Genomic DNA, 56,970 nt, shown 5'->3' with positions numbered 1-56,970 from the left:
CTCGTCGAGGCTGGTGCCGTACACCACCACCGGGTTACGGCTCACCTGGTCGTACGACTCCGCGCGGAAGGTGGTGATCTCCAGCCGAAGGCCGTCGCGCTGCGCGCCGATGGTGCCGAACTCCCGACCGGTCTCCCAGATCGACTCGGCCCAGCCCTTGATGATCCGCAGGGTCTCGTCGGGGTGCGCGTCCGTGCAGAAGTCGAGGTCGTCCCCGAGGCGACCGAGCAGGGCATCCCGTACCGAACCGCCCACCAGGTGAAGTTCGTGACCGGCGCGGACGAAGCGACGGCCCAACTCGTCGGCGACCGGGGACACCCGGAGCAGTTCGGCGACGGCGTTGCGCTGCGCGCCGGTGAGTTCACGGCGGTCGGCGGCGTGGGGAGCGGAGGCTTCGGACATGGGATCGCCAGCTTATCGGGCCGAGGTGTGATCCGATCCGCCGGGCGCGGGTAACGGGTGGGGGTTGACTATGGTCTGTGGCGTGCGGGTCGGTGCACGACTCGACGTACCCCTGGGAGGCTGGAGATGAGCGGCGGGCTCTACCGCAGTGCCAACGCCGCGAACGACGGCGGCCCTGGCATCCGTCCCGGGGACGGCGCCACGTTCATCTCCGCGGAGCCGCTGAACCAGCCGGCCATGGAGTCGACCGCGCCCCCGCAGGAGCAGGTGGGCGAGGCGAGCGCCGCCACCAACAGCGCGGTGATGGCGATCGGCAGCCTGGTCAGCCGGGGCACGGGCTTCCTCCGGACATTGGTGTTGACCGCCGCGCTCGGTGGCGCGCTGGTCGGTGACGCGTACACCACCGCGCAGATCCTGCCCGGCATGGTCTACGAGTTCCTGCTCGGCGGCATCCTCACCAGCGTGCTGATCCCGGTGCTGGTCCGTCGGCGCAAAGTCGACACCGACGGCGGCCAGGCGTACGCCCAGCGGCTGTTGACCCTGGCGGTGGTCACCCTGGCGGTGGCCGCGCTGGTCGCGGTGGCCGCCGCGACGCTGCTGACCAAGCTCTACACCAGCGACAACCGCGGAGCCGACTACCAGGATCTGGTCACCAACCTGTCGTACCTGATGTTGCCGATGATCTTCTTCACCGGTCTCAGTGCGCTGATCAGCGCAGTGCTCAACACCCGCGGGCACTTCGCCGCCCCGATGTGGGCGCCGATCCTCAACAACATCGTGGTGATCGCCACCGCCGGCCTCTACATCGCGATCTTCGGTGCGGAGATCGTGAAGCCGGACGAGATGACCACCGGCCGGATCCTCCTGATCAGCGGTGGCACCCTGCTCGGTGTCGCGATCCAGGCCGCCGGCCTGCTGCCGGCGCTGCGCAAGGTCGGCTTCCAGTGGAAGCTCCGCTTCGACTTCCGCGCGCTCGGCCTGCGTGAGCTGGGTCGGCTCGGCGGCTGGATGTTCTGCTATGTGGCGGTCAGCCAGATCGGCCTGATCGTGCTGTTCAACCTGCTCAACCGAGCGGGCGACGGGGACGCCGGCGCCCTGATCTACAACAACGTCTTCCTGCTGCTGATGATGGCGCACGGCATCATCGCCGTCTCTATCATCACCGCGTTGATGCCCCGGATGAGCGCTGCCGCCGCCGACGGCCGCTACGCCGACGTCGCCGCCGACCTGTCCCGGGGCACCCGGACGGTCTCCGCGGTGCTCGCGCCGATCGCCGTCTGCTACGCCGTGCTCGCCACCCCGCTGGCGGTGGTGCTGTTCCGCTACGGTGCGTTCAGCGACGAGAACGCCGCCGACACCTCGCTGGTGCTGCTGCTGGCCGCGCTCGCTCTGGTGCCGTTCGCGATCAGCCAGCTCTTCACCTTCGCCTTCTACGCCCTGCCGGACACCCGCACCCCGGCGTTGATCAACATTCCGGTCGTGGCGCTGCGGATCGGCGTGCAGATCGTGCTGTTCGCCGCGTTCGCCGCCCACTTCGCAGCGGCCGGAATGATGATCGGTAACGCTGTCTCGTATCTGGCGGCGGCGATCGGCTCCGCCTGGCTGCTCCGTCCGCGGATCGGGCGAATCGGGCTGGGCCGCATCATGCGCACGCTCGGCCGGGTCCTGGTCGCCGCGCTCGGCGCCGCGCTGGTCGGCCTGCTCGTGATCAGCCTGCTGCCCGGCGGCGACCGGCCGAGTTGGATTCAGGCCGTCATCCAACTGGTGATCGGTGGTGCGGTGATCGGCGGGACCTACCTGGGTCTGGCCATGCTGCTGAAGATCGGCGAGATCACCGAGGTGGTCGGGATGGTTCGCCGCCGGCTCGGTCGCTGAACGCCAGCTTCTGATTACAACAAGTTGGCATTCATACGGACCGTGACGACGGATCACCAGGCTGGGGATGCCCCTGTGGATAACTCCGCGATTCGCCGGTCAGCCGCCGCTTTGGGCTGTGGATAACCAACCGTACGGCTGAGGGTGGCAGCCCGATCGGTGGGAACGTACGAGGCAGCGCGAGCGCCACGCCAGCCCAGCCCCGGCGTCGGTCACTTGCGGTGAAGCCGTAGATTAGCTAGTACATGTGCCAGCAACGTGGCTGACAACGGTCGTAACCGGACGAGTTCGCCGACTACCGGAACCCCGCCAGGTACGGCGGGAAGATGACATGTCGGAGAGACGGGCAACCCGGGTAAGGTCGCTCTCGACGGGTACGGCAGGGGTCGACGCTGGGCGTCGACACCGGTCGGCCGGTTCCTTCAACGGCAGAGCGGGAAGCCACATGCCCAGCAGTTCGGGTTCATCGATCGACACGATCACCGAGGGAGGACGGGTGACCCAGGTCGGCGAGGGTCAGGAGGCGGACGAAAGCGCTCCTCCGGTCATGACCTTCGGTGCTCCCACGGCCGGTGAAGTCCTCGCCGAGCGGTACGAACTGGTTGAGCACATCAACAACGACAGCGCGGGTCGGCTGGTCTGGCGCGGGGTCGACGTCATCCTGCGCCGTCCCGTGGCCGTGGTGCTGCGTTACCCGGGCGGCGACTCCGCCACCGAGATGCTTCAGGCCGCCGTCGCGGCCAGCCGGGTCATCCACCCCAACCTGGTCGGCGTCTACGACGCGATCGACGAGGCCGACCGGGCGTACGTCGTTCGCGAGTGGGTCGACGGGCAGTCCCTGCGCGACCTGGCCTCCGACGGCCCGCTGGATCCGGCCCGGGCCACCGCCATCGGCAACGCCGTGGCGAGCGCGCTCGCCGCGGTGCACGCCACCGGCATGGTGCACGGCAACGTCCACCCGGGCACTGTCATGATCAGCGACGAGGGCCGGGTGGTGCTTGCCGACGCCCGCACCGACGGCGCCGACAGCCAGGAGAACGACATCCGGGCGGTGGGCGGGGTCCTCTACTTCGCGCTCACCGGTTCCTGGCCGCACGCCGAGGCGCCGCTGCGCGGTGCCACCGCCGGCCACGGCCGTGCCGCCATTCCGGACGCAGTCCGGGACGCCGCCGGTGCCATCGCCGCACCCCGCCAGGTGCGCGCGGGCGTTCCGGCGTACCTGGACGACCTGACCATGGATCTGCTCGACGCGGAGATCGCGCCGCCATCCTCGGACGTGCTCGCCGCCGAGTTGGCGCGACTGGACGTGCCGGCCGAGGATGAGCACTACCTCGACAACAGTGGCCCGCTGCGGTTCGCCGCCGAGACCGGGGAAGAGCCGTCGCCGCTGGCCGCCGCCGGGGGTCGCAAGGTCGCCGTCGGCATCGCCGGCCTGCTTGCCGTCGCCCTGGTCGGTCTGCTTATCGGGATCATCGCGCTGGGTGGCGACGACAAGGACCCGCAGTCCAACCCGGTGGCCGCACCGACCTCCAGTGCCCCGGCCGGCGCCGCCACCCCGGCCGCCGTGACGGCTCGCAAGCTGACGGTGAAGAACGTCCGGATCATCGACCCGGACAGCAAGAACCGCAGTGAGATCGACGGTGCCGAGAAGGTCATCGACGGTGACGAGGACAAGGGCTGGGAGACCGAGACCTACGTGAACAAGCCCAACTTCGGCAACCTGAAGTCGGGCATGGGCGTCTGGATCGACCTCGGTGAGCCGCACACCGTCAAGTCGGTGCAGGCGGTGTTGTCCGCCACCAACGCGTCCGCCCGGCTGCTCGCCGGCACGACCAACCCGCCGTCCAGCACCAACGGCGACAAGCAGTTGGTCGAGAGCTACAAGACCGCCATCGGCCAGCCGTTCGAGGACCACGACGGCACCACCATGACGTTCAACGGCTTCGACGCCGACAAGAAATACCAGTACCTGCTGTTCTGGATCACCGAGTTGGCTCCGGCCGAGGGTGGGTTCAAGCTGGGGGTGCAGGAGATCACGGTCCAGGGGTCGTGATCCGGGCAGCACGATCCGGGCACCGCAACCCCTGGACGCGGTGATGGACGGGCGTGCCGCTGCCACGGACCTGGAGCTGTTGCGCGCGCACGTCTCCGGAGACCGGGACGCCTTCGCCGAGCTGTTCCACAGGCACCGCGACCGATTGTGGGCGGTGGCCCTGCGGACGCTCGGCGACCGCGAGGAGGCAGCCGACGCACTCCAGGACGCCCTGCTGTCAGCTCATCGGGCGGCGGCCCGATTCCGGGGTGACTCCGCTGTCACCACCTGGCTGCACCGGATCGTGGTGAACGCCTGCCTGGATCGGATCCGGCGCCGGCAGGCGCACCCCACCGTGCCGCTGCCGGACGGCAACCGGGCCGCGGACGGATCGGGCAGCGGAAGGCTGGAGCCGGTGGCCCCGGCCGAGGACCACGACACCGTGCTTGTGGTCCGCGAGGCGCTCGCCGCGCTGCCCGTCGAGCAACGCGCAGCTCTGGTGCTCGTCGACGTACAGGGCTATCCGGTCGCCGAGGTCGCCCGCATCCTCGGCGTGGCCGAGGGGACGGTGAAGAGCCGGTGCGCCCGCGGTCGGGCGCGGCTGGCGGTGCTGCTCGGGCATCTCCGCCCCGCTCCCGTCGTGACGCCGTCCACCCGACCGGACACCGCCGCGCCGGTCATCGGCGTGCCCGGCGTCACGCCGGGGAACCCCGGCCCGGTGGAGGGCGTCGGATCGGGGTCGGGCCGGTTCCGGCGCGACGCCAACCAGGAGGACACGTGACGACCGAGGGGTTCCGGGAGGTCGACGCCGACCTCCTCGCTGACTACCTCGGCGGGGCGTTGGACGGCACCCCGCAGCAGGACGAGGTCGCCCGACTGGTCTCCGCCGACCCGTCCTGGGCCGAGGCCCACGCGCTGCTGGCCTCCGCCGTGACCGAGGTACGGACGGACCTGACCCGGTGGGCCGATCCCTCGCCGGAGATGCCGTCGGCGATCACCGACCGTCTCCTGGCCGCGCTGGCCTCCGTCGAGTCGACGAACGACACCTCGACAGCCGTCCGGCCCAGCGTCGATCCGGACGGTGACGCGGCGACACCAGTGGTCGTGCCAGCGCAGGGCGGGGCAGGTCGTCGGCCGGCCGTTCCACCTCCCCGCTGGGCGGTGCGCGGGGCATCCAGCGGTCCGGGCCGCCGCCAGCGCGGCTGGGCCCGCCGCCACGCGCCGATGGCCGCCGCCGTCATCGCCGTCATCGCCGTCGCGCTGGGCCTCAACCAGCTATCGATGGGCGCATCGGAGGATTCCGGCAGCACCAACACCATGGACCGGCCGGCCAGCGCGCCCGAGGGCGTCGCAGGGGCCGGCACGGTCCGCACCACCGGGCCGACACTCCGCAGCGGTACGAACTACACCCCGCAGACCCTCGGCAACGGCTACGGCACGGACACCCCGAGCGCACCGGCGGCCAGTCGGGCGACCGGCGACACTCTCGGCGAGCAGCCGGGGGTGGATGCCGAGGGCGGCCGCCGTCCCTCCCCGGACGGGTCGGACCAGCTTGCCCGGCTGACCGACGAGGCCGCGCTGACCACCTGCCTGGCCACCGTCGCGGCGGAGCACGGGGCGGCCCCACTGGTGGTCGAGGTGATCGACTACGCGCGGTTCCGGGGTGACCAGGCGCTCGTCATTCGTTTCACCGATGCGGACGGAGCCCGGTGGGCCTGGGTGAGCGGCCCGGAGTGCGGAGTGCCCGGGTCCGGCTCGGACAGCCGGTATTCGGCGCGGGTAGGGTGAATCCACGGTCGATGGCACGATGACCACCCGCGTGACCTGACCCACCGGATGCCCGGCTCGGGAATCCCCGGTTCGTACGATGACGTTCTGGAAGTCAGCTGCCGGCCCCACCCAGGCGTCGGCGACTCGGATCAGCATCGGTGCTCGCGCCGACGCCGAACACACACAACTCGGGAGACGGCAGTGGACGAGGTCCGCAACCTGATCATCATCGGCTCCGGGCCGGCCGGTTACACAGCGGCGGTCTACGCCGCTCGCGCCAACCTGAAGCCGCTGATCATTGAGGGCGTGCAGTCCGGTGGCGCGCTGATGACCACCACCGAGGTGGAAAACTTCCCCGGCTTCGCCGACGGCATCCTCGGCCCTGAGCTGATGGACAACATGCGCAAGCAGGCCGAGCGGTTCGGCGCCGAGTTCCTCACCGACGACGTGACCCGGGTCGAGCTGGTGGACACCGGCGACGCCGGCTCCGGCGCGGTGAGCACCGTCTGGGTCGGCGAGACCGCCTACCGGGCCCGATCCATCATCCTCTCCACCGGTTCGGCCTGGCGGCCGCTGGGCGTGCCGGGCGAGCAGGAGTTCCTCGGCCACGGCGTCTCCTCCTGCGCCACCTGTGACGGCTTCTTCTTCCGCAACCAGCACATCGTGGTCGTCGGTGGCGGCGACTCGGCGATGGAGGAAGCCAGCTTCCTCACCCGCTTCGCGGAGTCGGTCACCATCATCCACCGGCGCGACTCGTTCCGGGCCAGCAAGATCATGGCCGACCGGGCGCTGAGCAACGAGAAGATCAAGGTCGAGTGGAACAGCACCGTCGAGGAGATCCTCGGCGACGACGGCAAGGTCACCGGCGTACGGGTCCGCAACGTGCACACCGGTGACACCAAGGTGCTGGACGTGACCGGCGTCTTCGTCGCCATCGGTCACGACCCTCGCAGCGAGCTCTTCCGTGGTCAGGTCGAGACGGACGACGAGGGCTACGTGAAGGTCCACGCCCCGGGCACCCGCACCAACGTGCCGGGTGTCTTCGCCGCGGGCGACGTGGTGGACCACACCTACCGTCAGGCGATCACCGCGGCCGGCACCGGTTGTGCCGCCGCGCTCGACGCCGAGCGGTTCATCGCGACGCTCAGCTGAAACAGGAAACACATCCCGGAGGAGGGGCATAGTGGGAACAACCAAGGCGGTCACGGACAAGAGCTTCGTCACTGACGTGCTGCAGGCCGACAAGCCGGTGCTGGTGGACTTCTGGGCGGAGTGGTGCGGGCCGTGCCGCAAGGTGTCGCCGCTGCTCGAGGAGATCGCCCGGGAGATGGGTGACCAGGTCACCATCGTCAAGCTCAACATCGACGAGAACCCGGAGACCGCGCGGGCCTACCGGGTGATGTCGGTGCCGACGCTCACCGTCTTCAAGAACGGCCAGCCGGTCCAGTCGATCGCCGGTGCCAAGCCGAAGGGCGAGCTGGTCCGGCTCATCGAATCGGCTCTCTGACCAGCAGAGACATCAACCGAACCCCGTACCCGTCAGCCGGGTGCGGGGTTCGGCTTCTCCCGGCCGTACCGTCGACGTATTTTCTCGGCCCGGCCACCTCGCCGCCCCGCAACGCATAGCCTCAAGCCTGGGCCGCCCGGCCAGCCAGCGTCGTGCAGAGGGGGTCGTGCGTGCGTCCGATCCGACCCGGTGACCGGGGACCCGCGGTCACGGAGATCCGTACCATCCTGACCGGCCTCGAACTCCTCGCCGCCGCCGGCCCGCACACCGACGAGTTCGACCTCGACACCGAGCGGGCGGTCCGCGCGTTCCAGCAGTCGCGGGGGCTCAGCGTGGACGGGCGGGTCGGGGCGGAGACCTGGCGCGCCCTGGACGCCGCCCGCTGGCGGCTCGGCGCCCGCACCCTCTACCACGCCGTCCCCGAGCCGCTCACCGGCGAGGACGTCCGGTCGCTGCAGGAGCGACTGCTGGAGATGGGGTACGACGCCGGCCGGGCGGACGCCATCTACGGCGTACGGACATCCCGGGCGCTGGCCCAGTTCCAGCGCGAGGTCGGGCTCACGCCGGACGGCTCCTGCGGCCCACACACCATGAACGCCCTGCGCCGGATCGGCCGGAAGGTAGTCGGTGGTCGCCCGCAGTGGCTCCGCGAGTCCGACGCGATCCGGCAGTCCGGGCCCGCGCTGGTCGGCAAGACAGTCGTCGTCGACCCGGGGCACGGCGGCACCGACCCCGGGATGGTGGTGCCCGACGGCTCGTTGCGCTGGACCGAGGCGGACCTGGTGCACGACCTGGCCAGCCGGTTGGAGGGGCGCCTCGCCGCCTCCGGGGTACGGGTGCAGCTCACCCGGGGCCCGTCGCCCGACAGCTGCCTGCCGGACACCGACCGGGCCCTGCTCGCGAACTCGCTCGGTGCCGACGTCTTCATCTCGCTGCACCTGGACGGCCACGCCAACCCGGACGCGGAAGGCGTCGCGACCTACCACTACGGCACCGACAACGGGGTGACCTCGGCGACAGGTGAACGCCTGGCGGGGCTGGTGCAGCGGGAGATCGTCGCCCGCACCGGGCTGCGGGACTGCCGCACCCACGCCAAGACGTGGGAGTTGCTTCGACTCACGCGGATGCCCGCCGTCCGGGTCGAGGTCGGCTACCTCACCTCACCGACCGATCGTGCCCAGCTCGTCGACCCCCGGTTCCGGGACCGGGTGGTGGAGGCGATCGTGGCCGCGGTGCAGCGGATGTACTACCCCGTCGAGCGGGACGTGCCGACCGGGTCGCTCGACGTCAGCGAACTGCGTGCCGTGGTGACCGCCGGAACGGTGGTCGACTGAAACCGTCGCCAGTGTCAGCCGTTCGTGGAGCGGGTGGCCGGGGCGGGACGGACCGGCCGGAGCAGGGTCTCCGGGCTCATCGACCCGAGCAGCTTCTCCAACGCGTACTCCACGTCGGACTTCCAGCTCAGCGCCGTACGCAGCTCAAGGCGCAGCCGAGGGAAGCGCGGGTGCGGACGTACGGTCTTGAAGCCCACCGAGAGGAAGAAGTCGACCGGGGCGACGCAACCACCGGCCGGGTCGTCCGCGTCGCCGAACTTGGCATCACCGAACGCCTCGATCGCCTTGATGCCGCGCTTGGTGAGGTCCCGGGCGACACCCTGCACCAGCATCCGCCCCAACCCGCCGCCGGCGAACGCGGCCACGACGTTGGCCGTCATCAACAGCACCGCGTCCGCGGAGACCGGTGAGGTCGGGAAGGCCATCGAACGGGGTACGTAGGCGGGCGGGGCATACATCACGAAGCCGGCCGGCATGCCGTCGACGTACGCGAGTTTGCCGCAGGAGCCCCACTCCAGCAGCGTCTGGGAGACCCACGCCTCCTTCTCCAGGCCCGGATCACCGGCGGCACAGGCCCGGTCCGCGGAGACCGGGTCGAGCTCCCAGTAGACGCACTGCCGACATGGGCGCGGGAGGTCCTCCAACGTGTCGAGGGTCAGGCTGACCAGACGTCGCGACATATGGCGCATCCCCACAATAGGCTCGGTGGTGAGACCGGCATGGAACGACAGCGCCGCCTTCCTGCCCCCGACGAGCGATCGTACGCCGCCAATCGGCGATGCGGGAGGGGACGCGCAGATGCCCACCACAGCGGGGGACGCCGACGACGGTCCGGCATGTGGTCGATCTGCCTCGGCACGGCGGCAGCCCGCCGCTGGCGGACTAGGATCGACAATCGGTGTGTCCGCCGCCATGGTCAGCGGCGAGCGGGGTACCCGGGGCGGGAACCACCCGAGCAGCGATCGAGGTGAGGTCATGACCGGCACGACACTCGACGACTACACCGACCGGTACGCCCGGCGGGTCCGCGGGATGACCGCCTCCGAGATCCGAGCACTGTTCGCGGTGGCAAGTCGTCCGGAGGTCGTCTCGCTCGCCGGTGGCGCACCGTACATCGCCGCCCTTCCGCTGGACGCGGTCGGCGAAATGCTCGGCCGGCTCGGCTCCGAGCACGGCGTGAGCACCCTCCAGTACGGCATCGGTCAGGGCACCCTCGAGCTGCGCGAGCGGATCTGCGAGGTGATGTCGCTCTCCGGAATCGACGCGGCGTGCGGGGCCTCGCCGGAGGACGTGGTGGTCACCGTCGGCGGGCAGCAGGCACTGGACCTGGTGGCCCGGCTCTTCCTCGACCCGGGCGACGTGGTGCTCGCCGAGGGGCCGACGTACGTCGGGGCGCTCGGCGTGTTTCAAGCCGCCCAGGCGCAGGTCGTCCACGTACCGATGGACGAGGACGGGCTGATCCCGGAGGCGCTTGAGACAGCCATCGCCGACCTGGCCCGCGCGGGCCAGCGGGTGAAGTTCCTCTACACGATCCCCACCTACCAGAACCCGACAGGTGTGACGCTCAGCGAGGAGCGCCGGGAACGGGTGCTCGACATCTGCGAGCGCGCCGGCCTGCTCGTCGTCGAGGACGACCCGTACGGCCAGCTGGGGTTCGAGGGTGAGGCCCCGGCTCCGCTGCGGGCCCGCCGTCGGGACGGCGTCTTCTACCTCAGCACGTTCTCCAAGACCTTCGCCCCGGGGCTGCGGGTCGGCTGGATCCTGGCGCCGCACGCGGTCCGCGACAAACTGGTGATCGCCAGCGAGGCGCAGATCCTCTGTCCGAGCGGTTTCGCCCAGGCCGCGGTAGCCACCTACCTGGGCACGATGCCCTGGCGGCAGCAGCTCAAGGTCTACCGCGAGGTCTACCGGGAACGCCGGGACGCCCTGCTCGACGCAATGGCCGACCTGATGCCCGAGGGCACCGAGTGGACCACTCCGACCGGTGGTCTCTTCGTGTGGGCCACCCTGCCCGACGGGCTCGACTCGAAGGCCATGATGCCGCGCGCGATCGCCGCCCGGGTCGCCTACGTCCCCGGCACGGGCTTCTATGCCGACGGCACCGGCACCGGTGCCATGCGGCTCAATTTCAGCTTCCCGCCACCGGAGCGGATCCGCGAGGGCGTCCGCCGGTTGGCGGGTGTCATGGAGCAGGAGATCGCGATGCGCCGGGTCTTCGGCGCCGTGGGTGGCGCCGGCGGCCGCCGCGGCCGGGCCGGCTCCGACGTGCCCGGGCCCGACTTGGCATGATGCCGGCATGGGTACGACCGCCGAGCACCTCCTCGTGACCGATTCCGCCGTCTCGGCCGACCTGCGCGTCGTGGTGCTCGCGGGTGGGCTCTCCTACGAACGGGACGTGTCGCTGCGCTCCGGTCGCCGGGTGCTCGACGCGCTGCGCGCCGTCGGGATGGAGGCCGAGCTTCGCGACGCGGACGTGGCTCTGCTGCCGGCGCTCGCGGCCGACCCACCGGACGCGGTGGTCATCGCACTGCACGGCGCGACGGGCGAGGACGGCTCACTGCGCGGGGTGCTGGATCTCTGCGACATCCCGTACGTCGGCTGCGACGCCCGAGCGTCCCGGGTCGCCTGGGACAAGCCCTCAGCCAAGGCGGTGCTCCGCGAGGCCGGCATCCCCACCCCGGACTGGGTGGCCCTCCCGCACGACCGTTTCTCCGAGCTTGGCGCGGTCGCCGTCCTGGACCGGATCGTCGACCGCCTGGGTGTCCCCCTGATGGTCAAGCCCGCGCAGGGCGGGTCCGGGCTGGGCGGGGCCGTGGTCCGCGACGCCGCCGCGCTGCCCGCCGCCATGGTCGGCTGCTTCGCGTACTACTCCACGGCACTTGTCGAGCGGTACGTGCCGGGAATGGACGTGGCGGTCTCGGTCATCGACCTCGGTGACGGCCCCCAGGCCCTACCCCCGGTGGAGATCGTTCCGCGCAACGGCGTGTACGACTACGCCGCCCGCTACACCGCAGGGCGGACCACCTGGCACGCCCCGGCCCGACTGGACCCGGAGGCGGCCGCCAGGGTCGCTGACGTGGCTCTCGCCGCGCACACCGCGCTCGGCCTACGGGATCTCTCTCGGGTGGACGTGATCGTGGACGCAGCCGGTCAACCGCACGTCCTGGAGGTCAACGTCTCGCCGGGCATGACGGAGACGTCACTGCTTCCGCTCGCCGTTCAGGCGGCCGGACTGGACTTCGGCCGACTTCTCGGCACCCTGGTCGCCCGGGCAGCGGCCCGCCTCGCCACCCACTGACCCACCCGCCCGCCGGTTGCCTGCACCGTCCTCGGGTCGGCCATGAGGTAGAACCGTCGGGTCCAACCTCATGGCCGCTTCCGGTCAGTGGCTCGCACGGAGGTCCGGAGTGCCACTGCCGTTGGTGCGTGCGTCTCCACCCGCAGTGTTGCCGTTGCCGTCGCCCGGTTCCGGGGTGGTGTCGGTGACAGCTTCCCCGTTGGCGGGAGCGGGGTCGGCGGGCGTCGCCGTCGTGGCCGCGCTGTCGGACGCCGCGCTGTCGGACGCCGCGCTGTCGGACGCCGCGCTGTCGGACGCCGCGCTGTCGGACGCCGCAGTGCCGGACGCCGCAGTGCCGGACGCCGCAGTGCCGGATGCCGCAGTGCCGGATGCGGCGGGGCCGGACGCGGCGGTGGAGGCCCGGCTGTCAGCGGCCAGGGTGCCGGGCGGGTTGGTGGCGGATGTCGGCCGACCGGGGTCAGTCGCCGGACCGCCGACCATGGCCGGCTGAGCCGGCTCGGCCGACCGGTCGGTTCCGGTTGTCGCCGTCGAGCCGGCGGCCGTGTCCTTGACAGTTCCGAGCGGTGGCGCGCTGTCGGCGTCGTTCGAACCTGGAGTCGAGTCGAGCGCCGGTTCCGGGATCTCCTCTGCCGCCTCGATGACCGAGACCGCATCAGCGGCCGCAGCGGCGGCAGCGGCGGCAGCGGCCGCCTCCGCCGCCGCTGCGGCATCCGCGGCAGCGGACTGCGCCAGCAGACTCGACGGTGCCTGCCACTGGATGCGGGGCGGTTCGGCGAGCGGACGGCCGCCGAACTCGGCGAGCCAGGCGGCGACCAGCGCCAGATTTTCCCGCCACTGCGCCTCGGAGATCGGCGGCAGGATCGAGTCCCACAGGGACAGGAACGTTCCCCGCAGTTGAAGGCGTCCGTACGGACGGGCGAGGAACCACATGTGCAGATGAGCCGAGCCGTCACCCCAGCGGTTGACGTGCACGCGCGCCACGCCGTCGAGCGACCGGATGGCCCGCTCCAGACGTACGGTCATCACCCCGAGCTCCGCGGCCAACAGGTTCGGCAGGTCGCCGAGGTCGAGGTGGGTCCGAGACTCGAGGATGAGCACCATGGGTAGGCCGGTGGGCCGGTCCATGGCGCGTACCCGCCACCGCTCACCCACCCAGATGTAGGCGTCGTCGGGTGCGTTGCAGGCGGTGCATTCCCGGAGACCCTCGCCTTTCCTGGGCGGTTCGACCGGGACCGGATCATCGAGATGCTTCACGTGGAGGTCACCCTCGAAGGGGAACGACGGCCACTGGGTGAAGTCCGGGACTGAGGGAGGGGTGTCGTGCACGACGCTGACCCTAACCGAGTCTGGCACCGCTGTCCCTACCTGTTCGAGCCGTACTGGACCCCCGGATCGGTGCCCGTCGTCTACCGAGAGCACCGAGTCGCAGCGAGCCCGAGAGGCGATATCCACAGGCTGCCGAGATCCTGAACACAGGCCGTCATCCACAGGTCCACACCCGCTCCCACGCGCTGTTTCACGTGAAACGGGGGGTGCCTGTGGACAACCGGTGTGGATAACTTTTTGACCACTCGGTCGTTGTCCGCGAACCGCCAGATCGCCGGCGTCAGCGATCATCGGAGCCGGCTGATCACGGGTCGCCTCCGATCGCAGCGCCGGCCACAGCCGTACAACATCCGCCCACCGACCGCGCCGCCACCAACCGCTGGGACGGCCCGGGTTGCCCGGTGGGTCGTTCGCCGGGCCGCGTGGCTACGGACCCCGAAGCGGCGTCGGCACGCCCCGACGGTTCTCGCCCGGAGGTCGAGACCGAACCCATGTCGCGCCTCCGATGACGCGGTGACACCGGGGCTCGCCACTCTGACGTCGCGAGGTTCGATTACGCCCATGAACCGGAGGTCTCTCTGTTTCACGTGAAACGCGGCGTGGTGCTGACTCGCCGGCTGGCGCCCACGGGCACCTCACCCGGCTGGGCTGGCCAGTCGGCAGGGGGCCACACCTGCCGTGCACGCCCTACGCGCTCAGCCGCACCCACTGGGTTGACCATCAGAGGGCGTTGCGCGCCGCTCAGCGGCTCGCTGACGCGCAAAGTGATGCGCGGGGTGGTAGCGGATCGAGAGGGCCGATCCGGAGCCCGCTGTGCGACACCCAGCGGGCCAACGCCATCGCAACCGACTGACCGCCGCTGCTCGGTGTACCGCAGCCGCCCACCCGACCGACGCCGCCAGCCGGTCGGCAGCCACCGCCCAGCCCGTTCGCCGTCTACCGTCGCCGTTCGCCCTCGCCCTCGCCGTTACGCCCTCGCCCTCGCCCTCGCCCTCGCCGTTACGCCCTCGCCCTCGCCCTCGCCGTTACGCCCTCGCCGTTACGCCCTCGCCCTCGCCCTCGCCGTTACGCCCTCGCCGTTACGCCCTCGCCCTCGCCCTCGCCGTTCGCCCTCGCCGTCGCCCTCGCCCTCGCCCTCGCCATTCGCCCTCGCCGTTCGCCCTCGCCGTCGCCCTCGCCCTCGCCGTCGCCGTCCGCCGTCGCAATTGCTGTCACCGACCGCCAATTCGCTACCCGGCCGAGCCGCGCCGCAGCCACGCCCTGCGAGATCTTGGACAGTTTCCGTTCAGACAGGACGGAAACTGTCCAAGATCTCGCGAGAACGCTACGGACCGACCGACCCGGCCATCCGTCTCCGCCAGATGCCAAACAGCCGGCAGCCGCGGATCGGAACCAGGGAACGGCGGGCCTCGGGCACCGCGCCTCGGGCGTTGCGGCTCGGGCGTTGCGGCTCGGGCGTTGCGGCTCGGGCGTTGCGACCGGCAGGCTCCGCTACCCCTGCTTGCTACCGCTCGCCTCTCGCAGCCCGCCGATCAGCCAGCCTGCCGTCCACCCGACAACGCCTGCCGGTCGGTTGTAGTTGTTGCGGGCGCGCGCTCATTCACCGCTACACGAAGAACGCAGGGCATCCGATCGCTGGCTGGCGTGGGTCTTTCGCCCCTGCGCACCGCAGCGCCTCATCCGGCGGTCGCGGTAACCCGGGCGGGGTGGAGCGAGCAGGCTGCGGACGGACGACCTACTTCGTCAGCGCCCAGCCGATTGAAGCGTCAGCCCTCCGCCGGTTTCACGTGAAACCGGCGACCCGGCGACCCGGCGACCCGGCGACCCGGCGACCCGGCGACCCGGCGACCCAGCGACCCGGCGACGCAGAACGGCCGCGCCCCCTGTGGGTGACGCGGCCGTTGGACCGGGAGTACGGGGTCAGTCCCCGCTCTCCTTCTCCTGCTGCACGCCGATGATCCCGACGATCCGCTCAAGGTCGTCCACGGTGGCGAACTCGATCGTGATCTTGCCCTTGCTGCGGCCGATGTCCACCTTCACCCGGGTGTCGAAGCGGTCGGAGAGCCGATCGGCGAGATCGGTCAGGGCCGGCGCGTGTGCCTTGGGTCGCCGTTTGGCGGCCTGGCCCTTCGTCGACCCGTCGTTGAGGGCCAGGGCCACGATCTCCTCGGTCGCCCGAACCGACAGCCCTTCGGCGACGATGCGCAGGGCCAACTGCTCCTGCGACTCCGCCTCGTCGAGGCTCAGCAGAGCGCGGGCGTGCCCGGCGGACAGGATGCCGGCGGCGACCCGGCGCTGCACCTGCGCGGGCAGGTTCAGCAGTCGGATCGTGTTGGAGATCTGCGGGCGACTCCGGCCGATCCGGCGGGCCAGCTCCTCGTGGGTGGCCCCGAACTCCTCCAGCAGTTGCTGATAGGCGGCGGCCTCTTCCAGGGGATTGAGGTTGGCCCGGTGGATGTTCTCCAGCAGGGCGTCGCGGAGCATCGCATCGTCGCGAGTGTCCCGGACGATCGCCGGGATGCTCTCCCGTCCCACCGCCTGGGCGGCCCGCCAGCGCCGCTCGCCCATCACGAGTTCGTACTTCTCGTCGTCGAGCTGCCGAACGACGATGGGCTGAAGGAAGCCGACCTCCTGGATGGAGGTCTTCAGCTCCTCCAGTGCCTCCTCGTCGAAGACCTGGCGGGGCTGCTTCGGGTTGGGCATGATCGCGTCGACCGGGATCTCAGCGAATCGAGCGCCGGGCACCGGGCTGAGTACGGGCTCCGGCTCGCGGGCCGGCGCTCCGGACGGCACGGCGGCAACGGCGACGGCGCTCCCGTCGTCCGTCTGTTCGTACTCCGGCTCGGCCGTCGCGGTGCCGGCGGCATCCGGCGCCGGCCCGGTCGGGATCAGGGCCCCCAGGCCCCTACCCAGACCGCCCCGAGGACGGTTCTTCATGCCACGCCTCCAAGCGACTCGTCCGCACTACGCATTCCGGCCCACCGGCTCCTTGACGCCGCGTTCGGCGATCTCCTGGGCGGCCTCGAAGTAACTCGTGGCACCCCGCGATCCGGGATCGTAGGTCATCACCGACTGGCCGTAGCTCGGCGCCTCGGAGACCCGGACGTTGCGGGGGATGACCGCCTGGAGGACCTTGTCGCCGAAGTGGTTCCGGACGTCCTGCTCGACGGCGTCGGCCAGCCGGGTACGACGGTCGTACATGGTCAGCAGGATGGTCGAGACGTCGAGCCTCGGGTTGAGGTGCTGGCGTACCAGGTTGATGTTGTTGATGAGCTGGTTGAGCCCCTCCAGCGCGTAGTACTCGCACTGGATCGGGATCAGCACCTCCTGCGCGGCGACCAGGGCGTTGACCGTGAGCAGCCCGAGCGAGGGCGGGCAGTCGATGAAGACGTAGTCGAACTCGCCCGGATAGGCGGCGATCGCCCGGTCCAGACGCGACTCCCGGGCCACCACCGAAACCAGCTCGATCTCAGCACCGGCCAGGTCGATTGTCGCGGGTACGCACCAGAGGTTGGGGATGCCCTCGACCGCCTGCGCCACCTCGGCCAGCGGGACGCTGTTGATCAGGCAGTCGTACACGTCCGGGATTCCGGTGTGGTGTGGGACGTTGAGCCCGGTCGAGGCATTGCCCTGCGGGTCGAGGTCGACCACGAGCACCCGGTTGCCGTGCAGGGCCAACGCCACCGCAAGGTTGACGGTGGTGGTGGTCTTACCCACGCCGCCCTTCTGGTTGGCGACGCACATGACCCGGGTCCGGTCCGGCCGAGGCATGGTCACCTCGCCACTGGGATTCAGGATCTGCACGGCGCGCATCGCCTCCATAGCCAACGGTGGGTCATCCTCTTCGCGCGTCGGGGTTTCACGTGAAACGTACGTGGGGTCGGCCGCCACGGCAGCCAACGACTCGGTCGAAGCCACAGGCGCGGCGGCGACCACTGGTGCGGCGTCCCGAACGACGGCCGCGGTGGGCTGGTGCGGGACTGCCGGCTCGAAGCGCACCGCCGCCGCGGTGTTGCGGCGACCCGAGGTCGACCGCACCTCGGCGGCGTTGACCGGTCGACTCGATGCCTCCGGCGCCCGGCGGGCACCCGCCGAATCCGGAGTGCCCGCGCCCTCCGGCCGCCCCGAGCCCGACGGCGGGTCGAGGGTCGCCGGCGGATCGCTGTCGGTGGGTCGAGTCGATGGCCCGGTCGCGCCGGGTGACCAGCTCGGGTAGTCGGTTTCACGTGAAACGGGATCGCTTGTCGACCCGGTCGCGCGTGGATCGTCGTACCTGCCGTCGTCATGCACCTGTCATCCCTGCCCGCTTCGGATGGTCGGTCCGCGCCCCGGTCAACTTGGCCGCACCACGCCCGCAACCCGGAGCGTACGGCCCGCGGGAGCGGTCGGAGACCCGCGACGTCCGTCACCCGCTCCACACTATCGACGCGCGGTCAGCCTACGGCGGACAGGCGCGGCCGGTCCACGTCGGGTTCTCATCCCCTCGTCCATCCGTACCGGTACAACGAGGCAGACCCCAGGCCGGAAGCCCGATGGCACGACCTGTCAGCTTCGGCGGGAGCGCCCGCCCCGGGCGCGCTTCTTGGCCGCAGGGCGGGGGCCGACGATCCGCTCACGCACGATCTCCACCACGGTGGTGGGCGGATCGATGACCCCGACGCCGCAGAGCCGCACCGCCGGCTCCCCGCCGCCGAGCCTCGCCACCAGATCGGCGTGCTCCTCGATCTCGGCTGCGGCGGACGAACCCTTGAGCGCCAGCAGGCGGCCACCGCGGACCGCCAGGGGGAGGCTCCAACCGGCCAGCCGATCCAGGGGCGCGACCGCGCGGGCGGTCACCACGTCTCCGCTGATCGGCTCTCGACCACTCGATCCGCTGGCCGCCTCGTCGGCCCGGCCGCGGAACACCCGTACCGACCTGGCCAGTCCGAGCCGTTCGACGACCTCGATCAGGAACGACGTCCGTCGGGCGAGTGGCTCGATCAGGGTCACCGTCAGATCGGGGCGGGCGATGGCCAGCACGAGACCCGGCAGACCGGCACCGGATCCGACGTCAAGCACCGTCGCGCCGGACGGGATCCGCTCGGCGACCGCCGCACAGTTGAGCAGGTGCCGATCCCAGATGCGAGGTGCCTCCCGGGGCCCGATCAGGCCGCGGACCACGCCGTCGGTGGCCAGCAGTTCGGCGTACGCGGCGGCCAGGTCGAGACGATCGCCGAAGAGGGTGAGCGCGGCCGGAGCCAGCTCGGGCGGCAACGCCGCGTCGGCCGGGGACGGGGCGGCGTCCCGTCCACTGGAGTCGGCGGCGACCTCGGAATCGGCGGGGCGGACAGCGGACGGCCCGGGCGGTGTGCCGCCCGGGCCGGACACGGCGTCGGCCGTGATGTCGTCGTGGGTCACCCGGTCAGTCCGCCGGCCGTACGACGATGCGCCGGTTCGGCTCCACACCCTCGGACTCGCTCGCCACACCGGACATGGCGTTGACGACGTCGTGCACGCACTTGCGCTCGAACGCGGACATCGCGTCCAGGCGGACCGGCTCGCCGTACTCCTTGACCTTCTCGACGGCGTTCTTGGCTACCGCGGCGAGTTCCTTACGGCGGTTCGCCCGGTAGCCACCGACGTCGAGCAGTAGGCGGCTCGGCGTTCCGGTCTGCCGGAAGACGGCGAGACGGGTCAGCTCCTGGAGTGCCTCGAGGGTGGCACCGCGCTGGCCGACCAGGCTCTGTAGCCGCTCACCGACCACCTCGACCATCGGGCGGCCACCGGAGACCAGCTCGTCGATGTCGCCGTCGTAGTCGAGGATGTCGAGCAGGCCCTCGACGTAGTCAGCGGCGATCTCGCTCTGCCGGAACAGGTCGCCCTCGCCGACAGTCTTCTTCACCCGGGTGCCAGCGGCGGTGTCGGTGTCGTCGTCCGCCTCGGTGTCATCGGCTTCGGTGTCGTCGCCGTCCACCGCGAGCGTGGTGGTGTCCTCCTCGTCGAGGGACTGCTCGGCGCGGGGGATGCTGGTCTCGGTCACGGTCTCATCTCCGTACTCGCTCGGCCGGACCGCGGGGTCCGACTGGTTTCCCGGGGCCGGCGGGAGGTCGCCGGTGCCCACGGGCACGTCTGTACGGGCAGTGTCGCCCGTGGCCGCGCGGTGCGCGGTCGGTTCCACCCGGCGCCGGCCGTACGGCGGCTGCGCGGTGCGGAACGGGCCGCCGACGGTGCTCCGTCGGCGGCCCCTCGCACGTCAGCCCTGCCGCTTGGCGGGCCGGCCCTTCTTCGCGTTGTTCATCGGCTTGGCGCCCGGCTTCGGCCCGGCAACCTTCGGCGCGGCAGCCTTGACCGGCGCCGGCGGGGCCGTCTTGCCGCGACCGAACAGGCCGCCGGACTTGGCGGGCTGCACCGGGTTGCGGGTGGCGGCGGGGGCGACGGCCTTCTTGGCGGTCACCGGCGGCGGGAACTTCCGCAGCACCCACTGCTGCTGGCCGAGGGTGAAGAGGTTGTTGGTGACCCAGTAGATGATGACGCCGATCGGGAAGATCGCGCCGGAGATCAGCAGCGAGGCGGGGATGCCGTAGAGCATCAGTCGCTGGATCATCCGCTGCTGCGGATCCTCAGCCCAGCCGGTCTTGAGGATCATCTGACGGCTGGTCAGGTAGGTGGTCGCGATCATGACCAGGACCAGGACACCTGCAATGATCTTCACGGTGCTGCCGTTGGCGCCGAGGCTGGCCAGCTCCTCGGCCGTGGAGCCGAACTTACCGGCGATCGGCGCGGTGAAGAGCTTCGCCTGCGAGGCGCTCTGGAACTGGTCGACGGTCCAGCCGTAGAGGGTCTGGTTCTGCTTGTCCGGGTCGAGCCGGCGCAGCACGTGGAAGAGCCCCAGGAAGACAGGGATCTGAAGGAACATCGGAAGGCAACCCATCAGCGGGTTGGCCTTCTCCTTCTTGTACAGCTCCATCATTTCTTTCTGGAGCGTCTCCCGGTCACCCTTGTGCTTCTCCTGAAGCTCCTTGACCTTGGGCTGGAGCGCCTGCATCGCCCGCTGCGACTTGATCTGCTTGACGAAGACCGGGAACAGGATCACCCGGACGGTGACCACCAGGAAGATGATGGCCAGGATCCAGGCGAAGTTGGTGCCGAGCACCGCGCCGACGGGCACCCCGATGGCGTCCCAGGCAGAGTGCCAGGTCAGCAGGATCCACGAAATCGCGTAGTAGATCCAGTCGAGACTCAATTCGGGGCTCCAGTCACATCAGCACGGCGGCGGCCGCCCGGCTCCGGAACCGGGTCGTATCCACCAGGGTGAAAGGGGTGGCAGCGCAACAGCCGCCGGACCGCCAGCACGGCTCCCCGGAGCGCGCCGTGCCGTACGACCGCCTCCTGGGCGTACGCACTGCACGACGGGTAGAACCGACAGCGAGCCGGCAGTGCCGGACTTATCCACCGACGGTACGCGATGATTGGCGCGATCAGCACCTTGGCACCGGTTGTCGACGGGCGTGGGCTGGTCTGGTCGGTGCCGCTCATCGGGGCCGCCGCTCGCGGGGCGACCGGGCAACCGCGATGGCGGAGTCCAGGTCGGTGGCGAGTCGAGAGTAGGACGCCTGCGCCGCGGCGGGGAGCGCCCGGACGACCAGGGTGCTGCCGACGGGCAGGGCGGCCAACCGCTCCCGGACCAGCGCCCGCAGTCGACGGCGGACCCGGTTGCGGGTCACCGCGTTGCCGACCGCCTTGGACACGACGAAGCCGGCACGGGACGGCACGGACTGCTCCGCACTGTTGTCCCGTACCGGCTCCGGCAAGCTCGGTGTGCTGGGGTCGACGGTCACCGGCACGGCCAGGTGGACCACGACGGCGCCACGTCCGGCGCGTCGGCCACCACGAACCGCTGCGGCGAAGTCAGTGCTGCGCCGCAGTCGCTGTGCGGCGGCCAGCACGACTGCCCACGTCCCCTGGACCGGCCCCGTCGGCTCAGGCCGACAGGGTGGTGCGACCCTTGGCGCGACGGCTCGACAGGATGGCACGGCCGGCACGGGTGCGCATGCGCAGCCGGAAGCCGTGGGTCTTCGCGCGCCGGCGGTTGTTCGGCTGGTAGGTGCGCTTGCTCACGTCAGGCTCTCCGTTTTCGTACGCGCCCCGCGCGACGGGATCGCCGGGGTCGTGTGGTGGTCCAGGCCACCGCGACGGTGGCCCACGATCGGTGCTGTCCGGCGGAGCGGGACCTCGGCGATGCGGGGATGCGACCGCGGACAGCAAGCACCCATCACCCTAGCAGAGGGCGAGAAAGCAGCCATTCCAGCCTACGCAGCGGTGCAATGACCGTCAAACACCCCGAGCAGCGGACAACGGGACGCGCCCGAGGCCGGAGGGCGCTTTTCGCTGATGCCGACAAGGGCGCCGCCGCGTCGCCGGTTGATGGCGCAGGGACAACGCTGTTACCGTGCCCGATTGCGGTGAGCGTCGGAAGCTCCGGTCGTCGCACAGGCAAGAGTCGCACAGGCAAGACCGGACCAGGCAGTGAATCGTTCGGCACGGTGAACCCGCTTCAGCGCCCGACCAGGCAGGGGCAGGTCCCACCCGCAGCCGGCGGCGGCCACGATCGGTCGGTACACAGGCTGTGGATAACTTGTGGATGACCACCGGTCGACCGTCCGGGTGGGTGTTGTTCCACCCGCGAACGCGGCGGGCCCGGGACGGCCGGCTGGCAGACAGCGGCGGCCGGGAGCAGAAGCGAGGGGGTGGCACGACGGTGGCCGGTACGACCGACCTTGCCGCAGTGTGGTTGGCGGCGACCGACGAGCTCGCCGACGAGATCATCTCCGCCCAGCAGCGTGCCTATCTCCGACTGACCCGGTTGCGGGCGATCGTCGAGGACACCGCACTGCTCTCCGTCCCGGACGCGTTCACCCGCGACGTGATCGAGTCACGGCTGCGCCCGGCGATCACCGAGGCGCTCACCCGCAGGCTCGGCCGACCGATCCAGGTGGCGGTCACCGTTCGGGTGGCCGAGGACGCCACCGGCCGGCCGGCCGGCACCGTGTACCGCAGCGCCCCGGAGCCGCTCGACATCGACGGGCCGGGTGTCGCCCCGTTCGACGACCAGGGTGCCCGGCCGTCGGCCGACGCGATGATCCCCGAGCAGTCGGCCGCGCCGCGTACGCCGGATCCGGTGGCGCCTCCCGCGCCGGCGGGTCCGCCGCTCGCGCCGACCGTCGACGGGCATCGCCCGGGGCTCATTCCCGCAAGCAGGGACGGGCAGGAGGCGTTGTTCAGCGCCGCCTTCGCGGAGCCGATGCGGTCGCCCCGACCGGGCCAGGACCGGCGCGGCTACGACGAGCAGGCCGCCCGCCTGGACCCGTCCGGCCCGGACACCCGGCCCTACGAGCCCCGCTACCGGGACGACTCGGCGTCACCGCGCGACCAGCACGTGATCCGTTCGCTTCCCCGGGACAGCGGAACGGACAGCGGCCCGGGCCGCAGCGCGGTGGACCATCGGCCCGGTGGCCGCGACGACCGCCGGTTGCCCGGGGCCGACTCCGGCGGCAACCGGCTCAACCCGAAGTACATGTTCGAGACGTTCGTCATCGGCTCGTCCAACCGCTTCGCCCACGCGGCGAGCGTGGCGGTGGCGGAGTCGCCGGCGAAGGCGTACAACCCGCTCTTCATCTACGGGCACTCCGGGTTGGGCAAGACCCACCTGTTGCACGCCATCGGGCACTACGCCACGACGCTCGGCAACGCCCGCTCGGTCCGGTACGTCTCGACCGAGGAATTCACCAACGACTTCATCAACTCGCTCCGGGACGACAAGACCAGTGCGTTCCAGCGGCGCTACCGCGACGTCGACATCCTGCTGATCGACGACATCCAGTTCCTGGAGAACCGCGAGCGCACCCAGGAGGAGTTCTTCCACACCTTCAACACCCTGCACAACGCCAACAAGCAGATCGTGATCACCTCGGACCGGTCGCCGCGCCAGCTGGCCACCCTCGAGGACCGGATGCGCACCCGGTTCGAGTGGGGGTTGCTCGCCGACATCCAGCCGCCGGATCTGGAGACCCGGATCGCGATCCTGCAGAAGAAGGCCGCGCAGGAGCGGATGTACGCCCCGCCGGACGTGTTGGAGTTCATCGCCTCCCGGGTGTCGAACTCGATCCGGGAGTTGGAGGGCGCGCTGATCCGGGTGACCGCGTTCGCCAGCCTGACCCGGTCGACGGTCGAGCTGTCGCTGGCCGAGGAGGTGCTGCGGGACTTCATGCCCGACGGCGCCGGCCCGGAGATCAACGCCGACCAGATCATGGCCTCGACCGCCGACTACTTCGGGGTGAGCCTTGAGGACCTGCGGGGCCAGTCCAGGTCCCGGGTGCTGGTGAACGCCCGCCAGGTGGCCATGTACCTGTGTCGGGAGTTGACCGAGCTGTCGCTGCCCCGGATCGGGCAGGCGTTCGGTGGCCGGGACCACACCACGGTGATGCACGCCGACCGCAAGATCCGTCAGCAGATGGCCGAGCGGCGCTCGCTCTACAACCAGATCGCCGAGCTGACCAACCGGATCAAGCAGAACAGCTAGGCGTACGACCCGCCACAGCGGCGGCACACAGCCCGGGACACGCCCGGCCGGATCGCCGGCCGGGCGTTCTTTTTGGTCCGCCAACTGGACTCTCGACATGGTCTAGACCACAGGATCGAGGCCGTGACCGCCTCGTCGTCCACTCGTTGTCCACAGCTCGTTGTCCACCGGCGGTGGATAACTACGGTCCGTCCTGCGCCGGTTACCCACAGCCTGTGGAGAAACCCTGTGTACGACGCTGTGGACGCCTGGGGACAACCGCCACGTTTTCCACCGATGACCGTCGACCTGTGTACGAGCTGTTGAAGGTTCTGGGGATGACGGCAATGGTGATCTTCCCCGCGATCCACAGGCTTGGGGAGAAAGTCGGTGGATTACCGGTGGACAACCGGTGGACAACGGTGGACAACCGGCCGCCGAAGCCGGCCTGTGGACACACAAGCCGGTTGTACCCCCGGTTCTCCACAGCTAAATCACCTGTAGATAACCTGTCTGACCTGCGCAGACATCGGTTTTCCACAGTTTGCACAGGTGCGATGAAGACGATGAGTTATCTCTTCTAAGAGAACAAAAACCAATCATCACCGTTGGGCTTTCTGTGGATCGGGCCGAACGCTGTCGGATCAGCCGGTCAGCACCGACACGAAGCAAGGGGTCGGGCGCACAGCCGATGCCCCCGCGCCCTAAGGTGCGATGGGTACCCGCACGGTCGGGCGGGACGGTAGGCAGCGGTCGGCATGAGAGAGTTGTCGCTGACGTCGACGCGGAGGCATTGATGAAGTTCCGAGTGGAGCGCGACGCGCTCGCCGAGGCCGTGGCCTGGACCGCGAAGAGTCTGCCCAACCGGCCATCCGTACCGGTGCTCGCCGGGGTGATGCTCCGCGTCACCGACGGCAACCTGCGGGTCTCCGGGTTCGACTACGAGGTCTCCAGCCAGGTGACCGTCGAGGTGCAGGGCGACGCCGACGGCGCCGCGCTCGTCTCCGGCCGCCTGCTCGCCGAGATCACCAAGGCGTTGCCGGCCAAGCCGGTCGACATCGCCGCGGTCGGCGCGCACCTTGAGCTGGTCTGTGGCAGCGCCCGGTTCACCCTGCCCACCATGCCGGTGGAGGACTACCCCGCGCTGCCCGAGATGCCGCAGAGCGCCGGCACCGTCGACGCCGCCGCGTTCGCCACCGCGGTGTCCCAGGTGGCCATCGCGGCCGGTCGGGACGAAACGCTGCCGATGATGACCGGTGTCCGGGTCGAGCTGTCCGGCGACACGCTGTCGATGCTCGCCACCGACCGTTACCGCCTGGCGCTGCGCGAGATCCAGTGGCGCCCGGACGACCCCGAGGTGAGCATCAACGCCCTGGTGCCCGCCCGCACCCTGAACGACACCGCCAAGGCCCTCGGCCCGCTCGGCGGTGAGGTCACGCTCGCCCTCGCCCAGGGCGCTGCGGGCGAGGGCATGGTCGGCCTTGCCGGCGGCACCCGACGCACCACCAGTCGGCTGCTCGACGGCGCCAACTACCCGCCGGTGCGGTCCCTCTTCCCGGCCACCCACAACGCCACGGCCCTGGTGCCGGTGAGCACGCTGATCGAGGTGGTCAAGCGGGTGGCGCTCGTCGCCGAACGGACCACCCCGGTGCTGCTCAGCTTCAGCGCCGACGGCCTGGTCGTCGAGGCCGGTGGTTCCGAGGAGGCACGGGCCAGCGAGGCGATGGAGGCCACCTTCACGGGTGACCCGCTGACCATCGGCTTCAACCCGCAGTACCTCATCGACGGTCTGGCAAACCTGGGCTCCCAGACGGCCGTGCTCTCGTTCGTCGACGCCTTCAAGCCTGCGGTGATCTCGCCCGCTGGCGAGGATGGCGAGGTGATTCCGGGGTACCGGTACCTCATCATGCCGATCCGCGTCTCGCGCTGATCGCGCCCAGCAACACCCAGATCCACGGAGGTAGAAACACATGCAGCTCGGGCTGGTAGGACTCGGCCGTATGGGCGGCAACATGCGGGAGCGGTTGCGCTCCGCCGGGCACGAGGTGGTCGGTTTCGACCACAACGCGCAGATCAGCGACGTGACGACCCTTGCGGGGCTGGCTGAGAAGCTCGAGTCCCCGCGCGCGGTCTGGATCATGGTGCCCGCCGGTGTCACCGACGCCACCATCGACGAGCTCGCCGAGGTGCTCGGTGCGGGCGACATCATCATCGACGGCGGCAACTCCCGCTTCAGTGACGACGCCCCCCGCGCCGAGCGGCTCAACGAGCTGGGCATCGGCTACATCGACGTCGGGGTCTCCGGCGGCGTCTGGGGCCGGCAGAACGGCTACGGGCTGATGGTCGGCGGTGCCCAGGAGCACGTCGACCGGCTCATGCCGATCTTCAACGCGCTCAAGCCGGAGGGCGAGTTCGGCTTCGTGCACGCCGGCCCGGTCGGTGCCGGGCACTACTCGAAGATGGTGCACAACGGCATCGAGTACGGCCTGATGCACGCCTACGCCGAGGGCTACGAGTTGATGGCCGCCTCGGAGCTGGTGACAAACGTCCCGGGCGTGATCAAGTCTTGGCGGGAAGGCACGGTCGTCCGTTCCTGGCTGCTCGACCTGCTGGACCGGGCGCTCGACGAGGACCCGGAGCTGGCCGACCTGAGCGGCTACACGGAGGACACCGGCGAGGGCCGGTGGACTGTCGACGAGGCGGTCCGGTTGGCCGTTCCGCTGAACGTCATCACCGCTTCGCTGTTCGCCAGGTTCGCCTCGCGGCAGGACGACTCGCCCGCCATGAAGGCCGTCTCCGCGCTGCGTCAGCAGTTCGGTGGCCACGCCGTCCACAAGCGCTGAGCGGTATCCACAACCTGTGTACGTTCACCGGCTGGAACTCGTCGACTTCCGCTCGTACGAGCGGGTGGCAGTCGATCTTCAGCCGGGGGCGAACGTCCTGGTCGGTGCCAACGGTGTCGGCAAGACCAACCTCGTCGAGGCGCTGGGTTACGTGGCGACCCTGGACTCGCACCGGGTCGCCACCGACGCGCCGCTGGTGCGGATGGGCGCCGCGTCCGCGGTGATCCGCTGCGCGGTGGTGCACGACGGGCGCGAACTCCTGGTCGAGCTGGAGATCGTGCCCGGCAAGGCCAACCGGGCCCGACTGGGCCGTTCGCCGGCGCGGCGGGCCCGGGACGTGCTCGGGGCGCTCCGGCTGGTGCTCTTCGCCCCGGAGGATCTCGAGCTGGTCCGGGGCGACCCGGCCGAGCGCCGCCGCTACCTGGACGACCTGCTGGTCAACCGTCAACCCCGGTACGCGGGCGTGCGGGCCGACTACGAGCGGGTCGTCAAGCAGCGCAACGCCCTGCTGCGCACCGCGTACCTGGCCCGCAAGACTGGTGGGTCGCGGGGTGGCGACCTGGGCACCCTCGCCGTGTGGGACACCCACCTGGCCCAGCACGGCGCGGAGCTGCTCGCCGGCCGTCTGGAGCTGGTGGCCGCGCTCACCCCGCACGTGGCCAAGGCGTACGACGCGGTGGCCGCCGGTCGGGGCGCGGCGAGCATCGCGTACCGACCCTCGATCGAGCTGGCCGAGCCGACCACCGACCGGGCCACGCTTGCCGAGGCGCTGACGGCGGCCCTGACCGCGTCCCGTTCCGCCGAGATCGAGCGGGGCACCACCCTGGTCGGCCCACACCGCGACGAGCTGGCCCTGAGCCTCGGGCCGCTGCCCGCCAAGGGGTACGCCAGCCACGGCGAGTCGTGGTCGTTCGCGCTCGCGCTGCGGTTGGCCGGGTACGACCTGTTGCGCGCCGACGGCATCGAACCGGTGCTGGTGCTCGACGATGTCTTCGCGGAGTTGGACACCGGCCGCCGGGAGCGGTTGGCGGAGCTGGTCGGCGGCGCGAGTCAGCTGCTGGTCACCTGCGCGGTGGACGACGACGTACCGGCCGCCCTGCGCGGCACCCGCTATCAGGTTGGCGAAGGGGCGGTACGCCGTGTCGGATGAGCCACGCACAGGTCGACCGGCGGCAGGCGAGGGCCCGGCTGCGCGTACCCCGAAGGCGGCGGAGGGACCGGCGGGCGGTGAGCCGGCGGCGGCCGCCAGCGGGCCGGAGCTGGCCCGGGCGGTGCTCGACGCGGCGCTGTCCCGGCGGCAGGCGGCGGCGCGCGCGCGGCGCACGCCCGGCGGCGGTGACGCTGCCGGCGGCTCGGGGCGGCGGTTGCGCGGCTACTCCGGCCCCGGCCCCGACCCGCGCGATCCGCAGCCGCTCGGCGCCGTGTTGAACCGACTGGTGAAGGCACGTGGCTGGCAGCAGCCGGCGGCCGAGGCCACCGTGTTCGGCGCCTGGGAGCGGGTCGTCGGCGCCGAGATCGCGCAGAACAGCCGGCCGGTGAAGTTGGAGAACGGTGAGTTGACCGTTGAGGCACGGTCGACCGCGTGGGCCACCCAGCTGCGGCTGCTCGCGGGGTCGCTGCTCAAGCAGATCGCCAGCGAGGTAGGCCACAACGTGGTGCGCAAGCTGCACATCCACGGCCCGGCCGCGCCCTCCTGGGGGAAGGGACCACGCCGGGTACGCGGGCGGGGTCCACGCGACACGTACGGCTGAGCCGGCTGCTCAGCCGCGCCGGTCGGCCTCGCGAGCTGCGCGCCTGCGTTCGCGCTGTTCCCGGGTGAAACGCTTGCGCTCGGCCAGGTCGCGTTTCCACGCCTCGCGGGCCTCGGCCGAGCCGCCCTGCACCGCGCCCTGCACACCCTCGGCCGGGCCGGCGAGGTGCCGGAAGGCCCACCGCATCAGTCGGCCACCCTCGCCCGGGGCTCTGGTGACCGCGCCGTCCTCGCTCATCTGCCGCCCTCTTTCCCGCGTCGCCCCGTCGGCCTGCGCCCGTCGCACGCGCTGACCGTTGGTGGGCCAATGGTTGGTGTACCAATGATCGGTACGATAGTCATCGTGGCAGGAGAGAGCAACCGATGAGCGAACGACCTGACGGCGCCGACCCGCTGGCCCTGGAGCAGCAGGTCTGCTTCGCCCTCTCCGTCGCGGCGCGAAGCGTGGTGGCCGTCTACCGGCCGCTGCTGGAGCCGATGGGGCTGACCCACCCGCAGTATCTGGTGATGTTGGCGCTCTGGCAGCACGCGCCGTTGTCCGGTCGCGACCTCAGCCGCCTGCTCCAGCTCGACCCGGGCACGTTGTCACCCCTGCTCAAGCGCCTGGAGGCGGCCGGCTACCTGCGCCGGGAGCGCGACCCGAGCGACGAGCGCAGCCTCGCCGTCACCCTCACCGCAAGCGGTGCCGCGCTGCGGAGTCAGGCGGAGCTGATCCCGGCCGCGATCGTGCAGCGGCTCGGGCTGCCCGTCGAGGACCTGCAACACCTGCACGCCGTGCTGACGCAATTGATCAAGGCTGCCAACCAGCCGGCTGCCAACCAGCCGGCTGCCAACCAGCCGGCTGCCAACCAGCCGGCTGCCGACCAGCCGGCCGACGTGGCGGCTCAGGCGTCGGCGTAGACGGCGAACCCGCGCTCGGCGCAGCGCCGGTAGAACGCTGCAAGCACGCCCAGTTCGGCGCAGGTGAAGTTCCACTGCGGGGGATCGCCGCGCTCGTCGCGCAGCGCGTCGAGCCGGCTCTCCAGCCAGCGCAGCTGCTGCTCGGCCAACCGACCATCGCCGAGCAGGGAGCGCAGCACGGTGCTCACCGACTCGAAGGTGACCGCCTCCCCGTTCGGGCGGTGCGCGGCCACGAACCGCTCGATGCCGCTCGCGATCCAGGAGCAGCCGTCCGGGTCGATGACCGGGTCCTCGTCCTCGGCGGCGGCGTCTGTGGCGTACAACACACCTTCGAGGCCGAGCAGCAGGTCCACCAGTTCGGTGTACGCGGTCGCCCGGATGGTGCCGGTCTTCGCGATGAGTTCGGCCAGCGCCGCGGTCGGCGCCGAGATGCGCGGCAGGTCGACGATCTCGCCGAAGTCGACGAACTCGGCCGGCGCCACCGGATCGTAGAAGCGGCCGGTCCGCGGCCAGTGCACCGCGACGTTGTCCAGCCCCATCTGTCACCTCTTAAAGAGCACGTGTCGGGTCGATCGGGTCGATCGTCCCGGTTCCAACCGGTAAAGATCAAGGCTGGTTCCGGGGCGCCGCAAACGTACGGCACTGACGCGTCGGCCGCGACCCCCGACCCGCCCGACCGCGGGTCAACCCGTTCCGGGGCGGCGCGTGCGATGGGGGTCAGGCGTGTGGGGGGAGTCGTGGGCGGCAGGGTTCTGCCGGCTATGGACTTCTCAGCCGCCCCGCTGAGGGTGCCGAGTGGTGGTTCTGTCATCCGCGCACAGTAGGATTGACAGCGAGACGAAGACCCGGTGCGGGAGTGCGACGGGGCCGCTGGGCCCCAGATTCATTCTCCACGTCGGGTCGAGCCGATCGCGATCCGCGGGCAACCGCGGCGACCGGCGCGTTCGACCCGCTGTCCGGAGTTCTTCGGCACCGGTCTGCGCGCCGACGTCGCGTCCTGTCCGCCGAACCCGCGCCCGACGCGCCCTACCGGCGCGGCTGACGCGAGAAAGTGGCCGAGGGTGGCAGCGCAGGACAAGCAGGAGTACGGCGCAGAGTCGATCACCGTTCTCGAGGGGCTGGAGGCCGTTCGCAAGCGGCCCGGTATGTACATCGGGTCCACCGGCGAGCGCGGTCTGCACCACCTCGTCTGGGAGGTCGTCGACAACGCGGTCGACGAGGCGATGGCCGGCTACTGCGACACCATCGACGTGGTGCTGCTCGCCGACGGCGGCGTCCGGGTCACCGACAACGGCCGTGGTTTCCCGGTCGACCTCCACCCGAAGCTCAAGAAGCCTGGTGTCGAGGTCGCGCTGACCGTGCTGCACGCGGGTGGCAAGTTCGACGGCAAGGCGTACGCGGTCTCCGGTGGTCTGCACGGCGTCGGCGTTTCCGTGGTGAACGCGCTTTCGACGAAGATGGCCGTGGTGATCCACAAGTCCGGCTTCGTCTGGCGGCAGCAGTACACCAACTCCAAGCCCAGCCAACTGGAAAAGGGCGAGACCACCGACAGCACCGGCTCGGCCGTCTCCTTCTGGCCGGACCCGGACGTCTTCGAGACGGTCGACTTCGACTTCCAGACCATCTACCGACGTCTGCAGGAGATGGCCTTCCTCAACCGGGGCATCACCATCCACCTGCTCGACGAGCGGGTCCCGGAGGACGAGGAGGGCAAGACCCGCGAGGTCACCTTCCGCTACGACGGCGGTATCGCCGACTTCGTCCGGCACCTCAACGCCTCCAAGAACCCGATGCACAAGACGGTGGTCGAGTTCGAGGCCGAAGAGGAGGGCATGTCCCTCGAGATCGCCATGCAGTGGAACGAGTCGTACGGCGAGTCGGTCTACACCTTCGCCAACAACATCAACACGCACGAGGGCGGCACCCACGAGGAGGGCTTCCGGTCGGCGCTGACAAGCGTCGTCAACCGGTACGGCACCGACAAGAAGCTGCTAAAGGGCGACGAGAAGCTCTCCGGCGAGGACATCCGCGAGGGCTTGGCCGCGATCATCTCGGTCAAGCTGACCAACCCGCAGTTCGAGGGCCAGACCAAGACGAAGCTGGGCAACACCCCGGTGAAGAGCTTCGTGCAGCGGGTCTGCAACGACCGGCTCGTCGACTGGTTCGACCGCAACCCGGCCGAGGCCAAGACGATCATCCAGAAGGCTTCCCAGGCGGCCCGGGCGCGGATCGCCGCCCAGCAGGCGCGCAAGCTGGCCCGGCGCAAGTCGCTGCTGGAGTCCGGCTCGATGCCGGGCAAGCTCGCCGACTGCCAGTCGACCGACCCCCGCGAGTCCGAGGTGTTCATCGTCGAGGGTGACTCGGCCGGCGGCTCGGCCAAGCAGGGCCGCGACCCACGGACCCAGGCGATCCTGCCGATCCGCGGCAAGATCCTCAACGTGGAGAAGGCCCGGATCGACCGGGTGCTGAAGAACAACGAGGTCCAGGCGCTGATCACCGCGCTGGGCACCGGCATCCACGACGACTTCGACATGGAGAAGCTGCGGTACCACAAGGTGGTACTGATGGCCGACGCGGACGTCGACGGACAGCACATCCAGACGCTGCTGCTCACCCTGCTGTTCCGCTTCATGCGTCCGCTTGTCGAGTTGGGGCACGTCTACCTGGCGGCCCCGCCGCTCTACAAGATCAAGTGGAACAAGAAGGGCGACGACGCCCAGTACGCGTACTCCGACCGCGAGCGGGACGGTCTGATCGCGCTGCGCCAGCAGAAGAAGCCGAACGCCAAGCCGGACGACATCCAGCGCTTCAAGGGCCTCGGCGAGATGAACTATCCCGAGCTGTGGGAGACCACGATGAACCCGGCGACGCGTACCCTGCGTCAGGTCACTCTCGACGACGCGGCGACCGCCGACGAGTTGTTCAGTGTGCTGATGGGTGAGGACGTCGAGGCGCGCCGGTCGTTCATCCAGCGCAACGCCAAGGACGTCCGGTTCCTGGACATCTGACGGACCGCGGTGGATCGGCCGGGCGCTGCCCGGCCGATCCACCGGTCCACAGAGTTATCCACAGCTTGGCCGGTATCCACAGCGGTTATCCACAGCACAAAAACGACTCTGAGTCTGATAAGGGTATACAGTGACCGATTCTCCCGAGTCCACACCGAACGAGCCTGAGGTCCCCGCCGAGGCCATCGCCGCGGTGGTCGCGCACGACCGGATCGAACCGGTCGGGCTCGAGGTGGAGATGCAGCGCTCCTACCTCGACTACGCGATGAGCGTCATCGTCGGGCGTGCGCTGCCGGATGTCCGGGACGGCCTCAAGCCGGTCCACCGCAAGATCCTCTACGCGATGTTCGACTCCGGCTACCGTCCGGACCGCGGCTACGTGAAGTGCTCCCGTGTCGTCGGCGACGTGATGGGCCAGTTCCACCCGCACGGCGACTCGGCGATCTACGACGCGCTGGTCCGGATGGCGCAGCCCTGGTCGCTGCGGTACCCGCTTGTCGACGGCAACGGCAACTTCGGCTCCCCCGGTAACGACCCGGCCGCCGCCATGCGCTACACCGAGTGCAAGCTCGACCCGCTCGCCATGGAGATGCTGCGGGACATCGACGAGGACACCGTCGACCTCCAGGACAACTACGACGGCCGGGCCAAGGAGCCCACCATCCTGCCGTCGCGGATCCCCAACCTGCTGGTGAACGGCTCCGAGGGCATCGCGGTCGGCATGGCCACCAAGATCCCGCCGCACAACCTGCGCGAGATCGGCGCGGCGGTGCAGTGGTGCCTGGAGCACCCGGAGGAGGACGAGGAGACCACCCTCGAAGCCCTGCTCGGCATCGTCAAGGGCCCGGACTTCCCGACCCACGGCCTGATCGTCGGCACCACCGCCATCCAGGACGCGTACCGCACCGGTCGCGGCTCGATCCGGATGCGGGCCGTGGTGGAGGTCGAGGAGGACAAGCGGGGCCGCCCCTGCCTGGTCGTCAGCGAGTTGCCCTACCAGGTCAACCCGGACAACCTCGCCGAGCGGATCGCTGAGCTGATCAAGGAGGGCAAGCTCGCCGGGATCGCCGACATCCGCGACGAGTCCTCCGGGCGTACCGGCATGCGGATCGTGCTGGTGCTCAAGCGCGACGCGGTCGCGAAGGTCGTACTGAACAATCTCTACAAGCACACCCAGCTCCAGGAGACGTTCGGCGCGAACATGCTGGCCCTGGTCGACGGGGTGCCGCGCACGCTCAACCTGGCGCAGTTCATCCGCTACTACGTCGAGCACCAGATCGACGTGATCCGCCGGCGGACCGCGTACCGGCTGCGCAAGGCCGAGGAGCGGGCGCACATCCTGCGGGGCCTGGGCAAGGCGCTGGACGCGCTGGACGAGGTGATCGCCCTCATCCGGCGCTCCCCGACGGTGGACGACGCCCGGCAGGGCCTGATCCGGCTGCTCGACATCGACGAGATCCAGGCGACCGCGATCCTGGACATGCAGCTGCGCCGGCTCGCCGCCCTGGAGCGGCAGCGGATCATCGACGACCTGGCCAAGCTCGAGATCGAGATCGCCGACCTCAAGGACATCCTCGCCAAGCCCGAGCGGCAGCGGAAGATCGTCTCGGAGGAGCTGGGCGAGATCGTCGCCAAGTGGGGCGACGACCGTCGGACGCAGATCATCCCGTTCGACGGCGAGGTCTCGATGGAGGACCTCATCGCCCGCGAGGACGTGGTCGTCACGATCACCCGCACCGGGTACGCCAAGCGGACCAAGGTCGATCTGTACCGCTCGCAGCGGCGCGGCGGCAAGGGCGTCAGTGGCGCTACGCTGCGGCAGGACGACATCGTCAGCCACTTCTTCGTCTGCTCGACCCACGACTGGATCTTGTTCTTCACGAACAAGGGCCGTGTCTACCGGGCCAAGACGTACGAGTTGCCGGAGGCCAGTAGGGTAGCCAAGGGCCAACACGTGGCCAATCTGCTCGCCTTCCAACCGGACGAGCAGATCGCGCAGATCATCGAAATTCCGAACTACCAGGTAGCCCCCTACCTGGTACTGGCCACGAAGAACGGCCTGGTGAAGAAGACGCGGCTCGAGGAGTTCGACTCCAACCGTTCCGGCGGCGTCATCGCGATCAACCTGCGCGATGAGGACGAGCTGGTCGGTGCTGCGCTGGTTGCGCCGGAGAACGACCTGCTGCTTGTCTCGAAGAAGGCGCAGGCGATCCGGTTCAACGCCTCGGACGAGGCGCTGCGGCCGATGGGCCGGGCCACCTCGGGCGTGATCGGCATGCGCTTCACGGACGACGACGTCCTGCTCGCCATGGAGGTCGTGCGGGATGGTCTGGACGTGCTGGTGGCCACGAACGGGGGATACGCGAAGCGGACCCCGATCGAGGAATACCCGGTGCAGGGCCGGGGAGGTAAGGGCGTGTTGACTGCGAAGATCACCGAACGGCGCGGTGGTCTGGTCGGCGCGGTGGTGATCGATCCGGACGACGAGCTGTTCGCGATCACCAGCAATGGTGGTGTCATTCGGACTCCGGTGAAGCCTGTACGCCGTACGCGTGACCGGAACACAATGGGGGTCAAGCTGATGGACCTCCCGGACGGCGTGACTATCGTGGCGATTGCTCGCAATGCCGACGAGCCTGACGAACAGGACTAGTTGAATGACGGAGACACAGGCGAAGTCGGGGAACACGGGGACCTCGGCCAACCCGGTCGACGAGGATGCCGCCAAGGGCGGCACACCAGCGACCGGCCGCGCGGCCGTGGGCCGGGCGACCGTCCCTGCCGATGCGCCTGCCCCGAAGTTCACCAGGGCTCCAGGTATGACACCCCCGCCGGAGCAGCCGGGCGAGGACGGCGGATCGGGCGACAAGACCGAGGCGTCCAGCGCCGAGGCGCCGACGTCGGCCGCGGCCAACCCTCCGGCTTCGGCGGCGGCCCCCTCGGCCCGTCCGGTGACCACCCAGCCGATCGGTCTCCGGCCCGGTCAGGCGGCGTCAGCCGGGTCCACCGGCACCCAGCCGCGGATCACGCCCGGCATGACCCAGCCGCAGCCGGACGCGGCGCGTACGGCCGCCACCGCCGGCCGCCCGGCAAGTGGTGGTGGCCTGCCACCGGGGATCGGTAACGCGTCCGCCGTCGGGGCAGCCCGCGTCGGTGACGCCGTGCGGGCGGCGCGTACGTCGGTCAGTTCGGCCGCCTCCCGAGGGCCGCGCCGCGCCCGGCTGAACCTCAAGCGGATCGACCCGTGGTCCGTGATGAAGTTCGCGTTCGCGGTGTCGGTGGTGCTCTTCATCGTCGTGGTGGTCGCCACGTCGGTGCTCTACCTGGCGTTGGACGCGATGGGTGTGTTCCAGAGCGTCAACGAGAGCCTGAGCGATCTGGTCAACGCCGGCGGTGGGCAGAGCACCAGCGGCTTCCAGATCACCGCCAAGGGCGTGATCCTCAGCTCGGCGCTGATCGGCCTGGTCAACGTGGTGCTGTTCACCGCGCTGGCGACCCTCGGCGCGTTCGTCTACAACGTCTGCGCCGACCTGGTCGGCGGGATCGAGCTGACCCTCGCCGAGCGGGACTGAGCCACCGGGACGCCGGGGCACCGCGTAAAGCGGTCGCTCCGGCGTCCCGTACTCGGGTAGGTTTTTGCAGGCGGCGACGGGCCCGGCTCGCAGGCTCGGACCCCGATTTGGGGCCGGCCGAGCGGATGGGTTAATCTTGCTCGTCGCAACGCGGGGCTATAGCTCAGTCGGTTAGAGCGCAGAGCTGATAACTCTGAGGTCGATGGTTCGATTCCATCTAGCCCCACCGCATGTCGTCCGACGATAGTCGAGCGCGAGGGGTCGCCCCATGTTCAAGAAGCTGCTGATTCTGGCTGGCGTCGTCGGTGTGGCTGCCGTCGTGTTCAACAAGATCAAGGCGTCGAACGACGAGCGTGCCCTGTGGCACGAGGCGACCACCGCGCCCGACCTGCGCTGACGCTCGCGGCGCGCGACGATCGTCGCGCAATTCGCGGGGCCCTAGCTCAACTGGCAGAGCACTGCCTTTGCAAGGCAGGGGTTAGGGGTTCGAGTCCCCTGGGCTCCACCGAAACGGATACGCAACCGGAGGGGTCGGAGACCCGCGAACCTGCAGGCACGGCGAGCGCCGGAGCTAAGTGACCGACGCCGCTCGGCGGCCAGTGGGCGAGTTGGGCCTGAGCCTCTCGCGGGTATCAGGCGTGGACCGAGTTGTCCGTCAGACCTTGAGGACGTCCACGTCGTACAACGCTATGGACGCGTCGCGGGAGGCGAGGGTCAGACCTTCAGTGATTGCCTGTGCCACCAGCATGCGGTCGAAGGGATCGCGGTGATGCGATGGCAGGCGGCCGGCGGCTATGGCGTGGGCGTAGGTCACCGGGAGTTCTCGAAAGCCCATGTCCCTTACCCGCTCTGCGAGGTCAGGGGGTCCGGTGAGTTTTCCGGTGCTCTGTTTGATGGTGATCTCCCAAAGGGTGACCGGGGAGAGAAAGATGTCCGGCTCGTGGCGTAGTCGGTCGAGCAGCTCGGCACCGAGTGTCGGGTCGCCAGTGATGGCCCAGAGCGCGACGTGAGTATCCAGCAGCAGGTTCATGCGCCGATGCCGAAGTCGTCGGCGATCTCGGCGTTGGTCTGTGCTGAGTCCCAGTCACCGGAGAGGTCCAGTTGTCCGGCGAGGGAGCCGACTGCGGTGCGGTTGGCCCGCCGGACCAGTGGTACGACCTTCGCCACCGGGGTGCCCGCCCGGTCGATGATGATCTCCTCGCCGTGTTCCACCCGTTCAATGATGCGCGACAGATGGGTCTTGGCATCATGCATGTTGTAGTGCACGGCCTCAGCCGACATGACGCGACCTCCTCGCTTAGCTAAGGGATTAGTTTAGCCGGCTTGGCCGCATGCGTCAGCGGCCTTGGCTACTCGGGGTCGAGATCGCCAGGCGCCGCGCCCTGGGAGGAGTCAGGATCAGCGGATCACCAGGGATGGTGGCGGCGTGGTTCGCATGGTGGTACCTCCGGCCCACCAGCACTTCCTTCGGTTGATTTTGGTCCCGAGTGCAAGCCAGGCGGTCACGCCGTTGCCTGCTCTGCCCAGCGCACGCCATCACGCCGGTAGCTGCCCGACGTCCTGCAAGGTCGCGGAGTGCCGGTCGAGGATCGCCGTGGAACGGCGAGAGAACTCCTTGAGCAACCGGGGAGCTGCTCGTCGATACCCGTCGATGAGGGCGAGGTAGTCGCGGCTGAACTCGTCGAGGGTCTGTTGCAGGCGCTCGTAGCCTCACCGCGTACCAGCTCGATCGTCACCTTCCGACGGTCGCCGGCATCGCGCTGCCGGCGCAGGAAACCGGCCTTTTCCAGCCGGTCCAGCATTGCGGTGATGGCGCCGCCACGGGTGAGGCCGACCTGGCGGGCCAGGCGACCTGCGGGCATGGGGCCGTCCTTGTCGAGAACGCCGAGGCAGCTGATGTCGGTCACGGTGATGCCGGCTCGTGCGGCGAGGGCGCCATGGAACAGAACTGCGGCTTGGGCCGACGCGCGCTCCACGTGGTACAGGTCGGCGACCAGCGACTCCCGTGACACCGATGTTCCTCATGTTCCCGGTGATCCAGGGCAGGGAGGCGGGCTGGCCGATCGGCACTATCGCGTTGCTGGTCGCCGCGATACCGCTGCTGTGGGCATTCGTCCTGGTGGAACGGCGGCGGGACAGGCGCGACGGCTCCGCTCTGGTCCCGCCGGCTCTGTTGCGGCAGCGTTCGTTCGTGATCGGCCTGGTCGTGCTGCTGATCGTCTTCTCGACGCTGGCGTCGCTGTTCCTGGTGCTCAACTACACGCTGCTGACCGGCTACGGGTGGAGCCCGATGCGTACCGCGCTGACCGGCCTCGGCTTCCCAGTCGGCATCTTCCTCACCACCGGCGTGGCCCAGCGGTTCGCCACCACACATGGCCGCACGCTCATCCAGATGGGGCTGACCGTCATGGTCGCCGGCATGGTGCTGCTCATCCTCATGTTCACCGGTGAGGGCATGGCTGTCACCATCTGGCAGCTCGCTGCGCCGATCCTGGTGATGGGTCTGGGCATGGGCCTGTGCGTCTCCATCGTGACAGCTGTGGTGCTTGCCGATGTTCCGCCACACAACGCCGGCGCTGGCTCCGGCGTGACCAACGCGGTGCTGCAACTGGGCGCGGCTGTCGGTGTTGCCATCGTCGGTGCCATCTTCTTCTCGCTGCTCGAGTCGCAGGATTTCCCGGACGCCGCAGGCACGGCGCTCTGGTACAGCGCGGTGATCATCGCCCTTGCCGCTCTGCTGACGCCCTTCCTCCCCGCTGCCGCCCGCGTACCGCAGGGCGCGGAGGCGTAGCGCGTGTCGCTGGCATCGCGCCGGCAGCCGACGCAACACCGCCGTGTCGCCGGTCAGCCTGCGGAACCACCGTCCGCCGCAGGGTCGGCACCGGCTCCGCTGTGGTGGACACGGGTTTCCGGCAGGCGTTCCACCAGCTTGGTGAGCGCGCCGTTGGCGAAGGTCGCGCCGAGCGCCGACCCGGCCCCGATGGTCCAGCCCACCGGCCCGAGCGGCGTGCAGCCGAAGAACTGGCTCACCCCCGGGGTCTGCACCACCACGACCAGGACGCCCAGGGACGCCGCCGTGGAGGCCAGCACGGTCGGGCTGGTGCCGCCGGCCAGGATGGTCTGCCCGAGTTGGGTGCCGACCAGGGAGACCAGGGCGACGGTGCCGGCCCGCTGCCGGCGTCCGGTGTAGCGGGCCAACGTCCAGCCCGCGGTGGCGCCAAGCGTGGTGGCTGCCGCCCGCAGCCCGATCTCCCTGGTCAGGCTCTCGCCGAGCGCCGTGTCCGGACCCTCCTTGAGTAGCGCGTCGGTCCGGTCCGACGCGGGTGGTCGGACCGCGATGGCCAGCGCCGGCGCCAGGTCGGTGAGCAGGTTGACCAGCAGCAGTTGTCGTCCGGTGAGCGCGGAACGGCCGGTCGCGGCGGCGGTGAGCACACTGAACGCGATCTCGCCGAGGTTGCCGCCGACCAGGATGCTGAGCGCGTGCCGCACCGACGACCACATCGCCCGCCCCTCGATCAGGGTGGCGATGATGGTTTCCAGCCGGTCGTCGGTGACCACGAGGTCGGCTGCGGCGCGGGCGGCCGGGGTGCCCCGTTGACCGAGGGCGATGCCGACGTCGGCCAGCCGGATCGCCGGAGCGTCGTTGGCGCCGTCGCCGGTCATCGCCACGGTCCGTCCGCACTTCTGCAACGCCTGGATGATCCGCACCTTGTGCGCAGGGGTGCAGCGGGCCACCACGTCGGTGTTTGCCAACCGTTCGGCGAGCGCGTCGTCGTCCAGCTTGTCGAGTTCAGCGGCGGTCACCACCCGCTGCTCGTCGTGTTCACTGATGGTGGCGGCGATCGCCTCGGCGGTGGCCGGGTGATCACCAGTGATCATGATGGTGTGCACGCCGGCCTGCCGGATCCGGCGTACCGCCGGGGCGGCGCTCTCCCGCACCCCGTCCGCGAGGGCCAGGAAACCCACGAAGGTCAGCCCTCGAACGTCGGAGTCGGTCACCTTCGGGTCGTCCACCGGGCACTCCGCGACTGCCAGGATCCGGTTTCCCGCACCGGCCCGGTCGGCGAGTATCCGCTCCAACTTCGCCCGGCCCGCGTCGTCAAGCGGTTCCTGACGGCCGTCGGTGCGCCGGGACGAACAGCGCGGCAGCACCGTCTCCGGAGCACCCTTGACGCTCAACAACAGGTGACCGTCGGTCTGCCCGACGCTCGCGTGGTAGCCGCGGGACGGCTCGAACGGCAGTCCGCCGGCAGCGCGCCAACCAGCGGCGCCGGTCTGCTCCACCACACCGGCCTCCCCGGCACCTCGCCGGACCGCCCGGTCGGTCTGCAACGCCAACTCCTCCGGATCTTTCGCGGCGGGGGTGGCTCGCAGCGCCGCGGCCAGCGTCATCCGGAGCCGGTCGTCCAGCCGGTCCACCGGGGCGTACCTGTCGCCGACGCTGTCGCCGACCCCGGCGAGCAGCAACTTCCCCTCGGTGAGGGTGCCGGTCTTGTCGAAGCAGAGCACGTCCACCCGGCCCAGCGCCTCGATGGTGCGCGGGTTGCGGACCAACGCGCCGTGCTCGGCCAGCCGCCGGGCCGCGGCCAACTGCGCCGCGCTGACCAGGAACGGCAACCCCTCCGGCACCGACGCCACGGCGAGGTTCGCGGCGGTCGCCGCCGTTTCGGCCAGGGGTACGCCTCGAAGCAGGCCCGCGCCGGCCACCGCCACCGCCGAACCGGCCGCCAACGGGATGGCGGCGCTTGTCAGCGATCCGAGTCGAGCCTCCACCCCACTGGCCGGGGGTGCCTGCCGCACCAGCGCCAGGCTGCGCCCGGCTTCGGTGTCGTTTCCGGTCGCCACCACCACCGCGGTGCCGTGTCCGGCGGCGACTGTGGTGCCTTCGTAGAGCATCGAGTGTCGGTCGGCGATGGCGGCGGCGACCACCGGCCGGTTCGACTTGGCGACCGGCAGCGACTCGCCGGTCAGCGACGACTCGTCGGCCTCCAGGCCCACCGACTCGAGCACCCGGCAGTCCGCGGGCACCGAATCCCCCGGTTCGAGGGCGATGACGTCCCCGAGGACCAGGTCTTCGGCGGCGAGGACGTGCTCGGCACCGTCCCGACGGACCCGCGCGGTCACCGCCGACCGCGACAGCAGTTCCGCCAGCGACCTTTCCGTGTTGCGCTCGTGTACCGCGCCGATCAGGGCGGACCCACCGACCACGCTGCCCACGAGCGCGGCGTCGACGAGTGAGCCGAATGACGCGGAGAGCACCGCCCCGGCGGCCAGCACCGGGGTGAGCGGGTTGGACAACTCGTCCACGAAGGCGCGCAGCAGCCCGCCGCCTCCGGGCGCACCGCTGCCGTCACCGGAACCGTGGCGTCGGCGCTGTGCTTCGACACTGGCCAGGCCGTTCGGGGTGGAGCGCAGGTGGTCGAGCACGGTGCCGACGGGCATGAGGTGCCAGGCGGTCGCCACCGGCGCCGGCGTGTCCGACTGGTCGTGCAACCGGCGGGCCTGCCAGACCCCGTTGGCGAACGCCAGCCCGGCCGCGCCGTTGACAGCGACGAGCGCCCGGTGCGGCAGTTGGGTCGGCGGGGCGGTGAACGCGCCGAGCGCCCCGAGACCGGTGCCGGCCATGGCCAGCCGAATGTTCTGCTGGGCCGTGCGCCGCGCCACCCCGGTCGCCTCGATCACCAGCGCGACCACCCGCAGGTCGGCACCGACCAGCAGGTGCGCACCCCAGGGCGGCAGCTCCTCCGGCGCGGCGAACCCGAGACCGCAGTCGGACGCGCCGAGTGCCTTGCGGTCCGCGGAGACCAGCATCACCACCGCGCCGTCGCGCTGCAACGCGCGCACCGACTCGGCCAACTGGTCCCCGCCGGGGAGGATCGTGTCGGCGAAGCCGTACCGCTGTTCGTCGCCGCCGGCGACGACGAGCCGCAGGCCGGCATGTCGGGCGGCGGCGGGCAGACCGTCGACGCCGGGCGCGGGTTCCGGCTCGACCCGCAACAGGGCGGCGAGCCGGTCACCGTGGGCGAGCCCGAGGAGGTGGCCGCCAGCGGAGCGCAGCCGGGCCGCGTCCGGAATGTCGTCCGGGTCGTACGCGGGCAGCCGGTCGGGCGGCCCGAGCCGCCAGCCGTCCGCCGTGCGGGAGGCGGACGGGTCGTCCGGGTCGAACAGCGCGAAAGCCCGCTCGGCCACCTCGTCGACGTCCGCGCCGGCTGCCGGCGCCAGATCGGCAAGTACGCCCCGGTCGGAGCCGAGCACCGCGGCGTCGAGCACGAGCGTGTCGATCCGGTCCAGTTCGCGCAGCACACTCCGGTCCATCGCGATCACTCCGCGCCGGGCCAGCATCCGGCCGAGCTGGGCCGCGTACCCCTCGCGACCGCTGCCGGGTGCCTTGGGTAGCGCGGACAGCCCCAGCGCGGCGGCCCGTTTCGGGCCGGCGAACGGCACCGCGGCCGCACCGGCGGCGGTACCCGCGGCGAGCATGCGGTTGATGTACCGCTCGACCGGGCCGTCCGGCTTCGGACGGGGGCGGTCGATCACCGGCCAGCGGGCGGTGGCGCGTTCCGGGTCGCCGGTCAGCCGTGGTTCGGCCTTCTCCCAGGCGGAGAGTTGGGCCCGATCCTCACCCCACTGCACCACCCGTTGGGCGCCGTCCAGGACGATCCCTGTCCAGCGGCCGGTGAGACCCTGCACCACGGCCTCGGCCAGCGGAAACAGGATGTCGGCGCGCGGGTCGGAGCGCAGCCGTTTGCCGATGAACCCGTGCAGCTTCGGCTGCAGGTCCACAGCGGAGAGCAGGCCGGACACCTCGCCCGGCAGCGGTGCGAACGGCAGCACCCGGGTGGCCGCCGAGATCGTCAGGCCCAGCGCGTCCGAGGCGAGCGCGCCGAGGGTTCGCGGGGTTCGCGGCCCCTCCTCCGGTGGGTGCGGAGGAGGAATCTCCGGGTCGGGTTCGTGGTCACAGGTCCGCTCGACCCGGTCGATCGTGGTGATCAGGTCGCGCAACCTCGGCTCGGGGGCCTGGATGGCGATCACCACCCGACCGGAGGGTGCGTTGACCCGGGCCCAGGCGACCCCGGGCATCTGCTCCAGCGCGCCCTCCACCTGACGGGCGAGCCGGTTCCCGCCGTCCTGACAGACACCGTGCACCTCGATGTGGTGCCGGCCCGGACGGGACCAGACCCGACGCCGGGTCAGCCCGGCCGACCGGGCCAGCCGGGTGGCCGCCGAGCCGACCGTCCGGGTCGCCTCGCCGACCAGCTGCGGCACGCCAAAGGACGGCAGGATACGGCCGGCAGCGCGACCAGCCGCCGTCATCGAGGCGTACGGCTGGACGGGCGCCGGCCCGGCTCCCTGTTGCCGTTCGTCCTGACCTTGGCCATGTCGTCCTCCCACCGCGCTGACGTCCGGCGGCCTGGCTTCCCGACCTGCCATCCGTTATGCCCCCGGAGCGGCGGAATTTTCCGCTGTCTCGGGTGCATGGTCGGGACGGGCCGTGGAATCCGACGACAATCACCGGACACGGGGAGGCCGGCATGAGCACGCTGACACGACATCTCAACGGTTCGCGGGAAAACGTCCAGATGTACAACCGGCGGCTGCACCTGCCGATGCTCGGTGAGGTGGCGGTACCGCCTCCGGACAAGGTCGTCTACTACGCCGGCCTCGGGGTGCTCGCCGCACTACAGGTCATCGAGTGGCCGATCGCTGTGGTGATCACCGCTGGCCACCTGCTGGCGGACCAGCATTTTTCCGGGCTGGTGCGCGGTGTCGGGGAGGTGTTGCAGGACGCCTGACGAGAGCCGGGTCACCACACGGTTGACGTGAATCAGGGTTGAGGTTGCATGCTCGGTCGATGCCGAGCACAGCCGTCACCGACGCCCCTGGCGCACCGGGGCTCTTCGCACCCCGGCTCCGCGCCATGACGGTGGGCAGCGTCGCGTTGATCTCGCTCCTCGCGTTCGAGGCGTTGGCGGTCGGTACGGCGATGCCAACCGTTGCCCGCAGCCTGGACGGGTTGGCGCTGTACGGGATCGCGTTCGGTGGCCCGTTCGCCACCGGCGTGCTGGCGATGGTGCTCTCCGGCATCTGGTGCGACGCCAGAGGTCCGCGCGGGCCGATGTGGCACGGTGTCGCCTGGTTCGTGGTCGGGTTGCTGATCGCCGGGACCGCCCCGGCGATGAGCGCGTTGGTCGTCGGGCGGGTCGTGCAGGGCTTCGGCTCGGGGCTGCTCTCGGTGGCGCTCTACGTGATCGTCGGGCAGGCGTACCCGCAGAAGCTGCACCGGCGGATCTTCGCGGCGTTCGCGGCGGCGTGGGTCGTACCGTCGCTGGGCGGGCCGGCGGTAGCCGGCCTGATCGTGCAGTACCTGGGCTGGCGGTGGGTCTTCCTGTCGGTGCCGGCGGTGGCGGTGCCGGCGGTGCTGCTGATCCATCCCGGCCTGCGGTCGCTGGGCCGGAGCACGGCGACGAGCCTGCCGTCGGGTGCGGCAGCGCGGATCGGGTGGGCGTGTGGGGCCGCGGTGAGTGCCGCACTGCTGCACATCGGGGGGCAGCAGCGCGGTGCCGCAGCACTGGTGCTTGTCGCGTTCGCCCTGGTCGGTCTGCTGGTCTGTGCCCCACGCCTGCTGCCGCCCGGGTTTCTTCGCGCCGCGCGGGGGTTGCCCACCGTCGTCGGGCTGCGCGGCTTGGCGTCGGCGGCCTTCGTCGGCGCGGAGGTGGTCATCCCGCTGATGCTCTCCCGGGAACGGGGTCTCACGCCGACGGCGGCCGGGTTGGTCCTCACGGTCGGCGCGTTGGCGTGGTCGGCGGGCTCCTGGTTGCAGGGCCGGATCCCGGTGCCGGCGTCGCGGGCGAGCCTGCCGCGCGCCGGTCTGAGCTGCATCACGATCGGCACCGTCACGGTGGCGCTCGCCGTCCGGCCCGAGCTGCCGGTGACCGTCGCCGTGGTCGGCTGGGCGGTCGCGGGCCTGGGCATGGGGCTGCTCTACCCGTCGTTGTCGGTGCTCACTCTGGAGCTGTCCCGGCCCGGTGAGCAGGGCCGCAACAGCTCGTCCCTACAACTGGGCGACTCCCTCTTCGCGGCGACCGTGCTCGCGCTGACCGGGGCCGTGTTGGCGGCTGGCAGCGCGCCGGGCCGGGCCAGCTACACGACGACGCTCGTGGTGGCCGCGGGTCTGGCGCTGCTCGGAGCGCTGCTGGCCGGTCGGGTCGTGGTGGGCGGGGGTACGCGACCAGCCGGGTGATCCGTCGATTCGGCCGCGTCCCACCGACCCGTGCCGGAAGGATGACTGGCGATGAACCTCCTGACCGTTCTGCCGCTCGCCGTGGTCATGGTCGCGGGGACCCAGTTGGTGGTGGCGGTCTTCCTCGCCTCGTCGGATCGGCCCCGGGCGGCGTCGCTGGCCTTCCTCGCCGGTGCGGGGCTGGTGGTCACCGCCGGGGTGACCGTGGCCTGGTTGGTGACCCGGTTGGTGGGCGGAGTGGCCGCCGACGCCAGCGCTGCCGCCGGGAAGGTCGACCGGGGCCCGGCCATCGACCTGGTGGTGCTGGCCCTGCTGGTGATCCTGGCCGTGTTGATCTGGGTTCGCCGCAACCGCTCCGGGCCTCCGCGCTGGCTGGGCAGCATCGAGCACGCGGGTCCGCCGCAGGCGCTGCGGTTGGGTGCGCTGCTCTTCGTGGCGACTCCCACCGACGACCTGACCATGGCCACCGTCGGGGCGAGTGTGGGCCGACACGACCTGCCGTGGTGGCATCTGGTGCCGTTCGTGCTGGTCACAGTGCTGCTACTCGCGCTGCCCCTGCTGGCGTTGCTGCTGCTCGGAGGCAGGGCGGCGCGCGTGCTGAGCCGGATGCGGGAGTGGGCCGAGGGACACGCGTGGATCGTCAACGAGATCGTGGTCGCGTTCTTCGCGCTGCTGACCGTGTTGGACCTGATCAGGTCGGGGTGAGAACCACGCGGACACGTACGGGGGAACCGACCGGAAATGAGAGCAACAACGGTTCACGTTCGTCTTACCGTGACGCCATGTTCGCTGTCGTCACCACGGTGATCCTCTACGTCTTCGGCTTCGTCTTCCTCTACGGCGTGATCCGGCTCGGGGTCCGGCACGCGTTCGAGGATCTGGAGCTGCAACGGGCCAAGGCCCAGCGCGAGGAGGAGTTGGCGGCTGCCCGCGACCGCTCCTTCATGCGTGACAACGCGTTCCTCGCCGGCAGTTGAGCGCCGGGTCGATGCGGCCGGGGCCGGTGGCGGCTCCGGGCGGCCGGGGAGCCGCCGGGCGGTTCAGCGTCGCGGATGCGAGGATCGCACCCGTGATGGGAACGCTGAAGACCGAACCGGCCCGCGCCCGCCTGGATCTGCTCGCCCCGCCGGTGGCGGAGGCCATCGCGCAGTGGCCCGCCGACGCGCCGGTGGACGTCGACGACGTGCTTGTCGCGCCGATCGACGCGGACCTCGCCGACACCGCGGCCTTCTGTGCGGCGTACGAGGTGGGGCTGGACGTGTCGGCCAACTGTGTCGTGGTGGCGGGCAAGCGCGACGGGGTGGTCCGCTTCGCGGCCTGCATCGTCCTGGCCACCACGCGGGCCGACGTGAACGGGGTGGCCCGCCGGGCGCTCGACGTCCGCAAGGCGAGCTTCGCTCCGATGGCGGACGCGGTCGAGTTGACCGGCATGGAGTACGGCGGCATCACCCCGATCGGCCTGCCGGCCCAGTGGCCGATCCTGGTGGACGCGCGGGTCATCGCCACACCGCACGTGATCGTCGGCTCCGGCGTGCGGCACAGCAAGATCGCGCTGCCGGGGCCGGCGTTGGGTGCACTGCCGGGAGCGCAGGTGGTGGAAGGGCTGGCCAGGTCGGCCTGACCAGGGATCGACATCGATGTTGTTGCACGTGAAACATCGTGATCATCGATGTCGGACGCCTGGCCGTTGGTGACTCAGTGTGAGTGGGCGGCCGACTCGCGCTGCTCGACCTCGGCAAGCGCGGCGAGCAACGTCTGCACCTCCTGCGCGCCGGAGACCGCGTACTTCCCGGCCAGCACGAAGGTCGGCACGCTGGTGATGCCCAGGCCCCGGGCGGCGGCCAGGCCCGCGGTGACGTCGGCGATGCGCTCATCCGAGTCGAGGAACCGGCGGGCGTCGGCCGCGTCCAGGCCGACCTCACCGGCCAGGGTGGCCAGCGCCTCCCGCGACCCGACGTCGATGCCGTTGTTGAAGTGCGCCTGGTAGAGCGCCTCCACCATCTCGGCCGCCCGACCGTGGTCGGTCGCCCAGGAGACCAGCCGGTGGGCGTCGAAGGTGTTGGCGATCACCGCGCGGTCGTAGTCGAGCCGCAGCCCGTCCGCCTCCGCGACCTGGGTCACGTGGTCGACCATCTGCCGCGCGCGCTCGGGACCGCCGAACTTGCCGGCCAGCGCCTCCACGAGTGGCAGAGGCTCCGGCACCGGCGACGGGTCGAGCTGGAACGGTCGGTAGCGGACAACGACCTCGCCCTCGTAGCTGGCGAGTGCCTCGTCCAGTCGGCGTTTGCCGATGTAGCACCACGGGCAGATGACGTCCGCGTAGATCTCGATCTCCATGATCGAAGGCAACCTCGCGGTCAGTCGAGTTGTTCCCGGATCTGCCGCTTGAGGCGACCCAGGATCGCCGTGCCGCCGCGGACCCGCAGCGGGCTGATCGCCTGCGCCAACCCCATCCGCTGGTAGAGGTCGTCCGGCACGGCCAGCACCTGCTCGGCGCTCGCACCCGCCAGTCCTTCGGCGAGGATCCCGGCGAACGCCCGGGTGGTGGGCGCCTCCGGTGGGCAGTCGAAGAGGGTCTCCACGGTGCCGTCCTCGATTACCCGGGCACGCAGGAAGAACGCCGTTTGACACTCGGGCACCTGCTCCATGCCCTCGCGTTCGGCGGAGCCCTCTGGCAGCGCCGGGATGACGTCCGCGTACTCCAGGAGCATCTCCAGCACCAGGTCGCGCGGCGCGGCGGCGAACTCGTCGACGATCTCGGCCAGTCGGGCCGGCATGTCAGCCATGCGTCGAGGCTACCGCCGTCGCTCGGGGGACCCCGGTCACACCGTGGGTGACTGCTCGCTGATCTCGCTGAGCGCGCTTGTCGGGTCGAGCTGCATGGCCAGGTCACCAAGCGAGACGATGCCCACCAGCTTGCGGTCACTGTCACAGACCAGCACCCGCCGGATGCCCCGGTCCCGCATGAGCGCGGCGGCCTCACCCGCCGTGCAGTGCTGTTCGATCATGACGACCTCGCGGGTCACGATCGAGCCGATGGTGGTGGCCGCAGGGGAGCTGTTCTCCGCCACGGCCCGCACCACGATGTCCCGGTCGGTGAGCATGCCGGCGAGGCTGGCGCCGTCGGTGACCACCACATCACCGATGTCGGCCTCCTTCATCACCCTGGCCGCCTCGTCCAGGGTGGTCTCCACCGGCAGGTACACGACCTGCTTGGTCATCACGTCGCTGACCCGGTAACCGGTCATCAGAGCCTCCGAAGACGTTCCACCCGATCCGACTGCACTACCCCGTGACGCCGCAGCTACACCAGGTTCGCACGATCCTGGCGAACCTGGTGGACGAGTCGCTCCACCAGACCGTCGAGCGGCACCTCGGTGCGCCCGTCGCCGGCCCGCTCGCGCAGCTCGACGTACCCCTCGGTGAGTCGGCGGCCGACCACGACGGCCCGGGGAATGCCGATCAGCTCGGCGTCGGTGAACTTGACCCCGGCCGAGACGTGCGTGCGGTCGTCGACGAGCACCCGCAGGCCGGCCGTGGCGAGGCGCCCGCCGAGCTCCAGCGCCGCGTCGAGCTGCGGGCCCTTGCCGGCAACCACGAGGTGTACGTCGCACGGCGCGATCGCCGCCGGCCAGACCAGACCCCGGTCGTCGTGGTGCTGCTCGGCGACCGCCGCCACCGCCCGGGAGACCCCGATGCCGTAGCAGCCCATGGTGGGCCGGACCGGCTTGCCGGCCGGGCCGAGCACGTCGACCGCGAAGGCGTCGGTGAAGCGGCGGCCGAGCTGGAAGATGTGGCCGATCTCGATGCCCCGCCGAATGGTCAGCTCGCCCGTCTCGCAGTCCGGGCAGGGGTCGCCGGCGCGTACTTCGGCCGCCTCGATGATGCCGTCGGGGGTGAAGTCCCGTCCGCACACCACGTCGGTCGCGTGTCGGCCCGGCTCGTTCGCCCCGGTCAGCCAGGCTGACCCAACCACCACCCGAGGGTCGACCAGATAACGGATGCCCAGTTTGGCGAGCAGTTGCGGCCCGATGTAGCCGCGCACCAGCTCCGGATGGTCGGCCCACTCCTCGAAGACGGCCACCTGGGCGGGGTGGAGGGCGGCCTCGACCCGCTTCAGGTCGACCTCCCGGTCGCCGGGCAACCCGATCACCAGAGGCTCGGCCCGGGCCGCACCCGGCTGACGGACGGACAACACGACGTTCTTCAGGGTGTCGGCGGCCGTCCAACCGTCCCGACCGCCCAACCGGCGGGCGTTCGCCAACTCCACCAGGCTCGCGATCGTGGGGGTTTCCGGAGTGTCGTACACCTCGACGGCCGGCTGTGCGTTCGGGTCACCGGCGCTCGGCGCACGGGTGGCCACCGCCTCGGTGTTTGCCGCGTAGGCACAGGAGGTGCAGCCCACGAAGGTGTCCTCACCGACCGGGGTCGCCGCCAGGAACTCCTCCGACGCGGAGCCGCCCATCGCCCCTGACATCGCGTGCACCACCGTGTAGTCCAGGCCCAGCCGGTCGAAGATCCGCTGGTACGCGGCGCGATGCCTGGCGTACGCGGCACGCAGCCCCGCCTCGTCCAGGTCGAAGGAGTACGCGTCCTTCATCAGGAACTCGCGGCCGCGCAGCACACCGGCCCGGGGCCGGGCCTCGTCCCGGAACTTCGTCTGCACTTGAAACAGCGTTACCGGGAAGTCCCGGTACGACGTGAACAGGTCCTTGACCAGCAGCGCCGCCATCTCCTCGTGGGTGGGCGCCAACAGGTGCTCGGCGCCGCGCCGGTCGGCGAGGGTGAAGAGAAGGTCGCCGTACTCCGTCCACCGGCCACTCGTTCGGTACGGCTCGGCGGGCAGCAGTGCCGGGAAGTGCACCTCCTGGTCGCCGATCGCGAACAGCTCACCACGCACCACGTCGGTGATCCGGTCCAGCACCAGCTTGCCCAGCGGCAGCCAGGTGTAGCCGCCCGGTGCGGCACGACGGATGTAACCGGCGCGCAGGAGGAGCCGGTGGCTCGGCACCTCCGCGTCGGCCGGATCCTCGCGCAGGGTCCGCAGCAACAGGGTCGACATGCGTAGCAGCATCCGCGCAGCCTAGAGCGGGCGCGCCCGGCCAGGCGATCGAATTCGCCCCGAGGCGCAGATGGGGCGGGTCTACTTCCAGTTGGACGGTTCGATGGTGGTCCGGGTGCGCGCTCGACTGACAGAGCGGCACGCCACGGAGTGTGTGATGTCTGTGAGTCATCAATATGACCCACAGACATCACGCTCATCAGGGCAAGGTCGACCGGACGGGGGGTACAGCCGCGGTCGCGCCACACGATCCGGCTCGCCAATGACCTCCACCACGTCGCCCGATCGGGGCACCGCCTGACACGCCTACGGTGACAGACTGGTCGCCGCAGGCAACGGGTGGCGTGAGGGAGGCGCGGGTGCGCTGGCGCAGTTTTGTCGCGGTCGGGGACAGCTTCACCGAGGGTATGGACGACGCGTACCCCGATGGCACCTTCCGGGGTTGGGCGGACCTGGTGGCGACCCGCCTCGCCGCCGACGCGGGGCCCGACTTCAGGTACGCCAACCTGGCCATCCGGGGCCGGCTCTTCCCCAGCGTGGTTGCCGAGCAGGTGCCCTCTGCGGTGGCGATGAAGCCGGATCTGATCAGCTTCGCGGCCGGTGGCAACGATGTGCTGCGGCGCACCTTCGACCCGGACACGCTCGTCGCCCGCTTCGACGAGGTGGTTCGGCAACTGCGTTCGGGTGGCGCGGACGTGCTCCTCTTTCGGTTCGCGGACGTGATGGCCCGACTGCCCGGCCAACGTCTCGTCGCACCCCGGGTGCAGTTGCTCAACCAGGCGGTCGGTGAGACCGCCGAGCGGCACGGCGCGATCATGGTCGACCTGTACGCCGACGACACGTTCCTCAATCCGATGCTCTGGAGCACCGACCGGTTGCACCTCTCCCCGGCCGGCCACCGTCGGGTCGCCGGGCAGGTGTTGAACGCCCTCGGGGTCGGCTGCGACGAGGAGTGGTTGATGGTTCCGCCGCACCCGGCACCGTCGCCGTGGCTGGCCGCCCGCGCTTCCGACCTGCGGTGGGCCGGTCGACACCTCGCCCCATGGGTGAAGCGGCGGCTGACCGGTCGGTCGTCCGGCGACACCGTGACGGCGAAGCGTCCGCAACTCGGCCCGCTCGTCGACTGAGCGTGCTCACCCTGCACACCGCGCCTGAACCGGTCGAGCCACTCCACTGTGGAGTCTTTGGCCTCAATCGGGGTCGCCCGATGTCCGCCATCCTCGATAGCATCCGCTGCCCCCGCTGATCGGAAGGCGGGGACATCGGGGAAAGGTGGATGAGGGATGACCCTCATACCTGGTAAGACGACATCCGCACGACCGGTCCGGGCCCTCCTGGCCATCGGGCTCACCGTGGCGGCCGCCGCCGGGACGCTCACGCTGACGGCCGTGCCGGCCGCGGCGAACGAACTGCCCATCGGTGCCAACAACCCACCGGGCGTGCCGACCGAGCTGCAGACCTCGGGCGAAGCGTGTACGACGGCCGAGCCGTACCAGTTGTGGCAGAACAACGACCTGGCGCTCTCCGCGATCCTGCACGACCCGGACGTCGACGTGAACGGTTTCACCGACAGGTTGACCACCACCTTCGCGCTCTGGCCGGTGGACGACCCGACGGCCCGGATCGAGCGGTTCGGTTACAACGGTCGGGAAGGTGACCGGGAGAGCGGCCTCTTCGAACGGGAGACGCTCACCCATGACCGGGTGTACGCGTGGCAGGTGCGGGCGGCGGACAGTTGGGCCACCGGCGAGTGGAGCGGCCTCTGCTACCTCCGGACCGACTTCCAGGGCCCGGAGACCGCGCCGGTGGTCACCTCCACCGACTTCCCGGTCGAGGGCTGGACCCCGGCGCTGCCCGGCCGGTTCACCTTCGACGCGGCGGCGACACCGGACGCGGTCGGCTTCAGGTACGAGCTGCTCGGCGAGGACGGCGTCCACACGGTGTCGGCGGACCAACCCGGTGGCTCGGCCACGGTCACGCTCCGCCCCGATGCAGGCCCCAACACCCTCGTGGTGCAGAGCCTGGACGCGGCCGGGAACAGGTCGCCCGAGGCGCGGTACGACTTCCGGGCCAGCGACGTCGCACCGATCGTCACCGGCCGGCTCACCGAGGTCGGCGTGCCGACCACGTTCACCGTGCAGCCGCAGATGCCGGGGGTGGTCGGCTACCGGTTCCAACTGGACGGCGAGCCCGAGCAGACCGTCGAGGCAGCGGCCGACGGCACGGCCACGCTGACCGTCACCGCGACCCGGGCAGGTAGCCGGACGCTCTCGGTGACCAGTGTCACCGCCGCCGGCGTCACCGCGACCACGGTGCGGAACTTCCAGTTGACCACGGCGCCGAAGGTCTCCGCGACGGTCTACCAGCAGGGCGTCACAAGTGGGGCCCCCGGTGTGCCCGGTGTCTTCACCTTCACCCCGCGCCAGTCGGACGTGGTGAGCTACCGCTACCGCTTCGGCACGGTGACCAGCACTGTGGCGGCGGCGGCCGACGGCACCGCATCGGTGACCTGGGCGCCGACGAGGGCGGGTCTGAACCCGCTCACCGTCTGGAGCATCGACCGGGACGGCAACCAGTCGGACGCGGCAAACCTCACCTTCTTCGTCGGCAACCCGCCGCCGAGCAACCCGGCGCAGGCCGGCGACAGGTAGACAGCCGATCGGCCGGCCGGCCCACCATCCCGTGCGGGTGGTGGGCCGGTCCCGTTACAGCGGTCGCGGACGGCGATCCGGCGTACCTTGGGCATCATGTCTGTGCCGAACGATCCCGATCCCCGCCTCCAGTCGTACGCGGACCCACAGCGGCTGGTCACCACCGAGTGGCTGGCCGAGCACCTGGGCGACGAGGGTCTCGTCGTCGTCGAGTCCGACGAGGACGTGCTGCTCTACGAGTCCGGTCACATCCCCGGTGCCGTCAAGGTCGACTGGCACCTGGAGCTGAACGATCAGGTGACCCGGGACTACCTGGACGCCAAGAGCTTCGCCGAGATGTGTGCCGCGAAGGGCATCGGCCGGGGCGACACCGTCGTCTTCTACGGCGACAACTTCAACTGGTGGGCCGCGTACGCCCTCTGGGTCTTCTCGCTCTTCGGTCACGCCGACGTGCGACTGCTCGACGGCGGCCGGCAGAAGTGGATCGCCGAGGGGCGCGAGGTGACCCGCGACAAGACGGTTCGTCCGCGCGCCGACTATCCCGTGCCGCTTCGCGACGACGCGCCGCTGCGGGCCTTCCGTGAGCAGGTCATGGCGCACGTCGCGTCCGGCCGGCCGCTCGTCGACGTCCGGTCGCCGGGTGAGTACACGGGCGAGATGCTGCACATGCCGGACTACCCGCAGGAGGGCGCGCTGCGCGGCGGGCACATCCCGGGCGCGGTCAGCAAGCCGTGGAAGTCCGCCGCGAATGAGGACGGCACGTTCAAGTCCGCCGACGAGCTGAAGGCGATCTACGCCGACCAACTCGGGCTGAGCCCGGACGACGACGTGATCGCGTACTGCCGGATCGGCGAGCGGTCCAGCCACACCTGGTTCGTGCTGCGGCACCTGCTCGGCTACCCGCAGGTGCGCAACTACGACGGCTCGTGGACCGAGTGGGGCAATCTGGTCCGGGCACCAGTGGTCAAGGGCGACCAGCCCGGCGGCCTGGCCGCCTGACCAGCCCGGCCGCCGGGCGTTCGTTCGGTGGTCGACTCGGGTCCCTGATATCCGCCGTTCCGCTCGCCCGGACACGCGATGTCAAGGGACCCGAGTCGACCACGTCGAGGCGACGCCGTTCGCGTGGTGGTCAGCCCGCGAGTGCGATCGCGCCGCGCAGGTCGCGGATGATCCCGGTGATCTCGCCGGTCTCCGGATGCCAGCGCGCCAGGGCGGCCGGCTCCAGTCGGAGCAGCACCGCGCCCTTGTTGTCCCAGCCCAGCACGTCGCAGCAGCCCTTGCCGCGCTCCCGGCCCAGGTCGAGCAGGTGGAGCACGCGGCCGGTCCGGGCGTCCAGCACGGCCGTCCCCTCGGCACCGTCGATCTCGCTGCTGACGATCCAGGCCGCCCGCGCCAGTCGTTCGCCGTGCAGCCAGCCCCGGCCGTAGAACTCGTTGATCTGGTAGGGCGAGGGCAGCGCCGACGCGTTGATCGTCTGTTCGGAGCGGAGCTTGCCGTCCCGTGCGGCCCGGCTGCGCAGCTTCAGGCTGGTCCGCTCGCCGTACATGTCGATCAACGGGGCCTCGCGGCCGGCGGCCGGGTCGGGCGCGATCAACTCCCAGATCGGCACGTCGATCGTGCTGGCGGTCCCGGTGACCCGGTCCACCGCGTACGTCCGGTCGTCGCCCCCGACCAACACCCGGTCGTGTGCCCACACCACCAGCTCCAGATAACCGTCGAGCGGTATCCGGCGGACGGCAGCCGTGGTGAGGTCGATCATGACCAGTTCCTTGGTCTGCGCGAACGCGGCCGACCGGCCGTCCGGCGACAGCACTCCCGGCTTGACGGCCGTTGCCTTGTTGCCACTCGCGTCCCGGGTGGGTACCAACGGCACCACGTCGAGGCTGCGCACCACGCCGTCGTCGCCGAGCACCCGGACCGGGCCGTCCTCGCGACCCTCCTCGTCCAGCGGCTGGAACAGCGCCAACGCCCGCTCGACCGGTCGCTCGGAGAGCGGCACGGTGGCCGGATCGCCGAGCCGGGCCAACGGATCGGGCGGGTAGGTCAGCTCGGTGGGCGGCCGCTGCACCGGGCCCCCGTGGGTGGGGTCGGCGGTCGGGGTGACCGTGGGACCCACCGGAGGGACCGGCGCAGCGGACGGTCGTAGGGCCGCCACCGTGCCACCGCCGACCAGTGCCACGGCCAGGGCGACCACTCCGACGGCCCGCCGGGTCCGCCGGGTCCGCCGAGCCCGCTCCCATCCGGCGGCGGCCGGCTGGCTGGGGAGCACGTCCTCGACGCTGACGGTCAGCAGTTGGCGCAGATCCTGCTCGTTCACGGGTTCACCTCCAGACCGCTGGCCAGATCGGCCGAGCCTCGGCCCGGTCGGGCATCGCGGGCGAGGTCCGGGGCGACCTCGCGGAGTCGGCGCAGTGCCGCGTGGCACTGGCTCTTCACGGTGCCGACGGTCACCCCGAGCGCCTCGGCGGTGGCGACCTCGGTCAGGTCCTCGTAGTAGCGCAACACCAGCACGGCACGCTGCCGTGGTGGCAGCAGACCCAGCGCCTCGTGCATGGTCAGGCGCAGAGCGCCGTCCCGGTCGTGGGCCACCTGATCGGGCGGAGCGGCGCTGAGCCATTCCCGCCGCCGACGACGCCACCACGACACCGAGTCGCGGTAGAGGATGGCCCGCACGTACGCCGAGGGGTCGCCGTTGCGGACCGAGGACCAGCGCAGCGCCAACTTGAGCAGCGCGTCCTGGAGGAGGTCCTCGGCCTGGTGTTGGTTGCCGCAGATCAGGTAGGCCGCGCGGAGCAGCCGGTGCTGGTGGTTCTCCACGAAGGCGAGGTAACCGTCGCGTCCGTCGTCCCTCTTCGGCGCCATCCGCCCCCCCTCCCCGGCCGTCGCGCAGTAGGCGTCAACTGGCAGACGCACGGGGGGTGGGAAAAGGTTGGGTCAGCTCGGTGGCGTTCCGGTCAGATAGCGCTGAAGGGTCGGTGCGACCCAGGCGACCAACTCTTCCGCTGTGGTGTCCACCATGGGCGGCAGACGAACGATGTACCTGGTGAAGGCGAGGCCGAGGATCTGGCTGGCCACCAGGCCGGCTCGCCTGGCGGTCAGCGCCGGGTCGGTGCCGAACGTGGCCACCGCGGCGGTGAGCTGGTCGGCGAAGATCCCCCGCATGCGTTCGGCCGCGCCGGGATTGGTGCTGGCGGCCCGCAGCAGCGCGACCAGGGTCTCGTCACCCTCCCAGCGGGCGAGGAAGTGCCGAACCAGCACCGCACCGAGGTGAGCGGGTGGCACCGAGGTCAGGTCGGGCAGGCGGAGGTCGAACTCGGCTGCCGCCGCGAAGAGCCCTTCCTTGCTGCCGTAGTAGCGCATGACCATCGACGGGTCGATCTGGGCGTCGGCGGCGATGGCCCGGATCGTGGCGCGCTCGTAGCCGTCCGCCGCGAACCGTTCCCGAGCCGCTCGCAGGATCGCCGCACGGGTGGCGTCGGAGCGACGGGCCTGGGTCGGCTGGGCGGACGGTGCCATGCCAACGACCGTATGCCAACAACCGTTGACACGCAATCGACCGAGCCCTACCGTTGCCAACAAGTGTTTGCCAACAAGCGTTGGCAACGGTCTTCTGGAGGTGGCCATGCTGCCCACGAGCACCGACGTCCTGGTGGTGGGCGCCGGCCCCACAGGTCTCGCCACCGCGCTGACGCTGGCCCGGCGCGGGGTCGAGGTGACAGTGCTGGACCGACTGGCCGCACCGCCGACGACCTCCCGCGCCGCCGTCGTGCACGCGTACACCCTGGAGGTGCTGGACCGGATCGACGCCGCGGCGCCGCTGATCGCCCAGGCGGTGCGGACGCCGCGCTTCACCGTGCGCGAC

At 70.6% G+C, this 56,970-nt stretch carries 53 protein-coding genes and 2 tRNA genes (2 of these 55 running past the window's edge); 31 read left to right on the top strand and 24 right to left on the bottom strand.

What is annotated here, in order from left to right; all coding sequences use genetic code 11:
* On the bottom strand, positions 1-402 hold the 5' end (the start) of the coding sequence (locus AB0C15_RS04040; RefSeq protein WP_357348425.1) for a CCA tRNA nucleotidyltransferase. The gene continues 1,059 nt to the left of window position 1, outside the view; 402 of the gene's 1,461 nt are visible here — the first part of the coding sequence; it begins with the start codon at positions 400-402; its stop codon lies beyond the left edge, outside the window.
* Between the two features lie 126 nt (positions 403-528).
* Between AB0C15_RS04040 and murJ the strand changes: the two genes are divergently transcribed.
* From murJ to AB0C15_RS04005, 7 genes are all read left to right on the top strand, one after another.
* Entirely contained in the window at positions 529-2,277 is a 1,749-nt protein-coding gene (gene murJ / locus AB0C15_RS04035) for a murein biosynthesis integral membrane protein MurJ (RefSeq protein ID WP_357348423.1), read from the top strand.
* Between the two features lie 445 nt (positions 2,278-2,722).
* Positions 2,723-4,330, top strand: a complete 1,608-nt coding sequence (locus AB0C15_RS04030) for a protein kinase family protein (protein ID WP_357348421.1) — start codon at positions 2,723-2,725, stop codon at positions 4,328-4,330.
* Between the two features lie 43 nt (positions 4,331-4,373).
* The gene (gene sigM, locus AB0C15_RS04025) at positions 4,374-5,090 is read left to right on the top strand and encodes an RNA polymerase sigma factor SigM (protein WP_357348418.1); all 717 of its coding nucleotides are present in this window, start codon (positions 4,374-4,376) and stop codon (positions 5,088-5,090) included.
* Complete coding sequence (locus AB0C15_RS04020) at positions 5,087-6,097, top strand: hypothetical protein (protein WP_357348416.1); 1,011 nt, start codon at positions 5,087-5,089, stop codon at positions 6,095-6,097. Before sigM ends, AB0C15_RS04020 begins: the two co-directional genes overlap by 4 nt.
* 183 nt (positions 6,098-6,280) lie before the next feature.
* Positions 6,281-7,231: a thioredoxin-disulfide reductase gene (trxB, locus tag AB0C15_RS04015; RefSeq protein ID WP_357348414.1), complete on the top strand. Its 951-nt coding sequence runs from the start codon at positions 6,281-6,283 to the stop codon at positions 7,229-7,231.
* Between the two features lie 31 nt (positions 7,232-7,262).
* Positions 7,263-7,586 (top strand): thioredoxin, encoded by a 324-nt coding sequence (gene trxA / locus AB0C15_RS04010; RefSeq protein ID WP_124819929.1) that lies wholly within the window; start codon positions 7,263-7,265, stop codon positions 7,584-7,586.
* A gap of 170 nt (positions 7,587-7,756) precedes the next feature.
* Entirely contained in the window at positions 7,757-8,920 is a 1,164-nt protein-coding gene (locus AB0C15_RS04005; RefSeq protein ID WP_357348412.1) for an N-acetylmuramoyl-L-alanine amidase, read from the top strand.
* 14 nt (positions 8,921-8,934) lie between these two features.
* On the opposite strand, the gene AB0C15_RS04000 is transcribed toward AB0C15_RS04005, so the two are convergent.
* Positions 8,935-9,600 (bottom strand): GNAT family N-acetyltransferase, encoded by a 666-nt coding sequence (locus AB0C15_RS04000; RefSeq protein WP_357348411.1) that lies wholly within the window; start codon positions 9,598-9,600, stop codon positions 8,935-8,937.
* A 295-nt stretch (positions 9,601-9,895) separates the two neighbouring features.
* Between AB0C15_RS04000 and AB0C15_RS03995 the strand changes: the two genes are divergently transcribed.
* Entirely contained in the window at positions 9,896-11,209 is a 1,314-nt protein-coding gene (locus AB0C15_RS03995; protein WP_357348409.1) for a PLP-dependent aminotransferase family protein, read from the top strand.
* A gap of 7 nt (positions 11,210-11,216) precedes the next feature.
* Entirely contained in the window at positions 11,217-12,218 is a 1,002-nt protein-coding gene (locus tag AB0C15_RS03990) for a D-alanine--D-alanine ligase (RefSeq protein ID WP_357348407.1), read from the top strand.
* Positions 12,219-12,302: 84 nt separating this feature from the next.
* On the opposite strand, the gene AB0C15_RS03985 is transcribed toward AB0C15_RS03990, so the two are convergent.
* The 9 genes from AB0C15_RS03985 to rpmH all read right to left on the bottom strand — a co-directional run bounded on the left by AB0C15_RS03985 (position 12,303) and on the right by rpmH (position 21,641).
* The gene (locus AB0C15_RS03985) at positions 12,303-13,319 is read right to left on the bottom strand and encodes a hypothetical protein (protein ID WP_357348687.1); all 1,017 of its coding nucleotides are present in this window, start codon (positions 13,317-13,319) and stop codon (positions 12,303-12,305) included.
* Positions 13,320-15,464: 2,145 nt separating this feature from the next.
* A complete protein-coding gene (locus AB0C15_RS03980; protein WP_357348405.1) occupies positions 15,465-16,481 on the bottom strand; it encodes a ParB/RepB/Spo0J family partition protein in 1,017 nt (338 codons plus the stop codon).
* 27 nt (positions 16,482-16,508) lie between these two features.
* Entirely contained in the window at positions 16,509-17,834 is a 1,326-nt protein-coding gene (locus tag AB0C15_RS03975; RefSeq protein ID WP_357348404.1) for an AAA family ATPase, read from the bottom strand.
* A 255-nt stretch (positions 17,835-18,089) separates the two neighbouring features.
* A complete protein-coding gene (rsmG, locus tag AB0C15_RS03970) occupies positions 18,090-18,941 on the bottom strand; it encodes a 16S rRNA (guanine(527)-N(7))-methyltransferase RsmG (RefSeq protein WP_357348402.1) in 852 nt (283 codons plus the stop codon).
* 4 nt (positions 18,942-18,945) lie between these two features.
* Positions 18,946-19,563, bottom strand: coding sequence for a R3H domain-containing nucleic acid-binding protein (locus AB0C15_RS03965; protein WP_357348401.1), 618 nt, complete (start codon positions 19,561-19,563; stop codon positions 18,946-18,948).
* 213 nt (positions 19,564-19,776) lie between these two features.
* The gene (gene yidC / locus AB0C15_RS03960) at positions 19,777-20,766 is read right to left on the bottom strand and encodes a membrane protein insertase YidC (protein ID WP_357348399.1); all 990 of its coding nucleotides are present in this window, start codon (positions 20,764-20,766) and stop codon (positions 19,777-19,779) included.
* Complete coding sequence (yidD, locus tag AB0C15_RS03955) at positions 20,763-21,059, bottom strand: membrane protein insertion efficiency factor YidD (RefSeq protein WP_357348397.1); 297 nt, start codon at positions 21,057-21,059, stop codon at positions 20,763-20,765. Before yidD ends, yidC begins: the two co-directional genes overlap by 4 nt.
* The gene (rnpA, locus tag AB0C15_RS03950) at positions 21,056-21,469 is read right to left on the bottom strand and encodes a ribonuclease P protein component (RefSeq protein ID WP_357348395.1); all 414 of its coding nucleotides are present in this window, start codon (positions 21,467-21,469) and stop codon (positions 21,056-21,058) included. The genes yidD and rnpA overlap by 4 nt, the downstream gene beginning before the upstream one ends.
* Positions 21,470-21,503: 34 nt before the next feature.
* Positions 21,504-21,641, bottom strand: a complete 138-nt coding sequence (gene rpmH / locus AB0C15_RS03945; protein WP_007453904.1) for a 50S ribosomal protein L34 — start codon at positions 21,639-21,641, stop codon at positions 21,504-21,506.
* Between the two features lie 640 nt (positions 21,642-22,281).
* Here rpmH and dnaA point away from each other — a divergent pair.
* The 5 genes from dnaA to AB0C15_RS03920 all read left to right on the top strand — a co-directional run bounded on the left by dnaA (position 22,282) and on the right by AB0C15_RS03920 (position 28,675).
* The gene (dnaA, locus tag AB0C15_RS03940; protein ID WP_357348684.1) at positions 22,282-24,102 is read left to right on the top strand and encodes a chromosomal replication initiator protein DnaA; all 1,821 of its coding nucleotides are present in this window, start codon (positions 22,282-22,284) and stop codon (positions 24,100-24,102) included.
* Between the two features lie 775 nt (positions 24,103-24,877).
* Complete coding sequence (gene dnaN / locus AB0C15_RS03935; protein ID WP_357348393.1) at positions 24,878-26,011, top strand: DNA polymerase III subunit beta; 1,134 nt, start codon at positions 24,878-24,880, stop codon at positions 26,009-26,011.
* 40 nt (positions 26,012-26,051) lie between these two features.
* Positions 26,052-26,924, top strand: coding sequence for a phosphogluconate dehydrogenase (NAD(+)-dependent, decarboxylating) (gene gnd, locus AB0C15_RS03930; protein ID WP_357348391.1), 873 nt, complete (start codon positions 26,052-26,054; stop codon positions 26,922-26,924).
* A gap of 16 nt (positions 26,925-26,940) precedes the next feature.
* Positions 26,941-28,074: a DNA replication/repair protein RecF gene (recF, locus tag AB0C15_RS03925; protein ID WP_357348389.1), complete on the top strand. Its 1,134-nt coding sequence runs from the start codon at positions 26,941-26,943 to the stop codon at positions 28,072-28,074.
* A complete protein-coding gene (locus tag AB0C15_RS03920; RefSeq protein WP_357348388.1) occupies positions 28,064-28,675 on the top strand; it encodes a DciA family protein in 612 nt (203 codons plus the stop codon). The genes recF and AB0C15_RS03920 overlap by 11 nt, the downstream gene beginning before the upstream one ends.
* Before the next feature lie 9 nt (positions 28,676-28,684).
* Here the strand turns inward: AB0C15_RS03920 and AB0C15_RS03915 are convergent, their stop codons facing one another.
* Positions 28,685-28,912 carry a hypothetical protein gene (locus AB0C15_RS03915; protein ID WP_357348386.1) on the bottom strand — a complete coding sequence of 76 codons (228 nt, stop codon included), beginning with the start codon at positions 28,910-28,912 and terminating at the stop codon, positions 28,685-28,687.
* A gap of 125 nt (positions 28,913-29,037) precedes the next feature.
* Between AB0C15_RS03915 and AB0C15_RS03910 the strand changes: the two genes are divergently transcribed.
* Positions 29,038-29,574: a MarR family transcriptional regulator gene (locus AB0C15_RS03910; protein WP_357348384.1), complete on the top strand. Its 537-nt coding sequence runs from the start codon at positions 29,038-29,040 to the stop codon at positions 29,572-29,574.
* Here the strand turns inward: AB0C15_RS03910 and AB0C15_RS03905 are convergent.
* Positions 29,559-30,113, bottom strand: coding sequence for a hypothetical protein (locus AB0C15_RS03905; RefSeq protein ID WP_238657701.1), 555 nt, complete (start codon positions 30,111-30,113; stop codon positions 29,559-29,561). The genes AB0C15_RS03910 and AB0C15_RS03905 overlap by 16 nt on opposite strands.
* A gap of 522 nt (positions 30,114-30,635) precedes the next feature.
* Between AB0C15_RS03905 and gyrB the strand changes: the two genes are divergently transcribed.
* The 6 genes from gyrB to AB0C15_RS03875 all read left to right on the top strand — a co-directional run bounded on the left by gyrB (position 30,636) and on the right by AB0C15_RS03875 (position 36,659).
* Positions 30,636-32,582, top strand: coding sequence for a DNA topoisomerase (ATP-hydrolyzing) subunit B (gene gyrB / locus AB0C15_RS03900; RefSeq protein WP_357348381.1), 1,947 nt, complete (start codon positions 30,636-30,638; stop codon positions 32,580-32,582).
* Between the two features lie 130 nt (positions 32,583-32,712).
* Entirely contained in the window at positions 32,713-35,235 is a 2,523-nt protein-coding gene (gyrA, locus tag AB0C15_RS03895; protein ID WP_357348379.1) for a DNA gyrase subunit A, read from the top strand.
* 4 nt (positions 35,236-35,239) lie between these two features.
* Positions 35,240-36,154 (top strand): DUF3566 domain-containing protein, encoded by a 915-nt coding sequence (locus AB0C15_RS03890; protein ID WP_357348377.1) that lies wholly within the window; start codon positions 35,240-35,242, stop codon positions 36,152-36,154.
* Between the two features lie 152 nt (positions 36,155-36,306).
* Positions 36,307-36,380 (top strand) — tRNA-Ile (locus tag AB0C15_RS03885).
* A 42-nt stretch (positions 36,381-36,422) separates the two neighbouring features.
* A complete protein-coding gene (locus tag AB0C15_RS03880) occupies positions 36,423-36,551 on the top strand; it encodes a DLW-39 family protein (protein ID WP_209444550.1) in 129 nt (42 codons plus the stop codon).
* 35 nt (positions 36,552-36,586) lie between these two features.
* A tRNA-Ala gene (locus tag AB0C15_RS03875) sits at positions 36,587-36,659 on the top strand.
* Between the two features lie 150 nt (positions 36,660-36,809).
* Here AB0C15_RS03875 and AB0C15_RS03870 read toward each other — a convergent pair.
* From AB0C15_RS03870 to AB0C15_RS03860, 3 genes are all read right to left on the bottom strand, one after another.
* Complete coding sequence (locus AB0C15_RS03870; protein WP_354824914.1) at positions 36,810-37,184, bottom strand: type II toxin-antitoxin system VapC family toxin; 375 nt, start codon at positions 37,182-37,184, stop codon at positions 36,810-36,812.
* Entirely contained in the window at positions 37,181-37,435 is a 255-nt protein-coding gene (locus AB0C15_RS03865; protein ID WP_355009781.1) for a type II toxin-antitoxin system prevent-host-death family antitoxin, read from the bottom strand. The genes AB0C15_RS03870 and AB0C15_RS03865 overlap by 4 nt, the downstream gene beginning before the upstream one ends.
* Before the next feature lie 221 nt (positions 37,436-37,656).
* Positions 37,657-38,166 (bottom strand): MarR family transcriptional regulator, encoded by a 510-nt coding sequence (locus tag AB0C15_RS03860; protein ID WP_357348374.1) that lies wholly within the window; start codon positions 38,164-38,166, stop codon positions 37,657-37,659.
* A gap of 2 nt (positions 38,167-38,168) precedes the next feature.
* On the opposite strand from AB0C15_RS03860, the gene AB0C15_RS03855 reads away from it, so the two are divergent.
* Positions 38,169-38,945 (top strand): MFS transporter, encoded by a 777-nt coding sequence (locus AB0C15_RS03855; RefSeq protein WP_357348372.1) that lies wholly within the window; start codon positions 38,169-38,171, stop codon positions 38,943-38,945.
* A gap of 53 nt (positions 38,946-38,998) precedes the next feature.
* Here the strand turns inward: AB0C15_RS03855 and AB0C15_RS03850 are convergent, their stop codons facing one another.
* Positions 38,999-43,468: an HAD-IC family P-type ATPase gene (locus tag AB0C15_RS03850; protein ID WP_357348370.1), complete on the bottom strand. Its 4,470-nt coding sequence runs from the start codon at positions 43,466-43,468 to the stop codon at positions 38,999-39,001.
* A 218-nt stretch (positions 43,469-43,686) separates the two neighbouring features.
* On the opposite strand from AB0C15_RS03850, the gene AB0C15_RS03845 reads away from it, so the two are divergent.
* The 5 genes from AB0C15_RS03845 to AB0C15_RS03825 all read left to right on the top strand — a co-directional run bounded on the left by AB0C15_RS03845 (position 43,687) and on the right by AB0C15_RS03825 (position 47,016).
* Positions 43,687-43,947 carry a hypothetical protein gene (locus AB0C15_RS03845; protein WP_357348368.1) on the top strand — a complete coding sequence of 87 codons (261 nt, stop codon included), beginning with the start codon at positions 43,687-43,689 and terminating at the stop codon, positions 43,945-43,947.
* 59 nt (positions 43,948-44,006) lie between these two features.
* Positions 44,007-45,395 carry an MFS transporter gene (locus AB0C15_RS03840; protein ID WP_357348366.1) on the top strand — a complete coding sequence of 463 codons (1,389 nt, stop codon included), beginning with the start codon at positions 44,007-44,009 and terminating at the stop codon, positions 45,393-45,395.
* A 51-nt stretch (positions 45,396-45,446) separates the two neighbouring features.
* Positions 45,447-46,100 carry a GAP family protein gene (locus tag AB0C15_RS03835; RefSeq protein WP_357348364.1) on the top strand — a complete coding sequence of 218 codons (654 nt, stop codon included), beginning with the start codon at positions 45,447-45,449 and terminating at the stop codon, positions 46,098-46,100.
* 77 nt (positions 46,101-46,177) lie between these two features.
* Positions 46,178-46,372, top strand: coding sequence for a hypothetical protein (locus AB0C15_RS03830; RefSeq protein ID WP_030331904.1), 195 nt, complete (start codon positions 46,178-46,180; stop codon positions 46,370-46,372).
* Between the two features lie 95 nt (positions 46,373-46,467).
* Positions 46,468-47,016: a YbaK/EbsC family protein gene (locus AB0C15_RS03825; RefSeq protein ID WP_357348682.1), complete on the top strand. Its 549-nt coding sequence runs from the start codon at positions 46,468-46,470 to the stop codon at positions 47,014-47,016.
* Positions 47,017-47,090: 74 nt separating this feature from the next.
* On the opposite strand, the gene AB0C15_RS03820 is transcribed toward AB0C15_RS03825, so the two are convergent.
* Genes AB0C15_RS03820 through AB0C15_RS03805 form a run of 4 tightly spaced genes read right to left on the bottom strand, consistent with a single transcriptional unit; the run spans position 47,091 to position 50,469 of the window.
* Positions 47,091-47,732, bottom strand: coding sequence for a DsbA family oxidoreductase (locus AB0C15_RS03820; protein ID WP_357348362.1), 642 nt, complete (start codon positions 47,730-47,732; stop codon positions 47,091-47,093).
* A 20-nt stretch (positions 47,733-47,752) separates the two neighbouring features.
* A complete protein-coding gene (locus AB0C15_RS03815) occupies positions 47,753-48,181 on the bottom strand; it encodes a SufE family protein (RefSeq protein ID WP_357348360.1) in 429 nt (142 codons plus the stop codon).
* 36 nt (positions 48,182-48,217) lie between these two features.
* Complete coding sequence (locus AB0C15_RS03810) at positions 48,218-48,643, bottom strand: CBS domain-containing protein (RefSeq protein WP_354945799.1); 426 nt, start codon at positions 48,641-48,643, stop codon at positions 48,218-48,220.
* A gap of 56 nt (positions 48,644-48,699) precedes the next feature.
* Positions 48,700-50,469 carry a proline--tRNA ligase gene (locus tag AB0C15_RS03805; RefSeq protein WP_357348357.1) on the bottom strand — a complete coding sequence of 590 codons (1,770 nt, stop codon included), beginning with the start codon at positions 50,467-50,469 and terminating at the stop codon, positions 48,700-48,702.
* Positions 50,470-50,816: 347 nt separating this feature from the next.
* On the opposite strand from AB0C15_RS03805, the gene AB0C15_RS03800 reads away from it, so the two are divergent.
* The 3 genes from AB0C15_RS03800 (at position 50,817) to AB0C15_RS03790 (ending at position 54,107) form a co-directional block, all read left to right on the top strand.
* Complete coding sequence (locus tag AB0C15_RS03800; RefSeq protein ID WP_357348355.1) at positions 50,817-51,584, top strand: SGNH/GDSL hydrolase family protein; 768 nt, start codon at positions 50,817-50,819, stop codon at positions 51,582-51,584.
* 156 nt (positions 51,585-51,740) lie between these two features.
* A complete protein-coding gene (locus AB0C15_RS03795) occupies positions 51,741-53,108 on the top strand; it encodes a hypothetical protein (RefSeq protein WP_357348353.1) in 1,368 nt (455 codons plus the stop codon).
* 96 nt (positions 53,109-53,204) lie between these two features.
* On the top strand, positions 53,205-54,107 hold the full coding sequence (locus AB0C15_RS03790; protein ID WP_357348351.1) for a sulfurtransferase: 903 nt from the start codon (positions 53,205-53,207) through the stop codon (positions 54,105-54,107).
* A gap of 130 nt (positions 54,108-54,237) precedes the next feature.
* On the opposite strand, the gene AB0C15_RS03785 is transcribed toward AB0C15_RS03790, so the two are convergent.
* From AB0C15_RS03785 to AB0C15_RS03775, 3 genes are all read right to left on the bottom strand, one after another.
* Positions 54,238-55,425, bottom strand: coding sequence for a hypothetical protein (locus AB0C15_RS03785; RefSeq protein ID WP_357348349.1), 1,188 nt, complete (start codon positions 55,423-55,425; stop codon positions 54,238-54,240).
* A complete protein-coding gene (locus AB0C15_RS03780; RefSeq protein WP_357348347.1) occupies positions 55,422-55,970 on the bottom strand; it encodes a SigE family RNA polymerase sigma factor in 549 nt (182 codons plus the stop codon). Before AB0C15_RS03780 ends, AB0C15_RS03785 begins: the two co-directional genes overlap by 4 nt.
* A 72-nt stretch (positions 55,971-56,042) precedes the next feature.
* Positions 56,043-56,624 carry a TetR family transcriptional regulator gene (locus AB0C15_RS03775; protein ID WP_357348345.1) on the bottom strand — a complete coding sequence of 194 codons (582 nt, stop codon included), beginning with the start codon at positions 56,622-56,624 and terminating at the stop codon, positions 56,043-56,045.
* 106 nt (positions 56,625-56,730) lie between these two features.
* Here AB0C15_RS03775 and AB0C15_RS03770 point away from each other — a divergent pair, with 106 nt between their 5' ends.
* Positions 56,731-56,970, top strand: the beginning of a protein-coding gene (locus tag AB0C15_RS03770) for an FAD-dependent oxidoreductase (RefSeq protein ID WP_357348343.1). It continues 918 nt past the right edge of the window; the window shows 240 of its 1,158 coding nt (coding positions 1-240); its start codon is at positions 56,731-56,733; its stop codon lies beyond the right edge, outside the window.

Source organism: Micromonospora sp. NPDC048835, assembly GCF_040649995.1.
In the GTDB taxonomy this organism is placed as follows: domain Bacteria; phylum Actinomycetota; class Actinomycetes; order Mycobacteriales; family Micromonosporaceae; genus Micromonospora.
This window is presented reverse-complemented; position numbering and strand designations above follow the sequence as displayed.

Coding starts and splice junctions, on each gene's coding strand:
- murJ (WP_357348423.1), top strand. CDS start 529: ATGAGCGGCGGGCTCTACCGCAGTGCCAACGCCGCGAACGACGGCGGC.
- AB0C15_RS04030 (WP_357348421.1), top strand. CDS start 2,723: ATGCCCAGCAGTTCGGGTTCATCGATCGACACGATCACCGAGGGAGGA.
- sigM (WP_357348418.1), top strand. CDS start 4,374: ATGGACGGGCGTGCCGCTGCCACGGACCTGGAGCTGTTGCGCGCGCAC.
- AB0C15_RS04000 (WP_357348411.1), bottom strand. CDS start 9,600: ATGTCGCGACGTCTGGTCAGCCTGACCCTCGACACGTTGGAGGACCTC.
- AB0C15_RS03995 (WP_357348409.1), top strand. CDS start 9,896: ATGACCGGCACGACACTCGACGACTACACCGACCGGTACGCCCGGCGG.
- AB0C15_RS03990 (WP_357348407.1), top strand. CDS start 11,217: ATGGGTACGACCGCCGAGCACCTCCTCGTGACCGATTCCGCCGTCTCG.
- AB0C15_RS03985 (WP_357348687.1), bottom strand. CDS start 13,319: ATGGTGCTCATCCTCGAGTCTCGGACCCACCTCGACCTCGGCGACCTG.
- AB0C15_RS03980 (WP_357348405.1), bottom strand. CDS start 16,481: ATGAAGAACCGTCCTCGGGGCGGTCTGGGTAGGGGCCTGGGGGCCCTG.
- yidD (WP_357348397.1), bottom strand. CDS start 21,059: ATGAGCGGCACCGACCAGACCAGCCCACGCCCGTCGACAACCGGTGCC.
- dnaN (WP_357348393.1), top strand. CDS start 24,878: ATGAAGTTCCGAGTGGAGCGCGACGCGCTCGCCGAGGCCGTGGCCTGG.
- gnd (WP_357348391.1), top strand. CDS start 26,052: ATGCAGCTCGGGCTGGTAGGACTCGGCCGTATGGGCGGCAACATGCGG.
- AB0C15_RS03915 (WP_357348386.1), bottom strand. CDS start 28,912: ATGAGCGAGGACGGCGCGGTCACCAGAGCCCCGGGCGAGGGTGGCCGA.
- AB0C15_RS03910 (WP_357348384.1), top strand. CDS start 29,038: ATGAGCGAACGACCTGACGGCGCCGACCCGCTGGCCCTGGAGCAGCAG.
- AB0C15_RS03905 (WP_238657701.1), bottom strand. CDS start 30,113: ATGGGGCTGGACAACGTCGCGGTGCACTGGCCGCGGACCGGCCGCTTC.
- AB0C15_RS03890 (WP_357348377.1), top strand. CDS start 35,240: ATGACGGAGACACAGGCGAAGTCGGGGAACACGGGGACCTCGGCCAAC.
- AB0C15_RS03880 (WP_209444550.1), top strand. CDS start 36,423: ATGTTCAAGAAGCTGCTGATTCTGGCTGGCGTCGTCGGTGTGGCTGCC.
- AB0C15_RS03870 (WP_354824914.1), bottom strand. CDS start 37,184: ATGAACCTGCTGCTGGATACTCACGTCGCGCTCTGGGCCATCACTGGC.
- AB0C15_RS03865 (WP_355009781.1), bottom strand. CDS start 37,435: ATGTCGGCTGAGGCCGTGCACTACAACATGCATGATGCCAAGACCCAT.
- AB0C15_RS03855 (WP_357348372.1), top strand. CDS start 38,169: ATGTTCCTCATGTTCCCGGTGATCCAGGGCAGGGAGGCGGGCTGGCCG.
- AB0C15_RS03850 (WP_357348370.1), bottom strand. CDS start 43,468: ATGACGGCGGCTGGTCGCGCTGCCGGCCGTATCCTGCCGTCCTTTGGC.
- AB0C15_RS03845 (WP_357348368.1), top strand. CDS start 43,687: ATGAGCACGCTGACACGACATCTCAACGGTTCGCGGGAAAACGTCCAG.
- AB0C15_RS03840 (WP_357348366.1), top strand. CDS start 44,007: ATGCCGAGCACAGCCGTCACCGACGCCCCTGGCGCACCGGGGCTCTTC.
- AB0C15_RS03835 (WP_357348364.1), top strand. CDS start 45,447: ATGAACCTCCTGACCGTTCTGCCGCTCGCCGTGGTCATGGTCGCGGGG.
- AB0C15_RS03830 (WP_030331904.1), top strand. CDS start 46,178: ATGTTCGCTGTCGTCACCACGGTGATCCTCTACGTCTTCGGCTTCGTC.
- AB0C15_RS03825 (WP_357348682.1), top strand. CDS start 46,468: ATGGGAACGCTGAAGACCGAACCGGCCCGCGCCCGCCTGGATCTGCTC.
- AB0C15_RS03820 (WP_357348362.1), bottom strand. CDS start 47,732: ATGGAGATCGAGATCTACGCGGACGTCATCTGCCCGTGGTGCTACATC.
- AB0C15_RS03815 (WP_357348360.1), bottom strand. CDS start 48,181: ATGGCTGACATGCCGGCCCGACTGGCCGAGATCGTCGACGAGTTCGCC.
- AB0C15_RS03810 (WP_354945799.1), bottom strand. CDS start 48,643: ATGACCGGTTACCGGGTCAGCGACGTGATGACCAAGCAGGTCGTGTAC.
- AB0C15_RS03805 (WP_357348357.1), bottom strand. CDS start 50,469: ATGCTGCTACGCATGTCGACCCTGTTGCTGCGGACCCTGCGCGAGGAT.
- AB0C15_RS03795 (WP_357348353.1), top strand. CDS start 51,741: ATGACCCTCATACCTGGTAAGACGACATCCGCACGACCGGTCCGGGCC.
- AB0C15_RS03790 (WP_357348351.1), top strand. CDS start 53,205: ATGTCTGTGCCGAACGATCCCGATCCCCGCCTCCAGTCGTACGCGGAC.
- AB0C15_RS03780 (WP_357348347.1), bottom strand. CDS start 55,970: ATGGCGCCGAAGAGGGACGACGGACGCGACGGTTACCTCGCCTTCGTG.
- AB0C15_RS03775 (WP_357348345.1), bottom strand. CDS start 56,624: ATGGCACCGTCCGCCCAGCCGACCCAGGCCCGTCGCTCCGACGCCACC.